61 protein-coding genes and 1 riboswitch (1 of these 62 running past the window's edge) are annotated in these 57,671 nt (G+C 39.7%); of the genes, 10 read left to right on the top strand and 51 right to left on the bottom strand.

Translation table 11 applies throughout. The features are described 5' to 3' along the window. Window positions 1-553 precede the first annotated feature (553 nt). The 14 genes from NON16_RS19355 to NON16_RS19420 all read right to left on the bottom strand — a co-directional run bounded on the left by NON16_RS19355 (window position 554) and on the right by NON16_RS19420 (window position 13,065). Window positions 554-1,126, bottom strand: a complete 573-nt coding sequence (locus NON16_RS19355) for a nitroreductase family protein (RefSeq protein WP_257351070.1) — start codon at window positions 1,124-1,126, stop codon at window positions 554-556. 15 nt (window positions 1,127-1,141) lie between these two features. Next, entirely contained in the window at window positions 1,142-1,918 is a 777-nt protein-coding gene (gene cobA, locus NON16_RS19360; protein WP_257351071.1) for a uroporphyrinogen-III C-methyltransferase, read from the bottom strand. A 169-nt stretch (window positions 1,919-2,087) separates the two neighbouring features. Then, on the bottom strand, window positions 2,088-2,279 hold the full coding sequence (locus NON16_RS19365) for a precorrin-2 dehydrogenase/sirohydrochlorin ferrochelatase family protein (RefSeq protein WP_257351072.1): 192 nt from the start codon (window positions 2,277-2,279) through the stop codon (window positions 2,088-2,090). After that, window positions 2,276-3,646, bottom strand: a complete 1,371-nt coding sequence (locus NON16_RS19370) for a cobyrinic acid a,c-diamide synthase CobB (RefSeq protein WP_257351073.1) — start codon at window positions 3,644-3,646, stop codon at window positions 2,276-2,278. Before NON16_RS19370 ends, NON16_RS19365 begins: the two co-directional genes overlap by 4 nt. Further along, a complete protein-coding gene (locus tag NON16_RS19375) occupies window positions 3,647-4,789 on the bottom strand; it encodes a cobalt-precorrin 5A hydrolase (protein ID WP_257351138.1) in 1,143 nt (380 codons plus the stop codon). It abuts the gene before it with no gap. Continuing rightward, window positions 4,789-5,562 (bottom strand): precorrin-4 C(11)-methyltransferase, encoded by a 774-nt coding sequence (gene cobM, locus NON16_RS19380; RefSeq protein WP_257351074.1) that lies wholly within the window; start codon window positions 5,560-5,562, stop codon window positions 4,789-4,791. Before cobM ends, NON16_RS19375 begins: the two co-directional genes overlap by 1 nt. Continuing rightward, the gene (gene cobI / locus NON16_RS19385) at window positions 5,559-6,260 is read right to left on the bottom strand and encodes a precorrin-2 C(20)-methyltransferase (protein WP_257351075.1); all 702 of its coding nucleotides are present in this window, start codon (window positions 6,258-6,260) and stop codon (window positions 5,559-5,561) included. The genes cobM and cobI overlap by 4 nt, the downstream gene beginning before the upstream one ends. A 1-nt stretch (window position 6,261) precedes the next feature. Then, window positions 6,262-7,470, bottom strand: a complete 1,209-nt coding sequence (gene cbiE, locus NON16_RS19390; RefSeq protein WP_257351076.1) for a precorrin-6y C5,15-methyltransferase (decarboxylating) subunit CbiE — start codon at window positions 7,468-7,470, stop codon at window positions 6,262-6,264. Beyond that, window positions 7,463-8,566: a cobalt-precorrin-5B (C(1))-methyltransferase gene (locus NON16_RS19395; protein ID WP_257351077.1), complete on the bottom strand. Its 1,104-nt coding sequence runs from the start codon at window positions 8,564-8,566 to the stop codon at window positions 7,463-7,465. Before NON16_RS19395 ends, cbiE begins: the two co-directional genes overlap by 8 nt. 3 nt (window positions 8,567-8,569) lie before the next feature. Next, a complete protein-coding gene (locus NON16_RS19400; RefSeq protein WP_257351078.1) occupies window positions 8,570-9,217 on the bottom strand; it encodes a precorrin-8X methylmutase in 648 nt (215 codons plus the stop codon). An 80-nt stretch (window positions 9,218-9,297) separates the two neighbouring features. Then, the gene (cobK, locus tag NON16_RS19405) at window positions 9,298-10,065 is read right to left on the bottom strand and encodes a precorrin-6A reductase (protein WP_257351079.1); all 768 of its coding nucleotides are present in this window, start codon (window positions 10,063-10,065) and stop codon (window positions 9,298-9,300) included. Beyond that, window positions 10,065-10,952: a sirohydrochlorin chelatase gene (locus tag NON16_RS19410; protein WP_257351080.1), complete on the bottom strand. Its 888-nt coding sequence runs from the start codon at window positions 10,950-10,952 to the stop codon at window positions 10,065-10,067. The genes cobK and NON16_RS19410 overlap by 1 nt, the downstream gene beginning before the upstream one ends. Window positions 10,953-10,967: 15 nt before the next feature. After that, window positions 10,968-12,680, bottom strand: coding sequence for a precorrin-3B C(17)-methyltransferase (gene cobJ / locus NON16_RS19415; RefSeq protein ID WP_257351081.1), 1,713 nt, complete (start codon window positions 12,678-12,680; stop codon window positions 10,968-10,970). 7 nt (window positions 12,681-12,687) lie between these two features. Next, a complete protein-coding gene (locus NON16_RS19420) occupies window positions 12,688-13,065 on the bottom strand; it encodes a (2Fe-2S) ferredoxin domain-containing protein (RefSeq protein WP_257351082.1) in 378 nt (125 codons plus the stop codon). A gap of 292 nt (window positions 13,066-13,357) precedes the next feature. Then, a riboswitch (cobalamin riboswitch) is annotated at window positions 13,358-13,550 on the bottom strand. 281 nt (window positions 13,551-13,831) lie between these two features. Between NON16_RS19420 and NON16_RS19425 the strand changes: the two genes are divergently transcribed. The 4 genes from NON16_RS19425 to NON16_RS19440 are packed head-to-tail and all read left to right on the top strand — an operon-like array spanning window position 13,832 to window position 16,520. Continuing rightward, complete coding sequence (locus NON16_RS19425; RefSeq protein ID WP_257351083.1) at window positions 13,832-14,593, top strand: energy-coupling factor ABC transporter permease; 762 nt, start codon at window positions 13,832-13,834, stop codon at window positions 14,591-14,593. Further along, the gene (locus NON16_RS19430; RefSeq protein ID WP_257351084.1) at window positions 14,590-14,886 is read left to right on the top strand and encodes an energy-coupling factor ABC transporter substrate-binding protein; all 297 of its coding nucleotides are present in this window, start codon (window positions 14,590-14,592) and stop codon (window positions 14,884-14,886) included. Before NON16_RS19425 ends, NON16_RS19430 begins: the two co-directional genes overlap by 4 nt. Further along, the gene (gene cbiQ / locus NON16_RS19435; protein ID WP_257351085.1) at window positions 14,883-15,671 is read left to right on the top strand and encodes a cobalt ECF transporter T component CbiQ; all 789 of its coding nucleotides are present in this window, start codon (window positions 14,883-14,885) and stop codon (window positions 15,669-15,671) included. The genes NON16_RS19430 and cbiQ overlap by 4 nt, the downstream gene beginning before the upstream one ends. Further along, window positions 15,672-16,520 (top strand): energy-coupling factor ABC transporter ATP-binding protein, encoded by an 849-nt coding sequence (locus NON16_RS19440; RefSeq protein WP_257351086.1) that lies wholly within the window; start codon window positions 15,672-15,674, stop codon window positions 16,518-16,520. Between the two features lie 64 nt (window positions 16,521-16,584). On the opposite strand, the gene NON16_RS19445 is transcribed toward NON16_RS19440, so the two are convergent. From NON16_RS19445 to NON16_RS19470, 6 genes are all read right to left on the bottom strand, one after another. Further along, a complete protein-coding gene (locus NON16_RS19445) occupies window positions 16,585-17,910 on the bottom strand; it encodes a GntP family permease (RefSeq protein ID WP_257351139.1) in 1,326 nt (441 codons plus the stop codon). A 137-nt stretch (window positions 17,911-18,047) separates the two neighbouring features. Continuing rightward, complete coding sequence (locus NON16_RS19450; RefSeq protein ID WP_257351087.1) at window positions 18,048-18,761, bottom strand: GntR family transcriptional regulator; 714 nt, start codon at window positions 18,759-18,761, stop codon at window positions 18,048-18,050. Between the two features lie 11 nt (window positions 18,762-18,772). Next, window positions 18,773-19,789 carry a sugar kinase gene (locus tag NON16_RS19455; protein WP_257351088.1) on the bottom strand — a complete coding sequence of 339 codons (1,017 nt, stop codon included), beginning with the start codon at window positions 19,787-19,789 and terminating at the stop codon, window positions 18,773-18,775. Next, entirely contained in the window at window positions 19,782-20,537 is a 756-nt protein-coding gene (gene dagF / locus NON16_RS19460; RefSeq protein ID WP_257351089.1) for a 2-dehydro-3-deoxy-phosphogluconate aldolase, read from the bottom strand. Before dagF ends, NON16_RS19455 begins: the two co-directional genes overlap by 8 nt. A 1-nt stretch (window position 20,538) precedes the next feature. After that, window positions 20,539-21,642 carry a DgaE family pyridoxal phosphate-dependent ammonia lyase gene (locus NON16_RS19465; protein WP_257351090.1) on the bottom strand — a complete coding sequence of 368 codons (1,104 nt, stop codon included), beginning with the start codon at window positions 21,640-21,642 and terminating at the stop codon, window positions 20,539-20,541. Next, complete coding sequence (locus NON16_RS19470) at window positions 21,620-22,720, bottom strand: amidohydrolase/deacetylase family metallohydrolase (protein ID WP_257351091.1); 1,101 nt, start codon at window positions 22,718-22,720, stop codon at window positions 21,620-21,622. The genes NON16_RS19465 and NON16_RS19470 overlap by 23 nt, the downstream gene beginning before the upstream one ends. Before the next feature lie 436 nt (window positions 22,721-23,156). Between NON16_RS19470 and NON16_RS19475 the strand changes: the two genes are divergently transcribed. From NON16_RS19475 to desA, 3 genes are all read left to right on the top strand, one after another. Beyond that, window positions 23,157-23,486, top strand: coding sequence for a PadR family transcriptional regulator (locus tag NON16_RS19475; protein ID WP_257351092.1), 330 nt, complete (start codon window positions 23,157-23,159; stop codon window positions 23,484-23,486). After that, window positions 23,483-23,878: a permease prefix domain 1-containing protein gene (locus tag NON16_RS19480; protein WP_257351093.1), complete on the top strand. Its 396-nt coding sequence runs from the start codon at window positions 23,483-23,485 to the stop codon at window positions 23,876-23,878. Before NON16_RS19475 ends, NON16_RS19480 begins: the two co-directional genes overlap by 4 nt. A 699-nt stretch (window positions 23,879-24,577) precedes the next feature. Beyond that, complete coding sequence (gene desA / locus NON16_RS19485) at window positions 24,578-25,600, top strand: Delta(5) desaturase DesA (protein WP_257351094.1); 1,023 nt, start codon at window positions 24,578-24,580, stop codon at window positions 25,598-25,600. A gap of 201 nt (window positions 25,601-25,801) precedes the next feature. On the opposite strand, the gene NON16_RS19490 is transcribed toward desA, so the two are convergent. The 3 genes from NON16_RS19490 to NON16_RS19500 form a co-directional block, all read right to left on the bottom strand. After that, on the bottom strand, window positions 25,802-26,944 hold the full coding sequence (locus NON16_RS19490) for a mannitol-1-phosphate 5-dehydrogenase (protein ID WP_257351095.1): 1,143 nt from the start codon (window positions 26,942-26,944) through the stop codon (window positions 25,802-25,804). 6 nt (window positions 26,945-26,950) lie between these two features. Further along, window positions 26,951-29,038, bottom strand: a complete 2,088-nt coding sequence (locus tag NON16_RS19495) for a BglG family transcription antiterminator (RefSeq protein ID WP_257351096.1) — start codon at window positions 29,036-29,038, stop codon at window positions 26,951-26,953. A 93-nt stretch (window positions 29,039-29,131) separates the two neighbouring features. After that, on the bottom strand, window positions 29,132-31,042 hold the full coding sequence (locus NON16_RS19500) for a PTS mannitol transporter subunit IICBA (RefSeq protein WP_257351097.1): 1,911 nt from the start codon (window positions 31,040-31,042) through the stop codon (window positions 29,132-29,134). A 234-nt stretch (window positions 31,043-31,276) separates the two neighbouring features. Here NON16_RS19500 and NON16_RS19505 point away from each other — a divergent pair, with 234 nt between their 5' ends. Then, window positions 31,277-32,236, top strand: a complete 960-nt coding sequence (locus NON16_RS19505; protein ID WP_257351098.1) for a nucleoside hydrolase — start codon at window positions 31,277-31,279, stop codon at window positions 32,234-32,236. A gap of 95 nt (window positions 32,237-32,331) precedes the next feature. Here NON16_RS19505 and NON16_RS19510 read toward each other — a convergent pair whose 3' ends face one another. The 14 genes from NON16_RS19510 to NON16_RS19575 all read right to left on the bottom strand — a co-directional run bounded on the left by NON16_RS19510 (window position 32,332) and on the right by NON16_RS19575 (window position 44,575). Further along, the gene (locus tag NON16_RS19510) at window positions 32,332-33,306 is read right to left on the bottom strand and encodes a DNA-3-methyladenine glycosylase family protein (RefSeq protein WP_257351099.1); all 975 of its coding nucleotides are present in this window, start codon (window positions 33,304-33,306) and stop codon (window positions 32,332-32,334) included. After that, complete coding sequence (locus tag NON16_RS19515; RefSeq protein WP_257351100.1) at window positions 33,266-33,826, bottom strand: methylated-DNA--[protein]-cysteine S-methyltransferase; 561 nt, start codon at window positions 33,824-33,826, stop codon at window positions 33,266-33,268. The genes NON16_RS19510 and NON16_RS19515 overlap by 41 nt, the downstream gene beginning before the upstream one ends. 18 nt (window positions 33,827-33,844) lie before the next feature. Then, window positions 33,845-34,402 carry a bifunctional transcriptional activator/DNA repair enzyme AdaA gene (locus NON16_RS19520; RefSeq protein WP_257351101.1) on the bottom strand — a complete coding sequence of 186 codons (558 nt, stop codon included), beginning with the start codon at window positions 34,400-34,402 and terminating at the stop codon, window positions 33,845-33,847. 301 nt (window positions 34,403-34,703) lie between these two features. Then, entirely contained in the window at window positions 34,704-35,642 is a 939-nt protein-coding gene (gene rbsB, locus NON16_RS19525) for a ribose ABC transporter substrate-binding protein RbsB (protein WP_257351102.1), read from the bottom strand. 36 nt (window positions 35,643-35,678) lie between these two features. Further along, a complete protein-coding gene (locus NON16_RS19530) occupies window positions 35,679-36,623 on the bottom strand; it encodes an ABC transporter permease subunit (protein ID WP_257351103.1) in 945 nt (314 codons plus the stop codon). After that, entirely contained in the window at window positions 36,620-38,122 is a 1,503-nt protein-coding gene (locus tag NON16_RS19535; protein ID WP_257351104.1) for a sugar ABC transporter ATP-binding protein, read from the bottom strand. The genes NON16_RS19530 and NON16_RS19535 overlap by 4 nt, the downstream gene beginning before the upstream one ends. Next, complete coding sequence (rbsD, locus tag NON16_RS19540) at window positions 38,122-38,511, bottom strand: D-ribose pyranase (protein ID WP_257351105.1); 390 nt, start codon at window positions 38,509-38,511, stop codon at window positions 38,122-38,124. Before rbsD ends, NON16_RS19535 begins: the two co-directional genes overlap by 1 nt. A 21-nt stretch (window positions 38,512-38,532) precedes the next feature. Next, window positions 38,533-39,414, bottom strand: coding sequence for a ribokinase (rbsK, locus tag NON16_RS19545; protein ID WP_257351106.1), 882 nt, complete (start codon window positions 39,412-39,414; stop codon window positions 38,533-38,535). 27 nt (window positions 39,415-39,441) lie between these two features. Then, on the bottom strand, window positions 39,442-40,419 hold the full coding sequence (locus tag NON16_RS19550) for a LacI family DNA-binding transcriptional regulator (RefSeq protein WP_257351107.1): 978 nt from the start codon (window positions 40,417-40,419) through the stop codon (window positions 39,442-39,444). 729 nt (window positions 40,420-41,148) lie between these two features. After that, entirely contained in the window at window positions 41,149-41,541 is a 393-nt protein-coding gene (locus NON16_RS19555; protein WP_257351108.1) for a DoxX family protein, read from the bottom strand. 298 nt (window positions 41,542-41,839) lie between these two features. After that, a complete protein-coding gene (locus tag NON16_RS19560; protein ID WP_257351109.1) occupies window positions 41,840-43,033 on the bottom strand; it encodes an MFS transporter in 1,194 nt (397 codons plus the stop codon). A gap of 14 nt (window positions 43,034-43,047) precedes the next feature. After that, window positions 43,048-43,497 carry a MarR family winged helix-turn-helix transcriptional regulator gene (locus NON16_RS19565; RefSeq protein ID WP_257351110.1) on the bottom strand — a complete coding sequence of 150 codons (450 nt, stop codon included), beginning with the start codon at window positions 43,495-43,497 and terminating at the stop codon, window positions 43,048-43,050. Between the two features lie 386 nt (window positions 43,498-43,883). Further along, window positions 43,884-44,276 (bottom strand): nucleotidyltransferase substrate binding protein, encoded by a 393-nt coding sequence (locus NON16_RS19570; protein WP_257351111.1) that lies wholly within the window; start codon window positions 44,274-44,276, stop codon window positions 43,884-43,886. After that, window positions 44,252-44,575: a nucleotidyltransferase family protein gene (locus tag NON16_RS19575; protein ID WP_257351112.1), complete on the bottom strand. Its 324-nt coding sequence runs from the start codon at window positions 44,573-44,575 to the stop codon at window positions 44,252-44,254. The genes NON16_RS19570 and NON16_RS19575 overlap by 25 nt, the downstream gene beginning before the upstream one ends. Window positions 44,576-44,717: 142 nt before the next feature. Here NON16_RS19575 and NON16_RS19580 point away from each other — a divergent pair, with 142 nt between their 5' ends. Beyond that, the gene (locus NON16_RS19580; RefSeq protein ID WP_257351113.1) at window positions 44,718-45,113 is read left to right on the top strand and encodes an RND transporter; all 396 of its coding nucleotides are present in this window, start codon (window positions 44,718-44,720) and stop codon (window positions 45,111-45,113) included. Between the two features lie 204 nt (window positions 45,114-45,317). On the opposite strand, the gene NON16_RS19585 is transcribed toward NON16_RS19580, so the two are convergent. The 3 genes from NON16_RS19585 to NON16_RS19595 all read right to left on the bottom strand — a co-directional run bounded on the left by NON16_RS19585 (window position 45,318) and on the right by NON16_RS19595 (window position 46,906). Beyond that, complete coding sequence (locus NON16_RS19585; RefSeq protein WP_257351114.1) at window positions 45,318-45,581, bottom strand: LSm family protein; 264 nt, start codon at window positions 45,579-45,581, stop codon at window positions 45,318-45,320. 78 nt (window positions 45,582-45,659) lie between these two features. Further along, window positions 45,660-46,097, bottom strand: coding sequence for an SgcJ/EcaC family oxidoreductase (locus tag NON16_RS19590; protein WP_257351115.1), 438 nt, complete (start codon window positions 46,095-46,097; stop codon window positions 45,660-45,662). A 101-nt stretch (window positions 46,098-46,198) separates the two neighbouring features. Then, window positions 46,199-46,906 carry a hypothetical protein gene (locus tag NON16_RS19595; RefSeq protein ID WP_257351116.1) on the bottom strand — a complete coding sequence of 236 codons (708 nt, stop codon included), beginning with the start codon at window positions 46,904-46,906 and terminating at the stop codon, window positions 46,199-46,201. A 370-nt stretch (window positions 46,907-47,276) separates the two neighbouring features. On the opposite strand from NON16_RS19595, the gene NON16_RS19600 reads away from it, so the two are divergent. Beyond that, on the top strand, window positions 47,277-47,867 hold the full coding sequence (locus NON16_RS19600) for a TetR/AcrR family transcriptional regulator (RefSeq protein ID WP_257351117.1): 591 nt from the start codon (window positions 47,277-47,279) through the stop codon (window positions 47,865-47,867). A 286-nt stretch (window positions 47,868-48,153) separates the two neighbouring features. On the opposite strand, the gene NON16_RS19605 is transcribed toward NON16_RS19600, so the two are convergent. The 11 genes from NON16_RS19605 to NON16_RS19655 form a co-directional block, all read right to left on the bottom strand. Continuing rightward, complete coding sequence (locus NON16_RS19605) at window positions 48,154-48,708, bottom strand: Fe-S-containing hydro-lyase (protein WP_257351118.1); 555 nt, start codon at window positions 48,706-48,708, stop codon at window positions 48,154-48,156. A 12-nt stretch (window positions 48,709-48,720) separates the two neighbouring features. Further along, window positions 48,721-49,563: a fumarate hydratase gene (locus tag NON16_RS19610; protein WP_257351119.1), complete on the bottom strand. Its 843-nt coding sequence runs from the start codon at window positions 49,561-49,563 to the stop codon at window positions 48,721-48,723. 34 nt (window positions 49,564-49,597) lie between these two features. Further along, window positions 49,598-50,128 (bottom strand): MaoC family dehydratase, encoded by a 531-nt coding sequence (locus NON16_RS19615; protein ID WP_257351120.1) that lies wholly within the window; start codon window positions 50,126-50,128, stop codon window positions 49,598-49,600. A gap of 60 nt (window positions 50,129-50,188) precedes the next feature. After that, window positions 50,189-51,367 (bottom strand): CaiB/BaiF CoA transferase family protein, encoded by a 1,179-nt coding sequence (locus NON16_RS19620; RefSeq protein WP_257351121.1) that lies wholly within the window; start codon window positions 51,365-51,367, stop codon window positions 50,189-50,191. A 217-nt stretch (window positions 51,368-51,584) separates the two neighbouring features. Further along, on the bottom strand, window positions 51,585-52,235 hold the full coding sequence (locus NON16_RS19625) for a GntR family transcriptional regulator (RefSeq protein ID WP_257351122.1): 651 nt from the start codon (window positions 52,233-52,235) through the stop codon (window positions 51,585-51,587). An 84-nt stretch (window positions 52,236-52,319) separates the two neighbouring features. Then, window positions 52,320-53,666 carry an MmgE/PrpD family protein gene (locus NON16_RS19630; protein WP_257351123.1) on the bottom strand — a complete coding sequence of 449 codons (1,347 nt, stop codon included), beginning with the start codon at window positions 53,664-53,666 and terminating at the stop codon, window positions 52,320-52,322. A 20-nt stretch (window positions 53,667-53,686) separates the two neighbouring features. After that, the gene (locus NON16_RS19635) at window positions 53,687-54,853 is read right to left on the bottom strand and encodes an acyl-CoA dehydrogenase family protein (protein ID WP_257351124.1); all 1,167 of its coding nucleotides are present in this window, start codon (window positions 54,851-54,853) and stop codon (window positions 53,687-53,689) included. A gap of 141 nt (window positions 54,854-54,994) precedes the next feature. Then, window positions 54,995-55,891, bottom strand: coding sequence for an NAD(P)-dependent oxidoreductase (locus NON16_RS19640; RefSeq protein WP_257351125.1), 897 nt, complete (start codon window positions 55,889-55,891; stop codon window positions 54,995-54,997). A 66-nt stretch (window positions 55,892-55,957) separates the two neighbouring features. Beyond that, window positions 55,958-56,332, bottom strand: coding sequence for a 4-carboxymuconolactone decarboxylase (gene pcaC / locus NON16_RS19645; RefSeq protein WP_257351126.1), 375 nt, complete (start codon window positions 56,330-56,332; stop codon window positions 55,958-55,960). A 24-nt stretch (window positions 56,333-56,356) separates the two neighbouring features. Further along, window positions 56,357-57,544 (bottom strand): mandelate racemase/muconate lactonizing enzyme family protein, encoded by a 1,188-nt coding sequence (locus tag NON16_RS19650; protein WP_308216638.1) that lies wholly within the window; start codon window positions 57,542-57,544, stop codon window positions 56,357-56,359. Window positions 57,545-57,630: 86 nt separating this feature from the next. Next, on the bottom strand, window positions 57,631-57,671 hold the end of the coding sequence (locus NON16_RS19655) for an SLC13 family permease (RefSeq protein WP_257351128.1). It continues 1,438 nt past the right edge of the window; only the last 41 of its 1,479 coding nucleotides appear in the window; the start codon falls outside the window, past its right edge; its stop codon occupies window positions 57,631-57,633.

Genomic DNA, 57,671 nt, shown 5'->3' on the forward strand with positions numbered 1-57,671 from the left:
TTTTTGATTTTGTTTATAATTCATGTATGTCCTCCTTGGTTTTAGTTAAGGGTCCGTTTTATCGCTGATTAGCTTTCCGGACACCTCGTATCATACCAAGGGGACTTTTTTTGTACAAACCTCATTTTGCTTTATTACAGGAATGCTTTCTTAACGTGTAAAAAAGGAACTAGAAAAAGCTATCACATACAGGGCGCAAGAAAGTGAGTTTCGTAATCAACTAATGTGAAAAAACACCCAGGTTTATACTGAGACTCCCAGATTAGACTTGTATATTCTGAATTGCAATCGTATTTTCTGAGTTACGATCGTATTTTTCGAATGGCGATCGTATTTTTCGAATGGCGATCGTATTTTCTGAGTTACGCTCGTATATTCTGAATTGCAATCGTATTTTCTGAGTTACGATCGTATTTTATGAATTACGATCGTATTTTTCGAAATATGTTCATATTTTTCGAGTTACATTAATAGAAAATCATTAAATACTAACAATATTGAGAGGGTTGTTTAGAAAGTCAGTGAAAATTGACTTTCTAAACAACCCCTTTTATTACAACCACACTGTTTTTTCGGTGTAACAGGTTCGGCTCGGAGATTTCATTTTCTCAAGCGCTTCAGCTTCTGGGTAACCGATAAAGATGGTACCAATGATTCTTTTATCCTGAGGTAACGTACCGACAAAGTCGTATAGCCGTTTGTCACGTACAAGCCCGACCCCTCTCGTCCTCCAGACAAATCCAAGACCGAGTTCTTTTGCTGCAAGCCACATCGAATGGATCGCACAACAGACAGCATATTCATTATCCTCAGAGGCAGCTTGATCGCCCGGAATGACATCGGCTGCTGCAACAATGATCAAAGGTGTGGATTGCACAACCTTTAAGGAACTCTCGATTAATTTAGGCTTAGCTGGAAATCGTACGTCTAAATATTCTCTAGCAAGTTGTTCATACGCTTGCTTCGCTTCACCTTTAATGACATAAAAGCTCCAAGGCTCCCTCATACGGTCATTCGGTGCCCATGTTGCTGCTTCTAATAACTGGTGGATCTTCCCTTCATCTACTTCGCGGTTTTCATAGTTTCGGATCGCTCTACGTTCTTTTAATTCTGCAATAATCGACATAACCAAAACTCTCCTTTAAACGTTAACCGTTTCTGTCTCTTGGATTGATTCAAACCATTTTATTTTATCCCTAAGTTGTACAACTTTTCCTACTAACACGATAGCGGGGTGTGTGATTTGTTCTTTTTCTGCAACAGCTTCAATCGTTTGGAGTTCTCCTGTAATCGTTCTTTGTATATTCGTCGTTCCCCACTGAATGATTGCTACAGGTGTGTCAGGAGCTTTTCCATATTCGATTAAACTCGAACATATATATGGAAGGTTTCCGATTCCCATATAAAAGGAAATTGTGTCTATCCCTTTCGCTAACGCCTCCCAATCAATCCGATCTTCCCCTTTGTCGACTCGACCATGTGCAGTGACAATCGCAAAAGATGAGGCGTGATCACGATGCGTTACAGGGATCCCTGCGAATTCAGGTGCGGCAATTCCAGCCGTAATGCCTGGAACGATTTCATATGGAATACCGGCATCTGCAAGTACCTCTGCCTCCTCTCCACCTCTTCCGAACACACAAGGATCCCCGCCTTTTAGCCGAGTGACAATCTTCCCCTCTAATGCCTTTTCTACTAAAAGCTGGTGAATTTGTTCTTGAATAAGTGCGTGTTTACCGGGGAGTTTCCCACAGTATATGAGTTCAGCATCCTGTTTAGCATGCTGCAGTAAGTCCTTGCTGATCAACCGATCGTACGCAATCACATCTGCCTTTTGAATACATTCTAATCCGTACACCGTAATAAGCTTCGGATGACCAGGTCCTGCTCCTACAAGATAGACGATTCCTCTATCCAAAATTAGTCCCCCTTTCATTGATAAGCGATTGAAAAAGTGCATCCCGTTCAGTTATTTCCCCTTCTCTCGTCAGGTCTAAAAAATGAACGGATGTCAGCTCTTTTAAAATGATAGATCGTTCCTGTTTATCAAGTATTTGTATCTTCAATTGTTTTCGACATGCATCTGTTCAACTCAACCAAGTAAATGTTTGTTCTATTGCCAATCGTTGGAGTTCATCCGTAATGGTAGGACTTATGACTGTGACACATGCCCCGGCACGGATTAGGGGCTGTACCTTCCGGGTTGCTATCTTACCTCCGCCGACGATAACGATTCGTTTCCCTTCAACCCTTAGCATAGCTGGATAAAAGGTTGTCACCTTAATTTCCACTCCTTACAAATATTAAGCCAGTTGGTCACCATTTCAGGGCAGGAGGCAAAATGGAAATGGGTATACCCTGCGATGAGGTTTCCATTCATATAACCCTCTTTCTTTGTACCTCGCATCCCTTTCGTATAATAAGCGAATGGTTGCTCGATGCTTGTTTCATAGGTTGAATAATGAAATTCGTGCCCTTTCGCTGTTATTCCTTCAGGAAGTAAATAGTTTCCAATCTCACCGATAACTTCGCGATAACCTAAGGCTGCACGCCGTTCCTGCATTTTTACCGTTCCAGGAATCACACCAGCCATGCTGTAAGAATCCCCATCCGTTGTTTGAATTTCCTCGGCTAAATACATGAAACCACCACATTCAGCTAAAGTCGGGAGCCCCTTTTCAATCGCTTCTTTGATTGATGCTTTTACCTTTCGTTGGGAAGCCAACTGTGAAGCAAATTCTTCTGGAAAACCTCCGCCTAAATATAGGCCATCTACATTTTTGGGGATTGTTTCTCCTTTTAACGGTGAAAAGAACTCAATGTTTGCCCCAAATGACTCCAAGAGCTCAAGATTTTCTCGATAATAAAAATTAAACGCAGCATCTTTTGCAACGGCGATCGTTACACCTTGTTTCAAGCGGGAGGTGAACAGATTGGTGCTAGGTGGAGTAAGCGTTGTAGCTTCAGCTATTTCGTATAACAAATCAACATCAACAGTATCTAACATGATTTCGCCAAGCTGATCAAAAAACGAATCGAGTTCCCCGCGTTCAATAGAAGGCACTAAGCCAAGATGACGCTCGGGAATGGTCAAGTCATCATTTCGCTTTATATAGCCGATGACAGGAATTCCGCACTCCTGTTCAATTGCTGTTTTCACTAATTTGAAATGCCCTTCACTTCCAACTTGATTCGCTAATACACCTATGATATTTGGCCCTTCGCTAAGCACTTGGAATCCTTTCACAATCGCAGCAGCACTTCTGGCCATTGATGCACAGTTTACGACTAATAGAACAGGACTTTCTGTGATCACACTAATTTCAGCAGTGCTACCGACATTTGTTTTCGGATCCTTCCCATCATAAAAGCCCATCACACCCTCAATGATTGAAATATCCGCATCTTGACTACCTCTCGCATAGATTTCTTTAACTAAATCGTAAGTAAGCATCCAGCTATCAAGATTTCGTGATGGTCTCCCTGTTACTGCGGTATGATACGTTGGATCAATATAATCCGGTCCGCACTTGAAACCTTGGACGCTATAACCTTTTTTCTTTAACGCAGACATTAATCCAATTGTAACGGTCGTCTTTCCAACACCACTTCCTGTACCCGCTATCACTAAGCGTCGGCTGCTCATCTATGCTCCCGCTCGATTCTCAATGAACGATTTAACTGCGACCGATATCGTTACATTTCCGGACTTTTTCTTCACTAACAATAGCTTATCGGCACCACTGTCTAACAGGGCAGCAGGTTCACTCACCGCATATGCGCCTGTATATTTGTAAACCATATTTGAAGGTTGTTCAATTGAAACCTGATTGAGCTCGTCCGGTGTGTAATAATGAAAGCCCCATTGATACTTTTGTGCGACCGTTAATAAACCTTCTTCGTCCTTTTTTAAATTGATCGTTGCAATCGCTTGGACACTTTTAATGGAAACGTTCAGCTCTTCTAAAGTCTTCTGAATAACGGCTTCAATTTCTTCTGAAGTAGTCCCTCGATTACAGCCAATTCCTAGCACTAATACCTTTGGACGATAAACAACTCCATTTTCAAGTAAAGGTGCTGCTTCTTCAGTTATGAGCCGGTGCGTAATGAGGAGCGTCGCATTCGGTTTAGCATCAATCGCACTTTGTATAGAGGGATATACGGTTAAATGAGCTGGCATAGGTCGACCATGATGCCACCAGTTTGTTTCCCCTGATTCTTGAACAATGGCAACTCTTTCCTCATTGACAACTGAAGCACTTACAGGTGTTAATTTGTCAGGTGAATCCCAAACCCAACCAAACCTTTTCCCAAAGAGATCAACTGGAATCGTTTTTTGTACATCGGAAGCGGTTGTTATGACTGGCGTAGCCTCGAGTGCCACAGCTAGTTCTTTCGTCAACTCGTTCGCTCCACCTAAATGACCCGATAGGACACTAATGACGTTCTCACCTTTATCATCAACGACAACAATCCCCGGGTCTGTTTTTTTATCTTTTAATAAGGGTGCGATCATCCGAACGACTGCACCTAGAGAAATAATCAGAATAATACCCGTATATACTTTAAAAAGAGATGGCAGAAGAAGACGGACACTTCCTTCGAAAAGTTGAATGTCCTTTTGTTCTTCATCTCCTCTAGCAAACTTGCTCATATAATAAAGATCGACTCCTGGAAACGTTGCGGCTACTTTTCGGCCAAGCTCTGCACCATGTTTCGTAATAGCGACAACTGCATATGGTTCCTGTTGTTGGATCGAAGCTTGTTTTCCTTCTTCTAAAGAAAGAATCACGACTTCACCCCTCGCCGATACCCATGGGTAAACTCTTTATCATAAAGCTTGGACCGATAATCTTTTTCGTGGATTGAAGGATCTAGTGCCCACCCTGCCAAAATCATCGCTTGCTTTCGAATCCCATTCTTTTTCATATCTTCATCAAGGTGCTCCAATGTGGAACGGACGATCTTTTGATCTGGCCATGTTGCCTTATAAACGACGGCAACAGGTGTTTCTTTACTCCATCCCGCATCCATTAATTCTTTCACGACTTTTTTCGTTAAAGTGGCACTTAAAAAGAGTGAAATTGTACAGTGATGCTTCGCCAAATCTTTTAATTGCTCGAATTCAGGTACAGGTGTACGACCTTCTGCACGAGTTAGGATGACCGTTTGTGTTAGGTCAGGAATCGTGAGCTCCGCCTGTAGCTCTGCGGCGGATGCAAAAACCGAGCTAACTCCTGGAACTATTTCAATTTCGACTCCAGCATTTTTCAGAAGACCGATTTGCTCCATGATTGCACCGTAGACAGCAGGGTCTCCTGTATGGACACGGACGACCTTTTTCCCCTCTTGTAACCGATTGACCATCATCTCGACCATCTCTTCTAAATGCATTCCAGCTGTTTTAACAACTTCAGCAGAAGGTTTTACGTCCGTCATCAACTCCTCGTTCACTAATGAATCTGCATAAAGCACCACATCCGCTTCTTGAATGAGTCGATATCCTCTTAGTGTAATTAAATCTGCTGCCCCTGGTCCTGCGCCAATAATATGTATTTTCATTTTCTCACCACCATTAATGACAAATATTCAAGTTCGACCCCATCAAGTTCATTGATGTCCCAAATGATTTCTTCCTCAGAAGTCACTTTCGTAACGACATGTGCGTTCGATAACAAATCTAACTCTCTTAATATATGAAGCATGTTATCTAATACCTTTGCCACCTTAAGGAAGACGACACAATCATGGTTGATGATCGCTTGTTCCATCGCTGCCAAGTCATCCGTTGCAGGAATAATAGCAACATGCTCATCCCCTTCCGCTAAAGGAATCCCTAACCTTGCTGCTGTACCGTTTAACGAGGAAATTCCCGGAATCACTTGAATGTCTACTTCTGGATAGCGTTCATTCATCACTTTCATCATGTGAATAAAGGTGCTATAAAGAAGGGGATCTCCTTCAGTCACAAAGGCAACATCTTTCCCTTCCGATAATTTCTCCCACACCTTTTCTACCGTCCGATTCCACTCACGGTTTAAAGTGTCAGGATCCTTTGTCATTGGAAAGACTAATCCGAGCATATCTTTTTCTAATGGATCTACATACACATCAATGATTTTATGTGCGTAACTTTTACTGCCTTTTCGCTTTTTCGGATAGGCAACCACTTCTGTTTCCTTTAAGGTTCGAAAGGCTTTGACCGTAATCAACTCTGGATCTCCTGGACCTACCCCTACCCCATACAATGTTCCGATCATGTTATTCCTCCTTCTTTCTCCAAGCAGTAATAATGTAAACTGGATTTAACGCATCAAACCTTGTCATCTTAAGGATTGGCTTACTTCTTGAAATCTGTGCCAAAAGAATTTCCGTCTCGAATCCCCTCTCCTTAAATGCTTGGACTGCTTTACTAAGTGATTCAATCGTTACAGCATTAAGTACGATTCGACCGTCCTCTCGGAGTTGATGACAACAAATATCTAAGATAGCTTCCATTCCTCCTGCTGTTCCGCCAATAAATACAGCATCAGGTCGGGGAAAAGACTCAAGTCCATCAGGGGCTTTACCATGAATGACCGTGATATCAGTACGGAACTTTTGAAGGTTTTCATAACAATTCACGAGATCTGGTTCATTTTTCTCGATCGCATAAACCTGTCCCTCACAAGCAAGCTTTGCAGATTCAATCGCAATTGCCCCTGTACACGTACCGATATCCCACACAATACTTTCTTTCTTTAAGTTCATCGAACTCAAGCTCAATGTACGTATCTCTTTCTTCGTAATCAGTCCTTTGTCAGGCTTACGTTGGGAGAACTCAGCATCCGCGATTCCTACGCCCCACCTTGGACCATCGCTTACCTTTTTCAAAATAACAACATTTAATTGTGAAAACTCGGTCTCTACCATTTCCGCAAGCTCCCACCATCCGCATCGTTCTGATGTGCTGCCTAAATTTTCAGCAACAAAAGCACGGTATTCCTTCATTCCATAAGTAAGTAAATAACGTGCAATAGCACCCGGGTGATTCTCTTGATCTGTTAAAATCGCAACCTTCTCTTTCCCGTCGATACGTTGGACAAGCCCTTTCATACTTCTACCATGGACACTTGTCATGTATGCATCGTGCCAACGCTCCCCCATCCGGGCAAATGCTAGCTGAACGGAACTCAAGTAAGGATAAATTTCTACATTAAGCTTCTTCGCTAGATAGCCTCCAAGACCATAAAAAAGTGGATCACCGGAAGCTAAAATGACGGTTTGCCTCGTTTCTTTCTTGAGCCGGGCAACTAAAGCAGTCAGTCCCTCTTTAACAACCACTTTTTCCCCGTCAAAGTCCGGAAAGAAAGCTAGTTGCCGCTCTCCCCCAACTAATACTTCACTTTCATTAATCCATTTTTCATAGATTGGAAGGAGACTTTCTTTTCCTTCATCTCCAATTCCAATAACCTTCATCGCTTCAGACATTTCGTTCCGCCTTTCCTAATTGTTCCCCTTTCATCGTATAAATCGATGTCGCGAGATCGACTCCTCCCTTTATTTCCATCAAAGCAGACCGACAGCAAAAATCACATAGCGTTTCGAAAAAAGAAGGATAGCCATTTTCAAGTAAAATCTCTCCTACCTGTGATGCGGTATTTGCTTCGCGAATCTGATCAAGAAGCGTCTCATCTGCCCCAGACTCTTTAGCAACATCCGCCAAAAAGTTAAAATCAACAGGTGCACTTTTCGAATGAACCATCATTACTCCTTGCGCAACCTTTGAGAATTTGCCCATCATACCGACCATGGATACCTTTTTTATTCCTAACCGCTTACACTGTTTTAATGTAAAACCGACGAAATCACCCATTTCAATAAAAGCTTCTTGCGGTAAGTGGGGGAGCTCTTTCATCGCAAACTTTTCACTTCTCCCACCAGTCGTAATCGCAACGTGCTCTACATTACTGGCACGAGCTACGTTAATCGCCTGTACAATACTCGCTTTATATGCAGACGACGAAAAAGGGACGACAATACCTCTTGTCCCTAAAATTGAAATCCCACCTAGAATCCCTAATCGGCCATTTAAGGTTTTCTTCGCCATCTCTTCTCCATCAGGCACAGAAATGACAACCTTTGCCCCTCTCTCAATTCCAAATTCTCGAAGGACCTCATAAACCGTTTCCGTTATCATTTTCCTAGGAACAGGATTAATCGCTGCTTCACCAACGGGAACCGGAAGGCCGGGCTTTGTCACTCGGCCAACCCCTTCACCTCCATCTAACACAAAGTCATCTGCATCATTCCAATGAACCGTTGATTTGATAATGGCTTGATGCGTAACGTCAGGATCATCTCCTGCATCCTTCCGAATTGATACCGTAACCGCTCCGCTTTCAAGGGTACATTGTTCAATTTCAAATGTTGCAAACTTTTTAATTGGAAGATATATCGTTGATTCCGTTTGTACTTCACCTGTAATTAATGCAGTTAAAGCAGCCTTTGTCGCAGCTGTCGCGCAAGCCCCTGTCGTATACCCTTGTCGTAAGGCTTTCTTATCAGCTTCTTTAGTTTCTTTCATTTTTTACACCTGATCTGCTAGTAATGAAATTGCATTCAGGGCTGCAACCGTGACGGTACTTCCACCTTTCCTACCGATATTGGTGATAAAAGGAATATCAAGCTTTGCGAGCTCCTCTTTCGATTCAGCTGCCGATACGAAACCAACAGGCATTCCGATGACGAGTCCTGGTTTTGCTTCTCCCTCTTTAACAAGACGAATGAGCTCAAGAAGTGCAGTAGGGGCATTCCCGATTGCATAAATCCCACCATCTGCTTCTTTAATCGCTTTTCTCATTGAGATGATCGACCTCGTCGTATCAAGGCGTTTCGCTTCCTCCATAACATCCGGATCAGAAATATATACCTTCACATCACAGCCATACTTTTCAAGGCGTGGCTTGCTAATCCCAGCCTGGATCATTTGCACGTCGGCAACCACTCTTTTCCCAGATTTTATCGCCTTGACTCCTGCTTGAATGGCATCAGGATGGAATTGGACACTCCTCCCTAGTTCAAAGTCAGCCGATGCATGGATTACCCGTTGGACGACTAAGTATTCTTCAGGTGTAAAAGGATGTTCGCCGATCTCCTCAGTAATCATTTCAAAGCTCTTTCCCTCGATTTGTTGTGGCTGAATCGTTAACGGTTTAAATTCTGTATTAAAGTTCACGTATTTATTCCTCCTTTTTATTAGAAAAGCGCAAGCGCCCTGAGTAGCTAGACATTACATCGATGCAAAACTTCTTCCTTTCATGTAACAACTAATGAATTCAGGTGTTCAACGACCTCGTCATACGTTGAAAAGACTGTATCGTATTGAATTCTTGGACGTCGTATCATGATCGTCTCAATTCCTAGTTCAAGCGCAGCATCCACCTTTTCATCAACCGAGCCTTGTTTACCGCTTTCCTTTGTGATCATATGGGTAACTCCAAATTGTTCATATAGTGCTTTGTTAAAAGGTTTTGTAAACGGACCCTGGATTGCGACGATGTTCTTCTGGGGAAATCCGAGTGTTTCACACTTTTCCATGTTGTCCTTTCTTGGCAGCATCCTAGCAATCAAACGAATATTATCCAAATGTAAAAGCTTACGAGTAAATGTTTGCAAGGTTTTACTTCCGGTCGTCAGCATGACAACACCTTGTTTCTCAGCAACAATGTCTGCAGCTTCCTCATAATCATCAACAAGGATCATTTTAGGGTGTTGATATTGTTGTGATTGTCGTTCATATCGAACGTAAGGGACACTCGCTCTACTGGCTGCTTTCATCGCATTGACAGAAGCTTCTTCCGCAAAAGGATGACTTGCATCAACAATTGCCTTTACTTGTTTTGTTTCGATAAGCTCGATCATTTCCTCCGCAGTCAGCCGTCCAACTCTCACATTTAACCTCACACGCTTTAGTTCCTCAGCTGCGTTTTCAGTCACGACCGTTGTTAGTATGTCCATTCCAGACTTTTGGAGTGTTAAGGCAAGCTCCCTAGCATCGCTCGTTCCCGCTAAAAAGAGTAGCATTAGGACCTACTCACCTCGACTTCATGGTCATGATGTTCATGGTCATGATCGTGGTCGTGGTCGTGATGATGGTGGTGATCGATATGCTCCATCGCATCTAGACGGTATTGGCATGTATCACAATTCATTTTCACTTCCCCTTGAAGTGCTTCTTCAGCACGGTCTAGTAAAATATCTTCCAGCTTTGGATGAAACCCAAAGTAACCTGCTAGTTTAAATTCAACATCCGGGTATTGTTGCTGAAACTGCTCTACCATCTTTTCAAGTCGTTTAATCAATATACCGGTAAACAAAAAGTATGGTAAGATGACAATTCGTTTCGCTCCAAGACGAATACTACGGTCGATGCCCTCAGCGATAAGCGGATCTGTTACACCCATGAATGCTGGTTCAACCAGTTTATATTCAACATCTTCCCACAATAATCTCGCAATCTTATACAGCTCACTATTCGCATCAGGGTCACTCCCACCCCTTCCAAGCAAAATGACAGATGTATGATCAATCGGGCTTTTAACCGATTCGCCAGCATCTTCTAATCTACTTTTACAGATTTCTATTGTCAGGTTATGAGCACCAATTGGTTTTCCATATGTAAATTCAATATGCGGATACTTTTCCTTCGCTTCATCAATGGCAGCAGGAATGTGAATTTTAGAATGTCCAGCTGGGAGCAACATTATTGGAATAACAACGATGTTCGTAGCTCCTTTGGTAACACATGTCTCCAACCCTTGTGGTACATCCGGCTTTTCAAATTCTAGAAAACACGTCTCAACAAGAAGTTGAGGGTCTAATTTTTCTTTTAATCCCTCCATAAACTGCAACACTTGTTCATTTCCTTCCGCATCACGACTACCATGTCCAACAAAAAGAATCGCGTTCATGTGATTCAGTCTCCTTTAATCGCCGCACGGAGCGGGTTCTACTTTGATTTTTGGTGCTACATCCTGGTACTGAAATCCTTTTACTCTTTTCACTCGTTTAAAATATTTAAAGAAGCGCTCGTTTGGGTGTCCGTTTTCCTTATATTCTTTGACAATCGATTCAACCAGATCAACAAGCTTATCTGGCTCTATCCCTTCCGAAACCGGCTGACCTGAATGTGCTGTTCGACCAACGGTTTTCGCTCCAAGAAACAAATCGAACTTCCCTTTACGGAATACGATTCCAATATCGTCTTGCACCGCACCGTAACAGGCCATTCCACATCCGTTAAAGCCAATCCTTAACTCTTTAGGAACGTCCAAACCACCTAAACGGTCTTGAATTTCGTCTGCATAAGGAATTGAGTCCTTTTTCTCTCCATCACAGAAATCACAAGCTTTAACTGAAATGACATCACCGATTGGAGATAATAGAAACCCTGCATCCTCCAGTTGTTCTGTCACTTGGCCAGGTTCAGAGGTGGGTATCTGTAAGAGAATTTGATGATGCGGTGTGTATTCCATCGTCCCTTTTTCCCCTATAACTTCAGCCAATATCAGCAACTGCTTTGGTGTGAATTTCTTATTCACAACTCCAGGACTAACCGCTAACTCAAAAATGGATTCAACCTTATTGGCGGTCGAAATGGTATCCACATTCTTCGAGGATATTCCGTTTCGTTCATCAATTCGTCTCAACGCATCTTCCGCTGTTTGAAGAGCAGTTAATCTGCTTTCTTCCTTATCGGTTTCAACAACAGTGGCACTTACCTCCTCCTGGACCGTTTGAACTGCTGTGGCACTTTTTTCCTTTTGTACTTTTTGTGAAGCAGTGTTAGTAACTTCTTCTTGACCACCGTGTAGCGCCCACGGTTCATTTTCACGTTTTAACCGTTCATGTGGTTTTAATCGTTGTTTTAATGTGTTTAACGTGTACTTTCGTTGATAGCCTCTTGGAGTGATCATTCTCTTTTCATAAAAGAATGTTGTGGAATTACCAATTATGACCGTCGTCAGCATTCCAATATCATGTTCCAGCATGTTTTCCAGTGTGGTTAAAACGACCTGCTCCCGTTCACGATAGGCACTTTTCACAAGACCTACAGGTGTATTAGGAGAACGATAGTTTAAAAGAATCTGCTGAGCTTCTACAATTTGCCTCGTTCTCTTTCCACTTTTCGGATTATAAAGACTGATGACAAAATCAGCTTGTCCAGCCGCATCAATCCGTTTCGCAATCAGTTCCCATGGTGTTAGATGATCACTCAAGCTAATTGTGCACGCATCATGCATGATCGGAGCCCCAAGTAATGAAGCACATGAATTGATCGCAGAAATACCTGGAATGACCTCGACTTCTACTCCATCCTGTTCTTTCCATCCACGTTCAACCAGAACTTCATAGACTAATCCCGCCATACCATAAACGCCTGCATCGCCACTCGAAATAACAGCGACCTTCTTTCCTTGTTCCGCTAAATCAACAGCTGCTTGTGCACGACTAACTTCTTCTGACATTCCAGTGCTGATAATTTTTTGATCGGTAATTAACTCTTGAATCAGTTCAACATACGTTTTGTAGCCAATAATACAATCACTTTCCACAATCGCTTCTTTACATCTTTCTGTCGTATGTTCATGATTTCCAGGACCGAATCCAAGTACGAGTAATTTCCCTTTCACGTTCATTCCTCCCTTAGCAGCTTGGTTCTTTTACTTTGTCGATTCCAACTGTTCGGTTATTCCGCGGCTCCATCCCTTTTTCGGTTGTCACATAACTAAGTGCATGCTCAACAACTTGTCCGTTCTCAAGGTGTTCTCCGACAATTTTTCTTGCTAAATCAACGTCAACTTCTTCATACCAAGCACCTTCTGGGTAAACAATAACAACACAAGCACCCTTGCATCTGCCATTACATCGTGTTCGACTCGTGTGAACAACCTCGTCCATGTTCCGTGCAGTTATTTCCTCCCGAATTGCTTGTGTAACCTCTTCTCCACCTTTTCTCATACAACTCGATCCGTTGCACATAAGAACATGATGTTGATTTCCTTCCAGGTTCCAAGTTGTCATCGATATCACTACTCCTTTTTTAAGAAAGTATTAAAACTTGCGTAGATGTAATGTCTAGCTTCAGCGCCCAGGTGGCTCGAGGTCGCTTCGATTCTTCCACAAACACATAAATACGTGTGTTATGCTCCAGAATCTCCAGCGCTTGTCGCACCTGAACAGGGCGCTTCCGCTTTTCTCATAAAAAAATCCCTAACTTCGAGTAGAAGTTAAGGATTCCAAAATTCGCATAATAAGGCATAGTAAAAGAATGCATGCCAGCTCAATTGACCTCCTATTCCTCCCACCGAAGAATAAAAATTCGGGTTTAAAAGCAGGTCTCCTGGCTTACGCATCTCTTTACTCTTGTCCCTTCCCAGTGCAGTAGCACCAGTGGTTCAATGACAATTTCATCCGCGTTTACAGTAACGGGGGCTGCATCGGACTCTCACCGATTTCCCTATTATCTCAAACTTTTAAATTTGAGCACTCTTAAACACTAACTATAAAATTATGTTTGCAAAAAAATAATTCGAATGATTAACTGTTATTAACTTAGCAAAGAATTCTACACCTTGACAAGGATTATTTTAGAATTTAAAAATAATAGAAGCCAATTGTTCAAAAAATTCACTAGATGCCATTCGCCTTTTTTACTTGAATTTTGTTGCCACAAAAGGCTTCAAACCAACTATTTCGGAAGATCCCTTGGTTATTACATACTTCACTACCATGGACATTTTACTGGCTATTTGTTTAAAGTTCTAAATATTCTTAATGGAGGTTGATCATGAAACAAAAGAAAAGTTTGCTTTTATTAATTGTACCACTCCTCACTTTGTTATTCTGGTATAGCAATTCCACCCCGGTTTATGCAATGCACATTATGGAGGGTTTCTTACCGTTCGGTTGGGCTATTTTCTGGTGGGCACTTGTCATCCCATTTCTAGCTATTGGACTTGTTTCGATTCGAAACAAGCTAGCTGAAAATCCAGAGGTGAAAATTTTACTCGGGTTAAGTACAGCGTTTGCATTTGTATTGTCTGCATTAAAACTGCCTTCTGTTACTGGAAGTAGTTCGCATGCGACTGGAGTTGGTTTAGGGGCTATGCTTTTTGGACCATTCGCGATGAGTATCGTCGGATTCATCGTCTTATTATTCCAAGCCCTCCTTTTGGCACACGGCGGAATCACCACTCTTGGAGCCAATGCATTTTCGATGGCTGTTTTCGGGCCATTTGTCGCCTACGGGATCTATTTATTAGCTCGACGGATGGAAATCTCCTTTACCATTTCCGCTTTTCTCGCAGCAGCATTTGGGAACTTGGCCACCTATGTCATGACCTCTTTTCAGCTGGCCCTCGCTTTTCCAGATGAAGCGTCAGGGATACTCGGATCTTTTACTAAATTTATAAGTATATTCGGCGTAACACAAATTCCCCTTGCCGTAATTGAAGGGGTATTTACCGTAATCGTATTAAACTATTTAACGAAATATAATGCTGAAGAACTACAATTACTTAAGATGCCAATAAGGGGGCTTTCAAAATGAAGAGAAACGCCTGGTTACTTGTCATTGTCCTACTCTTAGTTATCATTCCATTAGGATTGAAATCAACGTCTGAATTTGCTGGGACAGATGGACAGGCACTAGAAATAATTGAAAAGGTTTCTCCTACTTACGAACCATGGTTTTCGAATATTTGGGAACCGAATAGTGGTGAAATCGAAAGCTTGTTATTTGCACTGCAAGCCGCTTTGGGTGCCGGATTTATCGGCTATGTATTTGGATTTGCAAAAGCACGTCTAAAATTTTCTTCTAAGGAAAGTGAAAGGCGTCCATGATTTTAATAGATTCATTGGCTTATCAGAATAGGCTGCGAGGCATTCACCCAATTGAAAAGTTTCTTTTTTCAATTGGAACTTTATTAATACTTGTCGCTACACGGAACCCGATTTCAGCAATAACCGTCCTAGCCGCTATGAGTCTTTTGATTGTTTTAGTTGTAAAGATCCCGTTCCTTTATTATCTTAAAATATTGATGTATCCATTTACCTTTCTTCTACTTGGAGCGTTGCCGATCATCATAACCATTAGTCCTCAATTACATTTAGTTGGGAACGTTTTATGGTTCGCTGATGTCGGTCATTTACGATTTATGATTCTTACCGAAAGCTTAGAAAGAGCCCTCCATCTAGTAATTGTATCGATCAGCAGTGTTAGTTGTTTGTACTTTCTCTTGTTCACAACACCAATGAATGAAATTCTCTATTTATTATCAAAGTGGAAGGTGCCTAGCTTGTTGCTGGAGCTCATTGCCTTTTCCTACAGATATCTCTTTTTATTATTAGAGTCTGCTTATGAGATTCATCGTTCTCAGCAATCCCGGCTAGGCTATCAACGACTCTCAAACTCTTTGAAATCATTGGGTACATTAGCGACAATGCTGTTCATTCAATCCTTCAATCGGGCGAAAGCATTGTCAATGGCAATGGATTCTCGTGGAGGAGAACTCAGCAGCTTCCAATTAACGACTAATTACAAGCTAAATCTACTACATATCATAATGATTGCGATTTATGGGATGAGCTTATTCTTTATGTCTTTGGCCATAGGAGGAAGTTACTAAATGTTAATTGAACTTAAAAATGTATTTCATCAATATGCGGATGGGAATCTGGCACTTAAAGACATCTCAGTCACAATAAGGGAAGGAAAGAAAATTGCCATTTTAGGAAATAACGGAGCTGGAAAGTCGACATTGCTTTTTCATTTAAACGGGTTGCTAAAGCCTACCACTGGTCAATTGTTCATTGATAACAAACCATTAAATTATCGAAAAAAAACATTAATGGATTTACGAAAAAGGGTGGGACTTGTATTTCAAGACCCAGAATCTCAAGTGTTTTCCCCTACCGTTTTTGAAGATGTCGCCTATGGACCACGCAATTTAGGCCTTTCCCCCAACGATGTACAACGTGTTGTAGATGAAACCCTTACATGGCTTGGGATTGATAACATAAAGGATAAGCCTACCCATTTCTTAAGCGTGGGACAGAAAAAACGAGTAGCAATTGCGGGTGCCCTTGTAATGGAGCCTCAACTACTCGTTATGGATGAACCAACTGCAGGTCTCGATCCCTTTTACGTAAAAACGATTCGACAAATCCTGGGTGATATACACCAGAAAGGAACGACAATCCTCCTTTCTACCCACGACATAAACTTTGCTTACGAATGGGCAGATGAAATCATCATTATGAATGGCGGTGAGCTGCTGTGTCATACGACTCCCTATGAAGCGTTCCAAGATAAGAATCTCCTAAATAAATGTAACCTTGAACAACCGTGGATGATCGAGCTATATCATTCCATTTGTAAGCCTCGAGGAATCGAGATACCACCAAAAACAACTGATGAGCTTCAGAAGATGATTGAAGGATTGACCATGAATTCCTATCTGAATATAGATTCGTAGATACTTTTTTTATACCTACTAAAAGCAAAACTCCCTCCACAGATATGTAGAAGGAGCTTCGTACTTAAACAAACATATTTAATATTAAAACGGCCCCAAAAGCGATGAATGAAAGTAATGTTTCCAAGACCGTCCATGTTTTAAATGTTTCTTTTACCGTCAACCCTAGGTACTCTTTTACTAACCAGAATCCCGCATCGTTTACGTGGGAAAGCATAAGTGAACCTGCGCCTGTTGCGATGACAAGTAATTCTAAGTTTACACCTGGAATATGTGCAACAATTGGTGAAACGATACCAGCCGCTGTTGTTAATGCGACTGTTGCTGAACCTGTCGCAACCCGAATTAATCCGGCAACCAAAAATGCTAAAACAATTGGTGATAGGGATAAATGCTCGGACATTTGAGCAATCGAGGTACCCACACCGCTATCGATAAGGATTTGTTTAAATCCACCACCAGCACCGATGATTAAAATTATGGAACCGACCGGCAGTAAACATTCGTCTGTTAACTTCTTAATGATTTCTTTATCCAAACCTTGACGAATTCCAAGAAAATAGTAGGCTGCAAAACAAGAGATTAATAGTGCAATTACAGGACTACCAATGAGTAAGAAGAATTTCATCAAGCCACTAGGGAGTGACATATACGGTGCAACAACTGATAATAAGATTAATATGACAGGTAATAAGATGATAAAAAATGATACTCCTGTACTCGGTAATTTTTGTGATACCGTACTTACACGGATCAATTGTGGCTCCCCTTCAGGAATGACGCGTTTATGCACCACCTTTGCAAACAATGGCCCTGCGATAATGGCTGCAGGTAACGCTATGAGAAGTGAGTAGAGAAGTACCCTTCCTAGATTCGCATCATAGATACCTATTGCGGTCATCGCTCCTGGGTGTGGTGGCACAAGCCCATGCACAATCGATAATCCAGCAATAACAGGTAACGCGATTAACAAAATGTTTTGTTTCGTTGTTTTATGAATTGAAATGACGAGTGGTAATAAGATTACGATTCCTACTTCAAAGAATACTGGAATTCCAATGATAAAACCTGAAAACAACATGGCCCATGGTAATCTTTTTACACCGAAAAAGCGAACGAAGAAATCTGCCACTTGCATTCCAGCACCTGAATCTGACATCATCTTTCCTAAGATCGTACCTAGCGCCAAAATACCAACTAAATGGCCCAAAACGCTTCCTACCCCAGTTTCATAGGCTCCAGCGATCTTATCCATCGACAACCCGGACATAATCGCTAAGAACAAACTTGCGACGGTTAAACTAATGAACGCATGCCACTTCCACAACGATACTCCTAATATAACAATCACAACGGCTAATAAAGTAATGATTAATAGATACATATCCATATTCATATTCATATTCATATCCACCTTCCCCTTATATGGTAAACGCTTACAAAACCTTAGCGGAAAAAGAAGGTTTCGCTCTTCGCTGTTATTTATAGAGGTTGTTTAAAAGGTCTTCCTCCTTTTTAAACACGTACTTATACATCATAATTTACAACATATTGTTGCATATCTGTGTTGTAGTATCCTTCGCTGTATTCGATGACGCTACCCATTTCATCATAGGAATAACGCGATCGTTTTAATAAAGGTGTCCTCTCTTCAACACGTAATACATCCTCCACATAGGAAGGTGCAATAGCAACAGCAAACTCATCTCGAAACTTTTCTAAGGAAATCCCTTGCCCTTGAATCAAATCATAAAGAGATTGAACATTTAAATCCGAAGCTTCAGTATTTTCCATCTTTGCATTTAAATAATGCGTAAAATGGATATAGGGTATATCATCAAGGTAATAGGCCCGCTGGATACGGAGACATTGCTCTCCAAATAACCGATACGGTTGTGTACCTTTTTGATTGCATACAACTTCCGCTTGTAACCATTGTTTTTGGATTGTATGACCTGCTTCCACCAAAACTTCTGTAAAACGTTTCCCTTTGGATAGTTTTGAAGCAGAAGTATTTCGAATGACCTTCGTCCCTTTACCGCTCTTCGTTTCAAGATATCCTTCTTGAACCAGTTCCTTGATTGCATTACGGACTGTAATTTTGCTGACACCGAATTCATTTTCCAATTGCGGTTCAGAAGGTATATTCATCCCAATACGATATACACCATGCAATATTCGGTCTTTTAAGATATTCTTTACTTGCAAATATAAGGGTCCCTTTTTACGAGATATGTTCACTGTTACATCCTCTACCTTTCTACATCGCCCACTGTTTTTCTCATCGCTTGGAGTATATCACCCTCTGATGACATTGGGGTATCGCCTACAACCGTATGAGCAAGCATTCCTGCAGCAGCGGCAAATGCGACGGTCTTTTCTTGTGAAAAGCCTTCCATCTCACCATGTACGATACCACTTGTATAGGCATCACCCGCACCTATTCTATCATAGACGGAAAACGTGAGAGTTTCGGAAAATGTGAATGTTTGATTCTTAAACATAAATCCGCGTAATGAGTGGGTATTGTCACCATTGATCGCTCGATGTGTACCCGCTATGACAGTGATCGCGTATTTGCTCGCAACAGCTGGAATAAGATCCATAAGCTGTTCTGTACGTTCTTCCTTCCCTGTTTTCATACCAAGGATAAACTTTGCGTCTTTTTCATTCATCATAACGATATCAGCCAAGTGCAGCATTTCTTCATAATGTGGTTTCGCCTTTTCATAGCCGTCTTCTCCCCAGAGTGATGGACGGTAGTTGCAGTCGAAGACGACTGTGCCGCCATTTTCCTTGACAGCTTTCGCGAAGGAGTTCATTTCGTGACGGATCGAATCATTCACCGCGAGCGTTATTCCACAAAAATGAACGACATCAATTTTCTTTGCAATCTCTTCAAAATCATACGTTCCTTCAGGAGCTACATTGAAGCTGGTTTCTAGTCGACTGGAATTGGTAACACGACTAGGCCGTGCACCGAATCCGTTTTCTAAAAAGTACATCCTGATGTATTCTCCGCCTTTTTGGATGAAGGATTGTGTAATCCCTAATTTTTGAAGATGTGCTACGGCTGCACACCCGAGTGCGTTATCTGGTATTGTAGTCACGAGATGACCTGTATGACCGAAACGCGCTAAAGCTGATGTGACATTCACTCCTGTACCAGAAAAAGAATAGTTTAATGTGTTTGCTTGTGATAGAAGTTCATGTCCTGGTACTTGGAGGCGCATAACCACCTCTCCAAAAGCTGCTATTCGTTTAGTCATGGTGATCAGCTAATTTCTGCATTGTTGCTAGTAAGTTTTGCACATCCTCGACATTTGTTTTCCCAGTCACCTTGTCGATGATCGATGAATACACGTGAGGAATGACTTGTGGCACATTAGCTTCTAAAGAAATACGTAAGATTGCTTCGAAATTCTCTTTATCGATACCACCCGTTGGTTCTAATGCAAATCCTTCTTCCCCACATGCTTGTGCAACCGCACGGAACTCGTCTTCACGGCTTAGCCCTTTCATCGGGAAATATTTCAGTGCATTACCACCCATGTCACGTACAAGCGCAATCGCTGTTTTAATTGGTACAATTGCCTGTTCCTCCTGTCCAGCGCTTATTGGGCCTGTGGAAATATTCACATAGCCGACCCGGCCTGTCGGAGACACTAAACTATTAATCCAGCTTTCTTTTTCACCAAGGTTGGCTCGTGTTGCCCCAACAGACGGAAATACTTGGTTAATGTGACTACCTGGGTAGTGTTTTGCAATTTCTGCTACTACTGCAGCTTGGCGGTTGTCACCAGCACCTAGTCCAATCGATACCGCTTCATCAATTTCTTTTCCGTATTCTTTCATTGCTGCTACTGCTTCTTCCACCGTTGGATAATCTTTCGAAAGAACACCGACCAAAACATACCCTTCTGCCGCTTCAAATATCTCTTTGGCATTCTCTACATCATTTGCTAATACATTTAATGCGACACGGTTTTTGTAAAAGCGTTTAGTAATGTTTGACATATTATTTCCCTCCTACTACTTCACGTATTGTTGATTCTAAGACGTGAATATCATCCCCTTGAAGCGGCCTTGGATCGATATCGAAATAACCCTGTCTCACACCGTAATCCCGTGTGTAGATGGCTATTTCACCATCGCGTAATCTAGTCACGGCATCTTTTGCTGTAGTGTTTGCTTGTCGTGGGTCAATTTTAATACGTGCACGGAAAATCTCTCGACCTGCTTCATCCTGTACAATCGTTACGTTGACACCTTCGATTTCATTCAATGGCAGTAACACTTTTAATGCTTCTTTTTCTTGTTCACTTTTATTTTCTTTGACACCGTATTCATCGAGTGCTTGAAGTAACCCAAAAGTTGTTTCTTTACCGACCTTCATACTTCGTCCGATACAATGTAATTGTACTTTTACCCACTCGATATAGTTTCGTTTCCCACCTATGATCCCAGAAGTAGGCCCTTCAATCGCTTTTGAACCACTATAGATGGCGAGGTCTGCGTACTTGACATACTTTTGAAGGTCTTCCTCTGCCGCAGCATCTACGATGAGCGGAACATCATTACGTTGTGCAATCTCCCATGCTTCCACCACAGAAATCATATTTTTTTGGACAGCATGGTGTGATTTTACGTAAAGAATAGCTGTCGTGTTTTCAGAAATCGCGTCTTCAATATGTTCTGCCCTGCCTTCATTGGCGTAGCCAACTTCAACAAGCTTTCCACCACCCAAATAGATCATCGTTTCAACAGGTGCTCCGTATTGCACATTGTGACCTTTCAACATGATCACTTCATTCTTCAGAATGTCTTCTTGGTGTAGCCGTTCACTTTTACGGCGATCCCCTTTTGTTACAAGTGCTGCAACAGAAAGCACAATCCCACTAGATGCCGAGTTAACGACAACAGCTGCCTCTGAACCAAGGATACGTGCAACGTAATCCCCTGCTTTATCGACTAAATCTGCAATCTCTACATAATTTTGTCCGCCTTGTTTCATCGCATCCATCACCGTATCCGTCGGAGCTGATACACCTAGGATGCTCATTCGTCCACTTGCATTAATGACACGTTTAAGTCCATATTTAGCATTCAATGAGCTCGCCATTTACAATCACTCCTTTTGCTTCGATCCTTCTTTCTGCAACTCGCTTGTCCCCTTCAGAATCAATGAGGGTATTTGGATCATCTTGAACTGTAAACAGGGTTAAATTTGCCATGTCACCAACCTTTATACGGCCAAGCTCTGGTTTATCAAGCCAGTTCGCTGCATGTGTGGTAACTGCGGCAATTACCTCTTCCAGCGAATATCCTAAGTGAAGGAATTTCGAGAGTACATTTGCCATACTGTATACCGGACCGTTTAATCGATTTTTGCGGTATATGTCTGTGCTGATTGTATTTAACCCGATATGATTTCGTTTGGCTGCTTCAGCAACTTTGAATGAAAAACTTGCATTTCCATGACCAACATCCAAATGCACACCACGTTCAATTGCATCTATCAACACTTGAAGTGGTTTCCCTTCATCATCAAAAAGATTATTTTCTTTCCCGTTAAGATAATGAGTAATAACATCCCCTTTTTCTAAGAGCGGAACGACTTCCTCAATACTCGGTGGTGCAGAACCAATGTGCACCATTAACGGTAGGGATGTTTCACTAGAAAATTCCCGAGCAATACGTAAAGGTTCGAGACCGTTGTCACAAACGACACTTTTGCTGATCCGTGCTTTTAATCCAACAATTGTTTCTTTATATTCATTGACTGCCTGGATGACTTTCTCTTTATTGATCCAATCTAGATTGGATAATTCATCGACTCTTTGTAAACCGATTCGTGAAATGTTCAAAAAAGCGAACAGGTTTGTTTTCGCTCGTTCTTTACTTGTGACCAAATCTGCCATCCGATCGGCTCCGCAACTTCCAGCATCAACAATTGTTGTTACGCCAAGTTTAACTCCTATTTCATCTATTTCATCACCGTAGGGATCAAATTCAGGAAAAGCATGGACATGTAAATCAATCCAACCACTCGATACATAAACACCCGAGTAATCTATAACATGCTCGCCTTGTCCACTGCCAGCATTTGTAACTCCAGCAATACTACCTTCCTCGATCACGATATCGATAGCTTCTCCAGATACACGCTTTACATTACGTAATACGAATCGCTTTTTCATTCATTACACCTTCTTCCACAGCTCTTCATAATTCTCCGAATTACAATTAATTATGTCCTAATTGTTTTTTTATACATGTAAGATAGCGTAAAAACCTAACAAGACATTACAACGTTATAATGTTACGGTATCATAAAAAAACAATAAAGTAAATATAACGTTATAATGTTTGGTGATGAAATTCTTTTGAAAGTAACAAATTCAGATGCATTTTCTATAAGCCGTTCCGGATCAAATGCTGATTCTCCAATCTGTATCTTTATTGCTTCAGTTTCAACTCAAGAACATAAGCCCTGTAATCACTTTTCATCGTTTTGACCCGATTTCTCCATTAGAAAAAGTGACCGTGAAAAAAAATAATATTACTTTGACAGATAGAGTAATTTAGGTTAGTATTACTCTATCAGATAGAATAATCATTTATGGAAGGTGACCTATGATTCGAAGTGATATTATCCGTGGACATTTAGATTCGATTATTCTACGTTTGATCTTGGAAAAAGACCAGTATGGATACGAAATATCGAAACAAATCAGCTTAAAGACTAAAGATCGATTTCAAATTAAAGAAGCTACTCTCTATGCAGTGTTTCAAAGACTGGAGAAAAAAGAATTAATTGAATCCTATTTTGGGAACATCTCACACGGTGGGAAAAGAAAATATTACACAATTACAACTTTTGGTAAAGCCTATTTAAAAGAAACCGTTAAAGAGTGGCAGGAAACAAAGGAGATTATTGACCTATTTATGGAGGGATTAGATTGAGGGAAATAAAAAATCATGTAGATGAGTTATTTAAGAAAATCCCAGACAGCGAACAAAAAGAACTTATAAAACAAGAGATATTAGAAAACTTGGAAGAAAAAGTGGCCGATTTGATGGCACAGGGTAAAAAAGAGGAAGATGCGATTAATCGGACAATTGTTGAATTTGGCGATATCGAGGAAATAGAAAAAGAGTTAGGTGTATCACAACCAACAAAGAAAAATATGACTAAATTCGATTTAGGGTTTTCCATATTGGGGAGTGCACTCATCATTTCTTTATTTGTTTTTATAAACTTTTATTATACCCCAAAAACAATTTGGTTCGTTTACCCTACATTTGCTGTATTGTGGTGGCCTTTATCGATGTATTACAGGTGGTTACGCCAATAAGAAAACGTGAAATAAAGGAGGAATAGAGTATGCTTAGACATGATGTTCGTTTTGCTTGGGCCGGAAGTATTATGAGCATAATATTCTTTATCATTGTGAATTACTTGACGAGTCGCGATACTCTTTGGTTTATATATCCCTCTTTTATACTACTTTTATGGCCAGTTAGTTTACAGTCTATTAGGAAAGGTGAATATAAAATCCATTCTATTTTCTGTAGTATATGGATCATTTCTTTTCTATTACTTATAAATTATCTCTATAGCCCAAACCATCCATGGTTTTTATATGCATTTTACCCAGTGATTTGGTGGCCAATTCTTATGCTTTTAGAACAAAAGAGAAAAACAGTGACCATTGCAGTACTTGGAAGCATAATTACAATAATCTATTATTCCGTTTTGAACGCAACGCTTTCACCTGAGTATCCCTGGGCGATTTACCCTTCGTTCGCTGTCTTATGGTGGCCTATAGTGTTGTACTTTGCAAGAACAAGGCAGTTTTTTCAACTATCACTTTATGCTAGTTTACTAACGATTATCTTTTTTATAATCGTGAATGTTGTATCATCCCCAAACACTATTTGGGCAGTGTATCCAATTTTTTTAATCCTTTGGTGGCCATTAAGTATGTATTATTTCAAGTTTAAAAGGAAGAAAACAATCTATAAAATCAAAATAAGATGAGGTGTTTTACCCAGTGAGCGAATCAAAATATGATCTTCGAGAATGGAAGAAAAAGTTAGCATCATTTGAACGACCACGTATGTCAGCAAGTGTAGGACAGTTGATTAATTCCGTAGGGCCATTTCTATTATTATGGATCTTAGCCTATTTAAGTTTAGAAGTTTCCTATTGGTTAACTATATTATGTGCGATTCCAGCTGCAGGGTTCTTAGTCCGGACATTTATCATTTTTCATGATTGCACACACTATTCATTTTTTAAAAATCGGAAGGCGAATGAAATTGTCGGGATGTTTACAGGTTTATTTACATTTTGTTCATATGAACAGTGGAAGAACAGCCATGCAACGCATCACGCATCGAATGGAAACTTGGAAAAACGCGGAGTCGGTGACGTCTGGACGATGACGTTACAAGAATATGGAGATGCTTCTAAGTGGAAACGTTTCCGTTACCGTGTCTACCGAAACCCGATCGTGTTGTTTTTAATCGGCCCATTGTATATCTTTTTACTCGATTACCGCTTCAATACAAAAAATGCATCAAAGAAAGAAAAAAGACATGTATGGATGACGAACGTTATTCTGGGGTCTATTGTATTGTTGTTGGGTACTACACTGGGTTGGAAAGCATTTATCTTAGTTGAGTTGCCGATCTTCTATATCGCAACATTTTCAGGTGTGTGGTTATTCTATGTACAACATCAGTTTGAAGATGGTTACTTTGAAAATAACGACAATTGGAACTACGTTGAAGCAGCGTTAAAAGGAAGTTCTTTCTATAAACTTCCAAAAGTATTGCAATGGTTCTCTGGAAACATTGGCTTCCACCATGTACACCATCTTAATTCTCGTGTACCTAATTATCATCTTGAGAAAGCACACAAGAGCGATCCCCGACTCCAGGATGTACCGACGCTAACACTCTGGACAAGTTTGAAATCACTCTCCTTCAAGCTATGGGATGAGCAATCCAAGAAGTTTATTGTAAACCGCGACATTCACATTTACCTTCGAAAAAAGCAGCTGGAGTTGTAATAATGAAATGCGGAAGCGACCTCGAACACCTGGGCGCTACAGCTAGACATTGATGGAAAAGCGGAAGCGCCCTCTTCAGGTGCGATAGATTCTGCAACATAACACACTTTAATACTAGAAACATACAGAACACCGTTCGCAAAAGGAACGGTGTTCTAAAAATAGTTGTTTATTTTTCTTTAACCTTTTCATCTTTCTCAATTACTTTTTTAATAATTCATACTGACGAATAACTTCTTGCGTAATCTCACTGTTTTCATCGAGGTTGCTTACTTCCTTCAAAACATTAGCTATTCCATTTTCTTTAATCATAGCTTGGAGTTTAACAGCTTCTTCGTCCTCTTGATAATCAAATAATAACGCAGCCGCAATTGCCTTGGCTAAGTTGGTATAAGATAGTCCTACTTTTTGTGCTTCTATTGCAGGTCGAACCAATCTGTCCTCGGGTCCAAGTTTACGTATAGGTGCTCGTGCTACTCTTGTTACTCCATCATTTAAATATGGATTTTTGAATCGTTCGATAATTTTTTGAATATACTTCAAATGCTCTTTTTTATCTAAATGATACTGCTTAATTAAGTAATCTCCAGTCTCGTTCAATGTCTTTTGGACTTGATCGGCTATACTCTCATCCTCTAACGTCTTATCTATTGTCGATTTACCACCTAGGTATCCTAGATAAGCAATGATTGCATGGCCTGTATTTACTGTAAATAATTTCCTTTCAATAAATGGAGCTAAATCATCAACTATTTTCATTCCTTCAATTGAAGGAATACTTTCCTTTGTTTCAACAACCCATTCATAATAAGGTTCAACCAACACATCTAGTGATCCTTGATTATCCTGAATAGGAACAATACGATCAACAGCGGAATTAAAGAAATAGACTCTACCTTCTAATCTTTCCTTCGTATCTTCATCTAGGTTATCTAGAATATGTTTCTTTAAAATATCTGTTGCACCTATTTGATTCTCACAAGCAATCACATATAACTTCTCATCTGTTGCATAAACGCGCTCTGACAAGCCACGAGCAATTAGTGGTGCAATCCTCGGTAAGATGGTAGGACCAATAGCTGTTGTAAGATAGGTTGCATTTGTAATTTTATTAATCACTTCATTTGGTTGGGTCATATTATTTAAACCAGAAACATTATTGACAGTTGTTGTTTCTTCATTAACCGCAGCTAGTTTCACTTTATAGCTTTTTTCTTCATTTAATTGATTAATGATTTCCTCAGCAATATCAACAAAAGTTACATGATAAGCTGACTCGGAAAATAACGCTCCAATAAATCCTCTACCAATATTCCCTGCTCCAAAATGAACGGCTTGTTTCAAAAAGCATCATTCCTTTATCAAATTATTTTGAAGGTAATTTAAAAATAAATCTTCTAATTTCTTTCGAATCATTGCTTCATTAGAAGATGAAAAAATCATCATTGCAACATCATTCTCAATCAAGCTTGTACTAATGAGACTCAAAATTTCTTGTTCTCTCAAACTCAAGTTTTCTGGAGCAAGCATTAACAGAAGATTTTTCATGGGTACTTCATAACCATCCATCCCCTTAATAATACAAGGTTCATCTAAATGCGAAACTTGAAATATTAATCCCTTGATACTTTCGTCACGGCAATGATATAAACCCATGTTTGTTTTCGGGATACCAAGACCACCCTTTTTCTCCCGTTCTTGTAGTTGTCGCAATACTTTGGTTGCATCTGTTACTAATTGTTCTTGTTCTGCTTCCACAACCATTTCCCTCAAAACCTTGACATGATTCCCCATATTAGATTTTCGATAAACACGTAGATTATGTAAAATTGCCTCCATACTAATTTGTACATCTTTTATTTCATGTAAAACATCCTGTAGGTGTGATTGCTCTTTTCGAGAGACGACATCCTTCCTATTTATAAGACCAAAATACTGTTTCCTACTAGTCAATTGCTTTAGATTACTTTGTAAAAAGCTGCAGATCCTTGCTATATCTTCATCACTTAGTAGTGGTGTTACCAAGATATAATCAAAATCAGTAAAAGGTAGCCTTACGGTAGAAATAATAACATCATATTCATTAAGATTAGCCGTTTCAAAGTCTTTAATTGATTTAATTTCAACAGAATTGATTTCAATAATTTCCTTTTGAATACGGCTTGCTAACATTTTTGATGTTCCAATCCCTGTCGGACAAACGACAACTGCATGAATATTTGCTTTCTCTTCATTCATTAATAATGCAGAACCAAAATGGAGGACAATAAAGGCAACCTCGTCGTCAGGGAATGAGATGTCTTTAAACTCTTTATTCAGGCTATTATTAACTGCCATAAAAAGAATGGGGTATTTCGTTTTAATTTCCCCTGTTAATGGATTAAATAATCCCATCTGTTGCTTCAACCGAAATATAGAAGGCTCCATATGGGCAAGCAATCCTTGAAATAATGCAAAGTCTTTAGACAAGTCCATATGTAGTTGCGATGAAACATGTTGAATGACATTCTTAATAATCTGTCCTAGCATAATACTGTCATAACTGATCGCATCAGTATCCTGCAGCTTAGATCCTTTCAAAATAACCATCAAAAAGTGAATATCACTTGTATTTATTCGTATCAAGAGGGTCTTCTCTAAATCCTCACATAGCTGTTTCATCAACTGATATTCCTTTGTAGATTCATTTGCTATTTCGTCTGCATGTTGTAAGACAAAGTTATTTTCAGACCTCTGAATCGTAATACAAATGTGAACAATTAGTCCTATATAATCACTGTCAGCTAATCGTGTTTGCCCTATGTTTATCGTTTTATTAACTAAATTATCAATTTCTAAAAGGTAATGAGGGTTAAAATACCCGAGAACTGGTCCTTTTAATTGATTGTCCTTTTGTAATAAGTACAAGCTTTCCATTAATTCCTCATGAAAATGAACTAAGAAATAGTGAGCTAAAGCTTTTCGCTTATTAGCTTCCTCAGCAATGAGCTCTACACCGACTCCTCTTTTCCTCGTCAGTGTAATATTAATTTTTTCCAACCAGTTAGCTAAGTCATCCAAATAACCAGTTAGTGTTGTAATGCTAACTCCTAACTGCTTAGCTAGCACTTGAGTTTTAAAGAATGTTCCTTCATGTAACAATTTAATTAACAGTTGTAACTTTCTTTCTTCTGGAGTTTCATCGGTAGGGTCAACATCAGATAAATGCTGAATAAGTTTATAAATATGTTCATTTTTCCCATCAATAATAAGGCCATCATTCGAAGTGCGTTTAAATTGTAAATCAAACTGATTCAATATCTTTTCCACAGCCTTTAAATCTCGCTGTATGGTTCTTACACTTACATTGAGAAAAGCAGCAAGCGAATGTGCCGAGTGCTTTCCAGATATCTTAACAATTAAGTCAATGATGGATTTTTCCCTTGATGTAATGAACATACTATCCACTCATTCCATTATAAGATGTAGCTTTCTACCTTAAAGAGAAGGTAGAAGAATAGAAAGACAGTGAAACTGTCTTTCTATTCTTGCTTATTTACTATTAATAATATCCATCAATTCTTTTGCCGTTTTGGCTTGCACCATTTGTTCGATATTATCCATTTCTGAACAAATAACTGCTATTCCAGAAAGAATTTCTAAATGGGTACTATCTTTACCAGCAATACCAAAGATTAATTTGGTTTTTTCACCATCAAAATCAACACCATTTGGTACTTGAACAACCGTAAAGCCGGAGCGAACAACATCTTTTTTAGCCTGTTCAGTACCATGTGGAATAGCAACATGATTCCCCATATAAGTAGATGTCATATTATCACGTTCAACCATAGCATCTATATAACTTTCTTCTACATATCCGGCTTTAAATAGTGCTTCCCCAGCAAAACGGATCGCTTCTTCTTTAGTCGAGAAATCCTGATTAAGGAAGATATTTTCTTCCACCAATAAATCATCGGCATCATGACTATGATCTACTCCTGTTACATCCGCCTGAGTGTCTTCAACCATTTCAGTCAATTCTTCCGTTACACCATTTTGCAAACTATCGATCAACTTATCGTATTCCGGGCTTGATAAGAAGTTATCTACTGAGATGTGATATGCATTAGGTAATTTACCTTTAGCACGTGGTGTTAATTCTTCTTGCGTAATAATAATCTCTGCATCACTTGGTATATTACTAATTGCTGTATTTGTTACGGAAACATCTAACCCTGCTTCTTTCACCTTCTTACGAAGAAGAGAAGCTCCCATCGCACTGGAACCCATTCCAGCATCACAAGCAAAAACAATTTTTTTTACGTTTTCTGGTAAAGCACCTGGATTAGAATTGAATGATCCAACTACTGAACTTTTCTTCCCTTTCATTTCTTGCATTTTTTGAGTAGCTTCTTCAATATTTTCGTCTTTTTGTTTACCTGTTTTTAGTACTAGTGCTGAAATAACAAAGGACACAACTGTAGCTACTAGCACTGCAGCAAAGTTAGCTATATAAACACTCGCTTGAGGAGGAGTAACCGCCGTAATGGCTAAAATACTGCCTGGAGATGCTGGTGCAGACAAACCTCCACCTAAAAGTACTAAAGTAAATACTCCACTCATTCCCCCAAGTATAACTGCAAAAAATAGCATTGGACGCATCAATACATATGGGAAGTAAATCTCATGAATACCACCAAAGAAGTGAATGATTCCAGCTCCTGGAGCTGATTGCTTGGCTACACCTTTTCCAAATAGCGTAAATGCTAATAACACACCAAGACCCGGCCCTGGATTTGCTTCTAATAGGAATAGGATTGATTTACCGGCACTTTGAACCTGTTCCAAACCAATTGGTGATAGCACACCATGGTTGATTGCATTGTTTAAAAATAAAATCTTTGCAGGTTCGATCAGGATACTAGTTAATGGCAATAAACCCGCTTCAATTAACCAATCAACACCTGTCACTAACCAGTTCGTAAATTCATCAACAGCTGGGCCAATAGCTAAGAATGATAATATTGCAAGTATTCCACCAAGAATACCAGCCGAGAAATTATTAACGAGCATTTCAAATCCAGCTCTAATTTTCCCTTCAATTACTTGGTCAAACTTCTTGATTACATAACCACCAAGTGGTCCCATAATCATCGCACCTAAGAACATTGGTGTATCTGGGGCACCAATGATGACACCCATTGTCGCAATCGCACCTACTACCCCACCACGTTGATCATGAACAATTTTACCCCCAGTATAACCAATTAATAAAGGCAGTAAGTACGTCACCATTGGACCAACTAATTTGGCAAGGTTTTCATTTGGGAAAAACCCTGTTGGAATAAATAATGCAGTTATTAGTCCCCATGCAATGAAAGCACCAATGTTTGGTAGAACCATGGAACTAAGGAAGTTACCAAACTTCTGTATCGCAACTTTTATATTTGATTGAGCCATTTCTAACTTCCTTTCAATGAAATAAATGAACACCGATAAGACTTAGTCAATCATAAGATACGAACAGTACATACTTCAAGTTTCTTGAAAACCAACTTTGTCGCACGTATAAAGACAAACCTATTTTTTCTCATTAGCTGACTATTATTCTAATATATAATCGATTCCCTCCCCACAGGGCATGCGTACAAGCCATCTTGTCCCTTTCTTCATACGGTAGTACGAGGTGAAAATATGAAGAAAGTCATTCTTTTTGCAGACACAGGGATTGATGATGCGATTGCTATTATGTATGCGTTAAAGAATCCAGAAATCGATCTTCTAGCTGTTGTTAGTGGCTATGGGAATGTAGATCGGGAAAAAACATTACGAAATGTAGAGTATTTATTTGAGCTTGCCGGCAGAACGGATATACCAGTGATTGCGGGGGCTACACGTCCTCTCGATGGGGACGATCCTGTTTTTTTTCCAAATATTCATGGTGCTGAAGGATTGGGTCCAATCAGTCCACCAATTCCGGAAGAGCGATACGCCAACCGGACAAACTTTAGCAAACTGTTTCGATTAATCAAGAAAAATCGTCAGGAGGTTACCATCGTCAATGTCGGACGCTGCACTTCGCTTGCCATTGCCCATTATTTAAGTCCTGAAGTTATGCGGGAGGTAAGAGAAACGTTTGTAATGGGAGGAGCATTCCTTGTTCCCGGAAATGCAACGGAGGTAGCAGAAGCAAACTTTTTCGGAGATTCAATTGCTGCCAATTATATTGCCCAAAATGCACGTCATCTAACGATTGTTCCGTTAAATGCGACGCGGGATGCATTGTTGACTCCAGCAGATGTTAACTTTATCGATTCCCGAGCTGATACTCCATTGGAAGAAATCATAAAACCCATCTTAGACTTTTATTACGAAGTATACCAGGAGCTCGAACCCGGTATTGAAGGTACACCGCAGCATGACTTGGCTGGGTTGATGGCTACTCTTAATATTCCAGGATTGTTCAAATTTGTAAGGCGTGAAGTTCGTGTCCAGCATGAAGACAGCTATGCGGATGGACTGAGTATTGCTGATTTTCGTCCTGGAACAACAAACTGTTTCGGAATGGGTTGCGTGCGTATTGCCATCGATCTTGATCGAGATGTATTTGTGGCGAATGTTGTGGATATTTTAACCAATAACGTTGATGGTTAGAGATTATTCTTACCTTCACGCCAACTATTTTCCGAGTTTTCCACAAACACATTGAGGCTCCGTCATATCCGAACAGAGCCTCTTCAAAATTGTAACTATTTTTTGGTAGAGGACGACTTTGTTGATGGAGACCCAAGACTTCTCCACAGATAAAAAACAGCATAGGCTTCCCAGCCCTTCCAAGGATCAAAGAGCTGACGAATTTCTTCGAGAGCTGGTTTCTGTGCTCTATCCAGTAGTTGTTTCAACGCATTTTGGAGTCCAGCATCACCGATTGGAAATGCGGTAGCATCACGCAAACATCGCATGAGTACATAATGGGCTGTCCAAGGACCGATACCGCGGATAGACAGTAATTTTTGCTCAGCAGCCTTGAAATCATTTAATAACATTAGTGATTCCTTCGATAACTCTCCACTTCCCATAAGTTTTGCGATCCCTAGAATATACTCAGCCTTTTTGCTTGTGAACTGGAGTTTCCTCAATTCATCAACAGATATAGCTGAGATGTCACTCGGTTTTGGGAACGACCAGTATTGACGCCCGTTCCATTGAACCTGTTGTCCAAAGGATTCAACGAAACGTTTTTTTAACGTATAAGCAAACCTCAAGTTTACTTGCTGTCCCATTACCGCCCAACAGAGTGCCTCAAATAAATCAGGAATGCCGACAATTCGAAGACCATAGAAGTCCTTGGCTAGCTTGGATAATAAGAAATCATTTTTGGCCATTCGATAAAATGGAACTAAATCTGTTTGTAGATCGAACCACTCCGTTACGTAACCAGTAATTTTTTCACACACAGCATCGTTTCGAGATTTACCATCAACAAACCGAACTTGGATAGTGGCGCTTTCTTTTTCACTTATTTCAATGAGTATTTGATCCCCATCAATCTCGATCAGTTTAAAAACCTTTCCATTCTCAATATAATGCATACATTCCAGGGATGACCTTGAAAGATGCGTAAGTGCTTCTGTAAAGCTGAATTCTTTAGGTGTCGTAATGTCCAAACACCCTAAACATTCATCAAAACTGAAAGCGGGCGTGTCCTTCTTTGGTGTAATCATTAAATCCCTCCAATAGAAGTAGTGATTCCTTCACATTTAGTCCGCCTCTAAATCCTGTAAGTGCGGAACTTTTACCTATGACACGGTGACACGGCACGACAATCGGAATCGGGTTTGCTCCATTTGCAGTACCCACTGCCCGTACAGCCTTTGGGTTGTCCAGTGCCTCGGCGATGTCCGAATAACTTCGGGTTTGGCCAAAAGGAATTTGGGTTAATGCCTGCCATACCGAAGCCTGGAATAGCGTACCCCGCATATCCAAAGGAATTGTGAATGTATCCCTTTTCCCATCAAAATACTCTTGTAGTTGAAGAACATATTCTGCAAGAACATTATTATCCTGAATTAGTTGTGCGTTCGGTATTTGCTTATTCACCCATGTTTCTAATGTGTCCAATGATTCAGTCGGCCAAGTTATTCGGCATAACCCATGTTTCGTAGCTGCCAAATAAAGCGGCCGGTTCTGGAAAATGGAATGAGTGAAGGTTGTGAAGTATACCTTTGTGACAGCTCTGTCCATAAGACTTAATCCTCCTTGTTATTGGATTTTTCTGCGGTAATCGTTCGGGGTGCACCCTACCGTTTTTTTGAATACATCCGAAAAATGTGAAACGCTGCGGAAACCAACAACTTCAGCGATTTCTGCAATCGACTGTTCTTTTTGAGCAAGTAACTGTTCTGCCATTTCCAAACGGGTATGAAGTAATTGTTTCGAAGGAGTCTTACCTGTCGTTCTTTTAAATACACGTTGTAGGTGGTATGGACTTATATTTAACTCTGATGCCATTTTATCGAGAGTCAATGGTTCAGGGTACCGCTCTTGAATTAAGTCAATCACCGCTTGGGCCATTTTTGCATCAGGACCATGCTGATCTGGATTGTCCGGTTTGCATCTTTTACACGGACGAAATCCTGCTTCACGTGCCTCTTCAATACTTTTATAAACTTGGACATTCTCTGGTTTCGGTATGCGAGATCTACACGAAGGTCTGCAAAAAATACCTGTCGATCGAATGCCTACATAATACACACCATCATATCGGGTATCTCTTTGCAAAATCGTCTCATATACAGATTGAAAGATAGCATCATCCATCTCCAACCCCTCCTCTTGAACACATTATAAACCATCCTTATCCCCTTGATAACAAAGAAGAAATAGGATAGCAAGAATTCGAAACTGTAAGAAAAGCGTAAACGCCCTGTTCAGGTATGACAAGCGCTGGAGATTCTGCAGCACAACACGCTTTTTGTGTTTGTGGAAGAATCGAAGCGACGATCTGAGTACCTGGGCGTTGGAGCTGGACATTACATCTATGCAGCAAAATTTTATACTTTCTTAACGTGTAAAAAAGCCCCTCAGTGTTTAGAAACGCTGAGGGACTAGCTGCTATATCTTATTTTTTGATTAGTTCAAGTTCTACTGGAATGAATTCCTCCAGTTCTTCCCCGTCCAAATAATTGGATGCTGCATCAACTGCTTGTTGACCCATTAATTCAGGTTTTTGGGCAACCGTTGCAGCCATTTTTCCTTCTTCTACAGCCTTTACTGCATCATCGGTTGCGTCAAACCCAACCACGATAACATCTTCCATTCCAGCTGCTTTCAATGCTTGGACAGCACCTAGAGCCATTTCATCATTATGAGCAAAAACCGCCTCAAACTCATTTGTACTTTGGATGATATTCTCCATAACTGTCAAACCTTTAGCACGATCAAAGTTTGCTGCTTGTTTTGCAACAACTTCAAATCCTTCTGCTGCATCCATCGCTTCATTAAACCCTTTCCCTCTTTCACGAGCTGCAGAGGAACCAGGGATCCCTTCAAGTTCTACTACCTTGCCTGAATCACCAAGTTTGGAAACAATAAATTCTCCTGCCATTTTTCCGCCAGTTACATTATCTGATGCAATGTGGGAAATAACCTCTCCACCCTCTGCACTGCGGTCTACTGTAATAACAGGGATCTCCGCTTTATTTGCAGATTTAATGGCTGATGCAATCGCTGCAGAGTCAGTCGGATTGATCAATAGAATATCGACACCTTGTTGAATCAGGTCTTCAATATCACTTACTTGTTTGGCTGGATCATTCTGTGCATCTACAGTCGTGATCTCTACACCTAACTCCTTCGCTTTTGCCTCTGCCCCATCCCGTAGAGTGACAAAGAAAGGATTGTTTAATGTAGAAATAGATAGGCCGATCTTCTGTGTTCCATCTTTTTCTTTGCTTTGATCTTCCGACGAATCTTCATTGCCCCCACCTTGCTGAAGTGAACATGCACTTACAAGAACAGCCATAAGTGTAATGATGAAAAATTTCCACAGACTTTTCATTTAGAAACCTCCTAATTTTTTTAAAACTATTTATTGTTAAGCAGCTTTCTTTCGATCCAGCAATACAGCTAGTAAAATAACGCCGCCTTTAACCACTTGCTGATAAAATGAAGATACATTTAATAAATTCAAACCATTATTTAAGACCCCAATAATAAGTGCCCCAATTAGTGTTCCGAAAATCCATCCTCTTCCGCCGGATAAACTCGTTCCACCTAATACAACTGCTGCAATTGCATCCAATTCATAGCTTACACCCGCTGTCGGTTGAGCTGAATTCAATCGTGAGGTTAACGTTATTCCAGCTAATGCGGAAAGCAAGCCTGTAATTGAATAAACACCCATTTTCAATCGGTCAACCTTTAAACCTGAAAGTAAAGATGCTTCTTCATTTCCACCAATCGCATAAACACCACGTCCAAATGTTGTTTTTCTTAAGATGAAAAATAAAATGAAGTACGCTATTAACATTGTTACTACTGGGAATGGAATGCCGAAAAAGTAACCTTTCCCTATCATTTGGAAGCTAATAGAATCAGATAATCCTGTTATTGGACGACCATCTGTATAAACCAGCGTCAACCCTCTGAAAATTGTCATCGTTGCTAGTGTAGCGATAAATGGTGCTACTTTACCTTTTGTGATAATAACTCCATTAATTAATCCCATTATCGCCCCTGCCAAAAGCCCGATAAGTACGGCCAGAATAGGATCCATACCACTAGCTAACATCCCGGCAGTCAGAGCTGACCCTAGTGCCAGAATCGATCCAACTGATAGATCGATACCACCCGTTAAAATAACAAATGTCATCCCGAATGCGATAATAGCGTTAATCGATACCTGGCGTAACACATTAAGTATGTTATCAACTGTTAAGAAATTGGGACTCATGATCGCTAAAATAATCGTTATTAATACTAGTCCCAGCACCGGTCCTAACTTTTGGACGGACCCCAAACCTTTGCTTATTTTGTTCATGTTCTCACCCCTCCTGTTGCAGCTTCCATGATTTTCTCTTGATTGGCGTCCTCTCGATCGATAATCGCAGTAACCTTACCCTCATGGATGACCATGACTCTATCTGACATCCCTAGAATTTCAGGAAGTTCAGACGAGACCATAATGATTGAAAATCCCCGTTCAGTCAGTTCATTCATAATCGAGTAGATTTCCTTTTTTGCTCCTACATCTACTCCTCTAGTCGGTTCATCTAAAATTAATAGTTTCGGTTCGATTCCAAGCCATTTACCGAATACTACTTTTTGTTGGTTCCCTCCACTAAGTGATTTAACCTCTTGCTCTGGTCCAGACGTCTTGATTCTTAACTTCAAAATCATCTCCTCTGTCCACTGTTTTTCTTTCTTTTCCTTAACAATTCCTGTTTTTGAGAACGTTTTCAAATTAGGGATGACTAGGTTTTCACGTACAGATAACCCGAGAATTAGTCCCTCGTCCTTACGATCCTCTGTAATGAATCCAATTCCAGCTTTAATGGCATGATGGGGCTTTCGGATAGTAAGCTCTTTTCCATCAAGAGAGATCCGTCCTCCAGATTTTTTTCTCGCGCCAAAAATCGTTTCCATAATTTCCGTTCTTCCTGCACCCATCAATCCTGCTACTCCTAAAATTTCACCTTTTCTTACATTGAAGGTGATGTTTTCAAAAATGCCCTCATGACTAAGATTATCAACGACAAAGCGATTTTCACCGATCGTTGAAGTCCGTTTAGGAAACCTCTCCCCCAATTCGCGTCCGACCATCATTTTCACGATTTCTTCAAAATCAGTGGTTAACGTTTCCTTCGTTCCGATCGATTGACCATCCCTCAGAACGGTAATTCGATCACATATTTTGAATATCTCTTCCATACGATGAGAGATGTAAATGATCGCAACTCCATCTTTTCTCAACTGATTCATCACTTTGAAAAGCGTATCAATTTCTCGATCTGTTAAGGCAGCAGTAGGCTCGTCCATAATCAAGACCTCCGTGTCTGCTGCAATTGCTCTCGCAATCTCGATCATTTGCTGTTGTCCAACAGATAATTCACCTGCTGGCTTTATCGAATCAATCGTAATACCTAACCGATTCAAGTATTCTTGTGACTTCTTGTTCATTTCTTTATTTTTCAACAATCCGAATGGTCCGTGTTTCAGTTCTTTTCCGAGAAACATATTTTCTGCAACAGATAAATAGGGAATGATATTGAGTTCCTGATGAATGACCGCAATCCCATCTTTTTCTGCATCTTTTGGAGAAGTATACGTTACTTTCTCACCCTTATAATCGATCTCCCCCTCGTCACTCTTATGAATGCCCGTTAGAATTTTCATAAGGGTTGATTTCCCTGCACCATTCTCTCCCATTAGGGCATGGATCTCTCCAGGGTATAGGGAAAAGTCAACTCCTTTTAATACTTCTACATGGAAAAAGGATTTATGGATGTTTTTCATTTCAACAATTGGCGTATTTTTCATCAGAAGATCACCCCTGAGTGGAGGATAATATTCGCATAAGGGGTCGCTTCACCTGTACGAATAATTGCTTTTGCTTTACTCGTTACTATCTTGAAGTCATCATGGGGCAAATAGTCGATCGTTTCAAATCTATCTTTGAGCTCTAACCCTAGACTTTGGTTGTGTTCGGTAACTTCAGAAGCAAGAGTGACTTTTTCAATTTCCATATCCTTTTCAAGCTCTTCCAATACCTGTAATAAGGTGGGCATACCTTGTTTAACAGAAAGGTCTATTTTTATTACATCTCCAGGAATAGGAAGTCCACAATCGGCGATTACAATATAATCTGTATGCCCCATATCACTTAGAACTTTGGAAATTTCACTATTTATTATCCCATTTTTTTTCACTTGATTTCACCTCTTTTTCATTCAAGCATCTAGTTGATCATCCAGCTCCGTTCGATTTGGCATACCCAATTGGGCTCCGAGCTTTGTTACAGAGATCGCTGCAGCTCTAGCCGCAAATTGACAAGCTTCTCTTAATGATTTCCCCTCTGAGAGTCCAACCGCAAGTGCTCCGTTAAAAGTGTCACCTGCCCCCGTTGTATCAACTGCCTCTACTTTCAATGCAGGAATGGATTGTTCTTTATTCCCCTCAAAAATAACAACGCCTGCAGAACCTTTCGTTATCACAAGCTTTTCTTTTAAATTGTTCAGTAGTTTCTCATCTTTTTTGTAAAGATCGAGTAGCTGTGCTGCTTCGTATTGGTTTGGTGTTAAATAGGTAGCCATCTTTATCCAATCCTTAGGTATCTTATGAAAAGGTGCAGGATTTAAGATCACCTTCACCCCATTTTTATAAGCAATTTCTAAAGATTTTTCTACACTTTCTAGTGGGATTTCCAACTGAAGGAGCAACCAATCGCTCTTTATAATATCTTCTTTGTGATCATCAACAACTTCTGGAGTTAAAAAGTTATTAGCTCCAGGAACTACAATAATTTTATTATCGCCTTCATAAACAGTAATGCTGGCAATACCGGTTTTCTCATCTGTAACCGGTTCCACATTTTCCGTGCTAATACCCAATTTCATAAAATGATTCAAATATTCCTGACCGAACAAATCATCGCCGATCCGACCAATCATTTGGACATCTGCACCAAGCTTAGCGGCTGCCACCGCCTGATTGGCGCCCTTCCCTCCAGGAATAGTAGAGAACTGATCTCCTAACACGGTTTCACCTATTGAGGGATCTTTACGAGTAACCGTGACTAAATCCATATTTATGCTTCCCAGAACAGTAATCATATCGTGCTCCTCCCTATAAGGCATAATCTATTGTTTTTTCGTCGTCTCTCTTTCGATTAATTTCGTATCATAAACAACATGGTCGTCATTAATACCCTTTCCATCGATGAGTTCTAAAAGCATGGTTGCAGCCCTTTTACCCATTTCATAGATTGGTTGTTCCATAGTTGTTATTTCAGGAGATACCGTTTCAGTCCACTCAATTCCATCAAAGCCTACAATTGATAAGTCATCTGGAACTTTTAGTTCTAAACGGCTTGCTGCTTTCAATGCACCTACCGCCATCACATCGTTTCCGGCAAAAACACCATCAATTGTAGGGTACAGCATTAGGAGATCAATGAGAGCTTTCTCTGACTTTTTCAAATGATACTCTCCGTTACAAATGATTGAAGGGAGCATATTTTCCCTCATCTCATCCTCATATGCCATTTGTCTAAGCTTTGAGTTCTCAATATACTCAGGACCTTTAATGTGGGCAATTCGTTTACAACCGCGATCAAGCATGTAACGGACTGCTTTGCGTGCTTCATTATAGTTATCTATCGTTACAGAAGGAATGCGATCATGGAAAAAACGGTCCAATGCAACAATCGGTATATTTACGTTGTCCACATGCTGTAGTTGTAGTGTATTTGAAACAATAATCGCTCCGTCAATATGATTTTCCTGCATACTTTCTAAGTACATCAGTTCTTTCTTGAGATTTTCATCACTATTACACAAAAATGTTGTATACTGGGCTTTATTCGTTACATCTTCCACTGCTCTGACAAGCTGTGGAAAGTATGGGTTTGTAATATCAGGTACGATAAATCCGATCATTTTCGATCTTTTTTTGAATAGACTTCGTGCAACATTATTGGGTCGATATTGTAAATGTTTAATTGCACCCTCTACTTTCACCCTCGTATCTTCGTGTACATAGCCTTGATTATTCAAAACCCTTGAAACTGTTGCTACAGAAACTTGGGCTTCTCTTGCGACATCTTTAATTGTTACCATTATTTTTCTCTCCAGTCTTTCAATCAAGTAACCATAGGGCGTAACCGGTTACATATGTAGTGAAGAAAATTTTATGACCCATTAATTAATCCTTATCACTAAAGGGGTTTCAACTGAAAATCTTACTGCTACTTACCCTTAACCGGGACCGATCATGTGTAACCGGTTACACAAATTTTAATATGATGCTATGATTCTGTCAACCTTTTTTAAAAAGAAAAGCGGAAGCGCTCTTAATCTATCCAACAAAGTTTCATACTATCTCATCTATAACCAACTAAGAAAGAACGGATCGGCCATCGTATGGAGATCCGTTCGTTTTCTTGTACATTAGGAGTTTAGTGTTTAAGGGAGATAGTGAAATCGGGACCATTTTACTATTCGTGACCGATATAATTCAATCTGTGACCGAAATAACAGATTGCGTGACCGATATAATTCAATCCGCGACCGATATATTGGACTTCGTGGCCGAATTAATATTTGGGGCGGAGGTAAATTTATATTAATCCCCCAAAAAGGCATCTCAAATCAATAGTTATTTGACTTTCCCACCTAAATTGATTGCAACGGATGAACTTTACATCGTTGACGTTCCTTCGATTTATTCCTCGTAATAGTCCAATACGTCATCAAAATGCCCCCTACAAATCTCAAAAAGACAACACCTAAATTCAGTTATATGTATGGCGGTCTTTTGTATTTTGTGTGTTTTACCTTTGTTTAAATTTAATCTTGGTTAGACTTAAAAATAATATTATCTAATGCAAACAGGGATCTGTTAGCAATCGCAAGGTATATGGAGATTGCTAATAAAGCTACATCCAGTTCATAACCTCCCAAGAATCCCTTAGCAAGTTTCACCTTTATAATTGCTCCTACCATGAGAAGGGCTATTAATATTGAAACAACTCGTGTGCCAATACCCAATATCAAAGCAATACCACCAATCAACTCTATGACTACTACCACATAGGCTAAAAACCCTGGAAGTCCTAAACTATCAAAAAATCCAACAGTATTACTTATACCTCCTTGAAACTTATCCAAACCATGAATAAAAAAAGTAAATCCTAAAAATAATCTTAGAATTAGAGCTCCTATTTCATACCTTTTGATCATTGTTATCACCTCATAAGTTGAATTTTATGTAACTGATTATATTTTCAAAAGTTGTATATGTCAAATAAATTAGTTACTAAATAATATATAGTGATTAAATCACACTATAATACCTATAAAAATGGGGTTACGTGGAATCGATAAAACACTGCAAAACATAATTAAAGAGATGACTCCAACATCAGAGGCATCCCATGTCTTGCACGTTAAGAAAGTATAGAAATACTTTCTATAGTATAAGTTCAACTAAGGCGATCGCAAGCGCTAAGGCTTGGCGCTAGTCAAGTTTTCTTTATTATTATATTTGTGAAGCTTCTCCTGCAATGCTTGTTTGCTTTTTTCCTTTAAAGAACACAAAAGTGTACGTGAGAAGCAATACTACTAAGCACAAAATGGAAAAACCATAAATGAAATGGTATCCGGTATATGAAGCAAGTACGCCGAGACCGGTGGAACCGATTGCTACTCCAAGGTCCATAGAAGAGAAAAACATCGCATTCGCCGTCCCTTGTTTCTCCTTTTTAACAAAGCTGACAGCAAGAGCTTGGAGCGTAGGTGTAATAATACCATATGAAATTCCATAAAACACTGCAGCTATGAAGAATGTCAATGTATTTTGGGTGATCGCTATAAGAAACAACCCAATGACTCCACTTAAGGTAGCAGGAATTATGATTACTTTATGACCAACAGCGTCGAACAGGCGGCCCGATATAGGTCGAACAACGGTCATAACGATGGCTATGATTAGGAAGAATAATGGAACAGATCCCGCAATGCCCGCTTCCTTTCCTAACTCACTAAGAAAGCTGATCACTCCTCCTAAGGTAATAGTGAAAAAGGTTATTAATAGGCAAGGAAAAAATGCTTTTTTATCAAATGCATACTCCTTAAAAGTAGTCTTTTTCGTGTCTGAATCACTTGAAACTGCCATTTGAGGTGCTTTTACAAAAAAGCTGAGCACCAGTGTCGCTATCGTAAGAAGTATAGACAATATGATTAAAAGATTATAGGAAAAGTAATGAAGGAAAGATATGGCCAACATCGGAGCCAAACTTGTACCAACACTGGTAGCCAACCCATAATAACCGATGCCTTCCCCAAGTCGCTTTGTCGGAATAATAGTTGTCGCCATCGTTGATAAAATGGTGGAGATAATCCCAAATCCTATTCCATGTAAAACTCTTAAGAACAGCAGTAATGGTACAGACTCTTGACCGTACCCTAATCCTACTGTAAAACAAACAAAAACGAGAGAGAATATGCTCATTCTCTTGAGATTGACTTTATGCATAAAAGCTCCAATGAAGGGGCGTGTTACAATTGCTGCAACCATAAAGACAGTTGTCATCAACCCACCTTGTGCTGGGTTATTTTTCAGTTCCGTAATATATGCTGGAAAACCTGCCGTCAGTAGCTGTAAACAAAGAAAAAATAAAAAAGCCATCAGAACAATGGCCGTAAACTGTCGTGTCCATAACTTAGATGTCATAGTATTCCTTCTTTCTATTTTTGTGAATCCTCTATAAGTAAGTCAATGTTACTTTCCAATGAAAGCAACACTTCCTGATAAATTTTTAACCTGTCACTATCAATTTGATCGATAATTTTTGTGTAAATTTCCTCAAGGTATGGGAGCACTTTTTCTGTTAAATCTGTTCCCTTTTCGGTAATTTCAATAAGAAAAGAGCGTCGATCGGATGGGTTTGGTACCCTTTTTACAAAGTCATGTTTTGCAAGGAGGTCTAAGATTTTCGTTAGGGTCGCTTGATCTTTATCCGTTCTCTCAGACAATTGTTTTTGGGATATATGGTCTGCCTCGTTTAAAGTCCGGAGTACACTCCATTGTTCTGTTGTTATGTTATAAGGCTTTAAATAAAAGTTCACAATACGAGTGAGTTTTTTACTGAGACGGACCGTAGCAGATCCAATTGTTTTATCCTTTGACATAGCCATTAAGATGTTCCCCTTTCAAACAATACTTTTATATTATATACCAGAACACTATTTGTGTAAATATAATTTGTATACAAACTATATTCAGTAAAGATTCTAAATCGACAAGATTCAGTCTGGTTTCGAAATCATTTTCTGTAAAAGAAAAAAAGAACTTGCATAATAGCTAGTTCTTTAATGATTATATTTGATATATTACCTGCATCTTATTGAGCTTTTTGATATTTTTTTATTTAGCAAATTACAATACAAGTAATCCTGATGTTGCTTTTGAAAACTGTATAAACATATAGGCAAAGGTACGAGACGGCTATCAAAGAACTGGAAGTCGAACAATATAAACCACCATTATTTTGTTTGGTGGCTTCAGTCTATGTAAGCGATGACTATGCGCTTTTTCTCATTCTTTCTATCCAACTGGACATTAAAGAACAATAAAGTTTTAAATTCGAATGAATCTTAATGGAGATCTCTTCGTTGTAAGTGTGGACAGTTAGGTTTCGATCATTTACCATATTTAATGCTTGTATCGCTTCTTCATCAGTAAAAAGGTTAGTCTCCCTACTACTTCGAATAACACCCTTTGGAGAACTGACATCAATGCCTTCAATATCATAAAGAAATTGTTTTGCAGCTTTCCAACAAGCCTCAAAGGTAAATTCAAATCTCTGTATGGAAGCATCCCTTTCTACTGAATTAGGTTTTTCTATCTGAACTAGTTCTTGAAAAGCAGTTAAAGCTTTTTCTGCAGAAACTAACCGTTCTTGAAGTCTTTCCATAAAATTCCCTCCTCTTTAACACTTTTGATGAGCGTAGTACTAGCATTTTTTAAATTAACTATGTCTACATGATAGGGGATTGTTGATTCTTCAACGTTTTCAATGATTTCTGACCATTTGGATGAGGATAAATAATTGACTGGCTCAACGGCTATGTCTATATCTGAGCTTTGTTTTTCTTCTTTTCGTGCCCATGATCCAAACAAATATACCCTAACATCTTCTTCACTCAAAGTACCATTAATCAAGTCTTTTAGCTGGTTAAGTATATGTTCTCGTAATTCCATATGAGTAGCCATTCCTCTCCTCTTATTCCATCAATTATATCATAGGAGGTATATTTTTATTGTATTTCTCATTTGCTAACTATTTCGAAACAACTGGAAAAAATTATAAAATGAGTTAAAATTAAAATATAGATTATGCTTCGAGGAGGCATACATGGAAAATACCAATACTCTCAAATCACTAAATTGGACCGTTTTTGTAATTTTACTTGCTATAAGCATCATTACAGGATTATCTGCAATGAATGGGTTAGAACAAGCTGAACAATCAAGAGTTGCATTTCATTGGGGATCATTTCAGACATTAATCCTATGTTTAATTGTAGTCTTAACAAGTTTATTAACTTACTTTTGGAATCGGATTTTCCCATTCAATGTTCCTATCGCCTTAATACTGCTCGGTGGTTTATACCTCTTGTTTTTCTTGACGTTCACTATAGGATGGGTTGGACTTCTAGGGTTTATGGGTTTACTTGTTTCGCTGGTTGTAGGCGTGGGTTTGATTCTATTTCATTCTATTTACTTATATATTAAGAATCGAAATCCCTGATCGCAGCCCTTATCAAAGATAATCTAAATAGCTTTAAGTTCAAAATAATCCCCTTGTAAAGCATAAATAAAGGGTTTGACCCAATTAACAAAGTGGTCAAACCCATATGCATTACTAAAAATAGGTAAGGTATCCAACTCTAAACAACCGTACCATTCATCATTTCTAAGGCACACTCATATCGTACAAACCGTTCGAAATTGCTTACCATCCATATCCGTATCCATACGGGTAATATGGGTATGGTCGAAAAAGCGTTAAACCAGCTATCGTCCCAAGACCTAATCCAAACAGACCTGCACCCAACACCGGAAAGAATCGATCTTCTCTTTCTTGCATCGGTAGTAAATAGACATTCTCAGAGTCCACTTGTTTTATAATACCTTTGTAAACTCTATTGTCATACGTAGTGATTACAACCGGCTTTTCGATATATCTTATGCACAAATTATAGTAATACCCTTTCAAAAAAGGTGACCTCCCCCCATGCGTGCTCTTTAATCCTTCTATACTATGGTTTTCATTATTTATTTGACAACGTAAAAACTATTTACTGAACTTCGTGAATATTTTTTGCATCAATCCTGGCTTAGTAATCCTACTGTTATGAAAAGCAGCAATCTTCCACTGCCCATTTTGTTTAATAACTATATTGGTATTAATTGAATCCCTTTTATTTGGTGCCTGTCTTTGCCATCTTAATTTGACCACCCCATGACCATGAAAAATAGCAACATCTGGTTCGATGAAATTCAGCTTTTTGATTTCTCCTAAGAGAGTTGACCCTTTCAAAATGCCATTCCAAAGCTCTTGATGGGTTTCTGATATAGCTTTCTTCCCCTGCAAATGTTCGCCTTGAAAAGTTACATAGTCCGCATCATCCGTAAAACATGAACCATATGCTGTACCGTCCCCTTTATCCCATGCGATTGTGAGCTTCTCAAACAAATTCTCAATCTCTTTGACATCATTTGTATTGTCCATCAAATCACCCCTTCTACTTAATTTCATTGGTCACGACGCAAATTTAACGTGGTTTTTCCTGAAAACTTTGGTGCCACTGCCCTCAACTAAACGATGCAATCTTATACTTGTATTTTTCGGGCCTGCTGCCACATAAGAATACCTATGATGACCAGCCATAAATTAAGCAATAAGCCAAATCCTCCAAACACCATGTCTTCTGGTACAACCGGGTGATCTATGAACATAGTAACCCCCGCGATAAAATTGCCTAAACCACAGAGTGTCGCGATCCATCCAATCCAAGCAGGATATCTCTTGCTGAATACAACAGCCATTCCAGCCAGAAGGAACGGAAGACCGAGCATAAAGCTAATATAAAGGGGGAAGGTCGCCCCTAATTCGGAAAACAAGGCATAAAAAGCTCCATATATCATCTCTTTTTCAGTAGGAGAAGCTGCCTCATAAGCTTTTGCTAATGCCGGGAAGCTATACCCGTCGATCGAGTAATCAACTGCAAACAAAGTAACCCCGATCATGATACTAACGACGGACAAACGGCTCAGAAACCAAGCAGATGCTCTCTTATTGATCGAAAAAGCAAGACTTATAAAGGCCACCACCCAAAGGAATACCGAGAAAATTGTACTGATATGAATCAATTGCCAATTTGTATGATGCGCGACATGCTGCAACGCTTGATCTGGCTCACTTGGCATATCTCCATGAGCAAAGCCAAGTAATAAATAACCTAATCCTCCAAGAATGGCACAAAATGAACCAAATATCAGACTTACTTTTTCCCGCGAGGCTCTTTCTTGATTATCCATAAACCCATCATCCCTTCTAAACCATTTTATTTTTCAACTGGAACACAAACAATTTAATTAGACCAGTCTATATAATTAAAACAGAGTTATATTTTGTTTTGATTAATTACCCTATACATCCCTAGAGTCGGAAGAGCCTCTATTGGGTACATAAAATTGTGGATACTTTAATATCTTATATTAAAAATTATAACAATTGGTCTATATAAACAATAAAATATTTATATTGCTTTGTCAACCAAATCCCTAATAATTTTCCATGTTTTTCAATGATGAGAGCTTTCAACTTACTGAAGTCATTTGACATACAACCAAACGAAGATTATTTTATATATAGACCATTCATTATATTAAAACGGAGGAATCGCTGATGGAAAAGACCACTTCTGCTCGTACTCGTTTGATAGAAGCTACTTTCAATTTAATCGAACAACAAGGTTATCACGGTACAGGTTTGAACCAAATCATAAAAGAGAGCGGTGCTCCTAAAGGTTCACTCTACTATTATTTCCCTGATGGAAAAGAGCAACTGGTTTCTGAAGCCATAGAACTTTATGGACAGGCTTTAGCGGAACGTATACGAGGCGTCCTTAAAAACGCTGACAACCCAGCAGAAATCATTAAGTTGATCTTTACCAATTTCGCTAAAAAACTTGATGCATCTGGTTGCACAAAATCTGGATCTTTTGCGACAATTGTATTGGAAACCTCAAATACAAGTGAACGATTACGAAAGGCATGTAATCGAATGTACGATTCTTGTTCCGCTTCATATACAGAAATGTTCATGACTCATGGATTCTCTGAAAAACGCGCAACACAAATCGCTACTCTCATTACCACTTCGATGGAAGGGGCAATCATCTTGTGCCGGGCTAAGCAAAGTTCGGAACCATTGATCCAGATCGCAGAGGAACTGAAAAGCTATATCAATCATGCAAAGTCGGAAATGAGTAATTAGGAGATGTTAGGGAAAAATTATCAAAAGAATAGCCGGTTACCTGTGTGGAACCGGCAAAATAGATAGCTAATTTAAAGAAAACTTGGTTAGCACCAAGCCTTAGCGCTGGTGATCGCCATAGTTGCACTTATACTATAGAAAGTATTTTTATACTTTCTTAACGTGCAAGGCATGGTTGTTCGTAATGAGGATCGTTTCTCCTCTTTATCTTTTGTTTTCGCTGATACGTCACTTAATTATTATTATAAAACGAATGACATTTTCGTTTGCTCTTCACTTCTTGAAATTATTTACAGTACTCTTCTACAGCCATTTTATACCAGTCATTTCCTTCGATATCGTTAATGACTACGGCTGGAAAATCTTCTATTTCTATTTTCCGTATTGCTTCTGTTCCTAAATCCTCAAAAGCAACCATTTCAACCTTTTTAATTGCTCTTGAAATTAAAGCCGCGGAACCACCAACGGCACCAAAATAAACCGCTTTATTGACTTTAATAGAATCAACCACATCTTGGTTTCGATATCCTTTGCCTATCATTCCTTTTAAACCTAAATCCAATAAAGTTGGTGTATATTTATCCATGCGGGTACTAGTTGTTGGTCCTGCTGAACCAACAACCGCACCCGGTTTGGCTGGAGTTGGCCCCACATAATAAATCACTTGATTTTTGATATCGAATGGCAATTCTTTCCCTGCCTCCAAATGCTCTACCATACGTTTATGCGCCGCGTCCCTTGCTGTATAAATTGTACCCCAAATAGATACTTGATCACCCGCGTTTAAAGAAGTGATCTCGCTTTCATTTTTAAAAGGAACATCAATTTTTATTCTAGACATGGAATACCTCCATTACAGTATAGCTTTTTTATGTCGACTTGCATGGCAATTTAAATTCACCGCAACTGGGAGGGCCGCAATATGTGTAGGCGCTAATTCAACTTTGACATCAAGAGCCGTCGTACTTCCTCCCATACCTTGAGGTCCTATCCCAAGTTTATTAACATCATTCATAATTTCCTCTTCAAGTTTTGCCACGTGCTGCTGATCACTTCTTTCTCCTACCGGCCTGAATAATGACTTTTTGGCAAGATAGGCACAAATTTCAAAATTACCTCCGATTCCAACACCTACGACAAGGGGTGGGCAAGCATTCGGACCTGCAATTTGAACGGTTTCAAGAATGAAGTTTTTGATACCCTCAAGGCCATCACTTGGTTTCAGCATCTGTAGCCTACTCATATTTTCAGCACCTCCGCCTTTCGCGGACATATGAATTACGAGGTCATCCCCCGGTACAAGCTCAATATGAACAACTGAAGGGGTGTTATCACCTGTATTTTTCCGGTGGATCGGATCATCTACGATTGAATAGCGTAAATAGCCTTCTTCATATCCGTTCCGAACCCCTTCGTTAATCGCATCATATAAACTGCCTCCGACAATATGGCAATCCTGTCCCAATTCAACTATGAAGACTGAGACACCGGTATCCTGACACATCGGAACACGATCAGAAGAGGCAATATTGGCGTTTTCAATCAATTGATTCAATACTTCCTTTCCCATAAAAGAAACCTCTTGCTTGGCTGCATTTTTGAAGGCATTCATTACGTCCTCACCCAGTTCATAATTCGCGTCCTGGCACATGCTCGCAACACTATTCACAATATCTTGGTAGTGTACTTCTTTCACGTGAGCACCTCCTTATTACTAACAAAATTTTAAATTACTTTTTGATCGTGTCTTTATTTTTCAAAACTTTCGTCAATAATTCATTAGCTTGATCAGGAGCGTGATTACGCTTATACACCATAAACGTGCGTTTATATTTAATAACCACCTTTGCATGTTGGTTGTACCCTATTGTTTCCGCCCGAACAATACCAACGTTTGGACGAGATTTTGAATCTCTTTTTTCCAAAATTTCCGAATAAGAATAAATGGTATCTCCTTCAAAAACAGCATTCGGAAGACGAACTTCATCCCATCCTAGGTTTGCCATTACATTCTGGGATATATCTGTGACTGATTGCCCTGTAACTAAAGCAAGTGTAAAAGTTGAATCTACGAGCGGTTGACCGAATTCAGTTTGTTCCGAATAAACATCATCAAAGTGAATTGGATTTGTATTTTGAGTTAACAAAGTAAACCAAATATTATCTGTTTTTGTTACCGTTCTACCAAGAGGGTGGGGGTATATGTCCCCTATTTCCATATCCTCGTAAAATCGACCATTCCAACCTTTTTTCACAGTCATTTGTTTTCTTCCTCCCTAAAAAGTTCCATAATATAAAAGTAAGAGATTGAAAGTTATTTATTAAATTACACCCGTTTCTATCCATTTGTTTATTGTATCTCCCTGAAAGCCACACTCTTTTAAAATTTTCTCAGTATGCTCCCCAAGTTCCGGTATTGCGTTCATTACAGGTGTAAACCCTTCCATTATTACAGGAGGTTTTAATGATCTGATGTTGCCAACAGGTGAAGGTACTTCCTTCCAGCGATCTCTTGCTTCCAACTGAGGATGCTTAAAAAAATCCTGCATTGTATTTAATCTAGCATTTGCGATATCTGCTTTTTCAAGCCTTTCAATGGCTTCTGATGAATTTAAATCTTCAAAAACGCTTTCAATAAGCGATTTAAGCAATTTACGATTCGAATCTCTCATAGAATTATTTTTAAACCGTGAATCAGTAATGAGTTCCGGCCTTTCTAAAACGCTTTCACAAAAGCGTTTCCATTCACGCTCATTTTGCAAGCCGAGAAAAACGGTTTTTCCATCTCCACAATCGAAAGATCCATATGGATATATTGTAGCGTGACTTGCACCAGTTCTTTTCGGATCCTTCCCACTATAACCAGCATAATAAGCAGGATAACCCATCCATTCACCTAGTGCTTCAAGCATGGATATCTCAATTACTGTACTATTACCAGTTCTTTCACGAGTTAGTAGGGCTGTCAAAATGCCTGAATATACATACATACCGGCCGCGATATCTGCCGCTGAAATCCCTGTTTTAGACGGCGTTTCTTCTGTCCCCGTTACAGACACAAGTCCTGCTTCACATTGAACAAGAAGATCGTAAGCTTTTTTATCCTTATAAGGACCCGTCTCTCCATATCCCGATAAATTACAGATGATAAGCTCCGGAAATTTTTCTTTTAAAACTGCCGATCCATAACCCATTCTTTCCGCGGCACCTGGAGCTAGGTTTTGGACAAATACATCTGCCTTTTCTAACAATCTATCAACCACCTGCCTTGAATCAGGGTTCTTTAAATTGAGGGTGATTGATTCTTTTGAACGGTTACACCAAACAAAATGGCTTGACATCCCCTTTACTGTCGTATCATAATGCCTTGCAAAGTCACCCGACTCGGTTCGTTCTATTTTAATTACGCGTGCTCCCAAATCAGCTAGTTGTCGTGTTGCAAATGGCACAGCAACAGCCTGTTCGATTGAAACCACTGTAACTCCTTCTAATGGTAACATCAGGACCCTCCTACTTAAGATTTATCAATTAACAGCTTACGTGGCTTTCAATAGCTTCTAAGAACGGATATATCGTTTCAAGTTGATCAAGATCCATGACCTTCTCAATTAATGAATTTATTTGTTATTATACTAGGAATGAATCTCCGTCTTCGGGATATTGTATCCAATCAACTGTTGTAAAAATGAGCTTAAATGTATTAGTGGCAGATTTTTACTAACCCCTACTTTCAACAAGTGCCTTCCCAGTACGTTTAATATGATCAGAAATCAGTTCTGCAGCTTTGTCAGCATCACCATCTATTACAGCTTCCAATATTTGTCGGTGCTCCCTATTAGACTCATCTATCTGTCCTGGTAGTAATGTGGGAGTATGCTGAGGAAAACCATTCCACAAAGTTTCTATGAAAGATAGTAACCTACTCCAAGTACATCGTTTTATCAGCACATGATGAAAAGTTATGTTTGCATCAATAAATATGTCAGGATCATCAGCATTTTCCATCTTTTCAACTAGATTTTCAAGCTGCCTGATGTCTTCTTTATTTATTTTGGGCACACTGAGTTGTACTGCGAGTTTTTCTAAATTGGTTCTCAACTCATAAATTTCCTTTATATCCTCAACATTCATCGGTTTTACAATAGCCCCTCGGTGTGGTTCGAGTTTGACTAGACCTTCTGTCTCTAAGATCCGTAGCGATTCTCGAATCGGCATCCTGCTGACATTAAGGGACTCTGCAAGTTCCGATTGAATCAATCGTTCGCCTGGTTCGAACTCTCCCTGCAAAATCGCCTTTCTGAGGGCATTACAAACTTTTAATTGTAGAGTATTGCGATCTTCTATTTTTAAATTCAATTTTTTGCTCATAAATATCGCCTTCCATTGCTGTTTAGAATTTTTGATATATGCTTATAGAGTAGCAAATATTGGAATGGCAGTCTATACGGATTTCTAAACAGTTTCTAGGTGCTTGAATACTTCCAGTTGTTGAACTTCGTCTAATCTCAATAAATAATCAATCACTCTTTGCGTCTGATCTTTAAGTGAAGGATAAGCTAAATCTTTAAATTTAATGATTAAGTCCTCTTCGGTAACAGGATTCTCAGGGTCTCCTTTTGGATATTCGGTCCTTTTTTTTATACTCTTCCCATCAATTAAAGAAAACTCAACCTCTGCACCCCATTTTTCAGGATATTGTGATTCTATTACAGGTTCTATCGAGACGTTAATATGTTTCATCACCTCACGAATCTCTTGGTCGTGTAAGCTCCGTTCATCAAAATCGGATAAAGCTACTTTTCCACGTAAAAGTGCCAATGCTACGCAAAACTGAATACTAAATTTAGAAGTGTAGACCGTATCTGGGTTCAGATTATCAGTGATATCAAGCGCTGTCTTATATGTTCTTATTTGAATATTCGACACAATATCCTCATGAAGACCATGTTCATTTAACATCTCCAGTACCATATCCACTGCTGCATGAGTATGTCGACAAGAAGCATGGACCTTGAAGGAGTTCTCAGTTATTTTAAAAACCTCACCTAAACGATGGGTGATTTTCTTAGAGTCATAACAATCGGACATCGCTTTGAAAAATCCCCTATCCCCTTCAAGTATTTTTTTGGCGGAGGTAAAATCTTTCTGAGCCAAAAGAGCGGATATCGTACCGTTATAAGCTGCCTTTCCAGGATGCAGTTGTTTGGACATGGCTCCATCCTCAATGAATTCCCAAAGTCCTGCAGCCTGAGTACCTGCACTTCCTAGGGCATGAACGATTTGTCCTACTTCTAAATCAAGCAGTTTGGCTACAGCTGCAGCCGCACCGAACGTTCCACATGTAGCCGTGTTATGCCAATAGTAATAATGGGAAGGAGACACAGCTTCCCCAATTCTGTAACACACTTCATAACCAACCACTACAGCTGTGATAAGGTCCTTACCGTTTTTTTCTTTCCATTCCGATACTGCCAAAGCTGCAGGTATGACAACTGTAGCTGCGTGGATAATCGATGCTTTATGAATATCATCAAGTTCAACAACATGACTAGATGCACCGTTGACAAATGCAGCTTGAGCCACAGAGGTTATTTTCCCATTTACGGTTGTTGCTTGAGGGTTTCCACCCATTTCTTCAACTAGATCAGAGATCTTTTTTATCGGGACTTTTTCCTTTCCCGCCAGAGCTGAACCAAGCCAATCCAGAATGCATAGTTTTGTAAATTCCACGACGTCTTGAGGTAAATCATGATAATCGGTCCCCTTAATAAATCCCGCTAATGATTTACTTAATTCCATTAGATTTCCTCCTTAAAAGTTTAGAATGAGCGCGGAAGTCCTAGAACGTGTTGACCAACATAGCTTAAAACGAGATTGTTCGTTATTGGTGCTACAATATATAGACGAGCTTCCTTGAATTTCCGCTCAATGTTATATTCAGTTGCAAAGCCATAACCGCCGTAAGTAGTCATTGTCGCATTAGCTGCTTTCCATGTGGCTTCTGATGTCAGGTATTTTGCCATGTTTGCTTCTTCACCACAGTTCTCACCTGCATCAAATAACTCAGCAGCACGGTCTCTCATCAATTTGGCCGCCTGTATTTGCATATAGGATTCTGCTATAGGAAATTGCACACCTTGATTTTTACCAATTGGGCGATCAAACACAATTCGCTCATTCGCATAGTTAACAGCTTTATCAACAAAATACATGCCGTCACCCACACTTTCAGAAGCGATTAAAATCCGTTCAGCATTCATACCACCGAGTACATATCGGAACCCTTTTCCTTCCTCGCCAATCAGGTTCTCAACTGGTACCTTGGCTCCTTCAAAAAAGACTTCGGTTGTAGCATGATTGATCATCGTATCAATCGGACGAATCTCAATTTCATCTGCCTGATCTTCCATATCTAGGATAAACAGACTTAATCCATCTGTTTTTTTATCTACCTGCTCTTTTGGTGTTGTCCTTGCAAGCAACATCATTAAATCAGAATGTTCTGCTCTTGAAGTCCAGATTTTTTGACCATAGATTTCGTAATGATCTCCTACTCGTTTAGCTGTAGTAGTAATACTAGTTGTATCACTTCCAGCAGTAGGTTCAGTGATTCCGAAAGCTTGAAGGCGTTTAGCACCTGAAGCGATATCAGGTAACAGACGTTTTTTCTGTTCTTCGTTTCCGTGTCTGAGCAATGCACCCATTGTATACATTTGTGCGTGTCCCGCACCTGCATTTCCCCCAGATCGATTAATTTCCTCAAGTATGATACTTGCTTCCGTGATACCTAGACCCGCGCCTCCATATTCTGCAGGTATCAATACAGATAGCCATCCATCCTTTGTAAGGGCCTGAATGAATTTTTCTGGATAAGCCTTTTTCTTATCAAGCTCACTCCAATAAGATTCAGGAAATTTACTACATAGTGACTGAATACTATTACGAATAAGTTCATGTTCTTCCTTTTTCTCGGTTAACACTTCCATTAACGTCCCCTCCAAATACAAAATATTCAAATGTGTTTTCAATTCTAGGATACTGTATCCAATTTACTTTTGTCTATACCTTCAAAATATTCAGCAAAATACTTGCCAAATATTCCATGCTTTTTTCATAGAGTATGAAGGCTATAGAGATGTTCCAAACTTCACATCAGAAATTTGTTCTATAACCTTTGCAATGGCAGTGTGATCGATTATTTCTCCGTTTCCTTGTAATGAGGCATACTTCCATAATTGAAAAACTGAACTGGAAACAGAAGCAGGTACTTGTACTCTTTTAGATAGTTCAATAGCTGTGGTCAAGTCTTTATACATGAGATCCAAACTGAATCCAACTTCATACTTTCCTGACAAGATTTGTTGTGCTACTTTATTTTCACTCGAGTTATTCTTGCCTGTACTGTTATTGATTACATTAAGCATTTTGTACGGATCAAGGCCATATTTAATACCGACTGCCAAGGCTTCTAGCGTAATAGATAAGGTCGTAGCGGAGATTAAATTATTCAAGGCTTTGATAGCGTGGCCTGCCCCGCTCTCACCTACGTGGGTGATTTTCGATCCAATGTCCTCAAGAAACGGAAGAACCTCTGATAGAACAGATTCTTCACCGCCCACCATAACAGCAAGATCCCCTTCCTCTGCCCTTTTCACGCCTCCACTTATCGGTGCATCGAGCATTTTAATACCATGTTTCTCTAACACAGTACTGATTTCTTTGGTCACCTCTGGGGTTGAACTTGTCATATCAATTAATACACTATTAGGCTTAAGCCCAAAAATTAACCCTTCCTCACCTAAAACAACTTTTTTGACAATGTCAGCATTGGGTAGGACGGTTATCACGTATTCATTTTCGAAGGAAACCTCTTTAATTGAATCTGCTGTTTTTGCACCCATCATTTCAAAATCGTTAAGCACGTCAGCATTCACATCATACACATGGAGCTGATTTCCCCGTTCTAATAATCGTTTTGCAATGCGCCCTCCCATATTACCCAGGCCAATCAGGCCAAGTTTCATTTCCGTCACCCTTCCGATGATTTATGATTCATAAAGTTGTATGAGATTGCTCTTAAAATATGAATCTTATTCGTTTTCTTCAAACACCTCTTTAGCAATTTTAAAACTGTCAATGGCGGCAGGTACACCGCAATAAATGGCACTCTGTAATAAAACTTCTTGAATCTCTGCTTTGGTAACGCCGTTGTTCAAAGCTCCACGAAGATGAAGTTTAATCTCATGAGGACGATTAAGTGCCGTCAACATAGCAAGGTTGATCATACTACGTGTTTTCTTCGGTAGGCCTTCTCTAGTCCAAATTTCTCCCCAACAATATTCTGTCACCAGCTCTTGCATAGGACGGTTAAATTCATCAGCATTTTCTATTGATCTGTCAACATACTCCGAACCTAGTACGTTCCTGCGAACCTTAAGGCCTTCCTCAAATTTGCTTTTGTTCATCGTTATCTCCTCCACATTTTTTATTTAGAACAACGTTTTATGTTTTTCATCGGCTACTGAATACAGTAGCTTACGTAAACCTGATTTTGTTTCAAATCCAATTCCGGGTACATCCGGTAAACGAACATATCCGTCTTCAACCGGAATATCGTCTGCAAAACCACCAAATGGTTCAAAAACACCAGGATAAGACTCATTGCCTCCTAGTCCTAATCCTGCGGCAATATTTAATGACATTTGATGACCTCCATGCGGGATACACCGCCGAGAAGACCACCCATAATCGTTCAACATATCCAGAATACGCATATATTCAACGAGTCCATAACTTAATGCACAGTCGAATTGTAGATAATCTCGATCGGGTCTCATTCCGCCGTATCGAATAAGATTACGCGCATCTTGCATAGAGAAAAGATTTTCTCCTGTAGCCATCGGGTTTTTATAGTGTTTTGAAAGTTCTTCTTGAAGTGCATAGTCAAGAGGGTCTCCTGCCTCCTCATACCAGAATAAGTTATAAGGTTCTAGTTGTTCAGCGTATTGGACGGCCGTCTCTAAATCGAAGCGTCCATTAGCATCCACTGCAAGAGATTGACCATTTGGGACTACCTCCAATACGGCCTCGATCCTACGTAGATCGTCTTCCAAAGAAGTCCCTCCGATTTTCATCTTTACAATTGAATACCCGAGATCGAGATAGCCTCGCATTTCACTTTGAAGCTCAGCGAACCCTTTTTGTGGTTGATAATACCCGCCTGCTGCATATACAAATACTTTCTCATCCGGTTTTCCGTCCCGATAACGATCGGCAAGCAGTTGGTATAATGGTTTTTCTTCAATTTTCGCAACAACATCCCATACGGCCATATCGAGCGTACCCACAGCTACGGAACGTTCACCATGTCCTCCTGGTTTTTCTCCGGTCATTAACATATTCCAGATCTGATGTGGATCGAAATTGGTCCCCTGGTCATTTAAAATTTCATCCGGATCTGACTCTAGCAACCTCGGTATAAACCGCTCACGCAATAAACTTGTGGGAGCATAACGACCGTTCGAATTAAACCCATAGCCTATCACCTGTTTACCATCTCGAATGACATCCGTAATGATGGCAATCACTGAGGCTGTCATTTTATTAAAGTCGATGTATGCATTACTTATGCTTGATTTAATAGGTACTGTAACCACTTTAATTTCTAGTATTTTCAAATTAAAACACCTCATTTAGTTGCAAATTTTTTAAATGGAACCTATAAGTACGTGTTCAAAAAGTAGTCGAATCAGAAACAAGAAGTTTAAGGGACTAGTCCCAACCCTTTCCACCAAGTTAAGGCAA

Source organism: Pseudalkalibacillus decolorationis (assembly GCF_024609785.1).
GTDB lineage: Bacteria > Bacillota > Bacilli > Bacillales > Fictibacillaceae > Pseudalkalibacillus > Pseudalkalibacillus decolorationis.

Bases quoted from the DNA above. Each gene is read 5' to 3' on its own strand.
- NON16_RS19355 (WP_257351070.1), bottom strand. From the start codon at position 1,126: ATGTCGATTATTGCAGAATTAAAAGAACGTAGAGCGATCCGAAACTAT.
- NON16_RS19370 (WP_257351073.1), bottom strand. From the start codon at position 3,646: ATGAGCAGCCGACGCTTAGTGATAGCGGGTACAGGAAGTGGTGTTGGA.
- cobM (WP_257351074.1), bottom strand. From the start codon at position 5,562: ATGAAAATACATATTATTGGCGCAGGACCAGGGGCAGCAGATTTAATT.
- cobI (WP_257351075.1), bottom strand. From the start codon at position 6,260: ATGATCGGAACATTGTATGGGGTAGGGGTAGGTCCAGGAGATCCAGAG.
- cbiE (WP_257351076.1), bottom strand. From the start codon at position 7,470: ATGTCTGAAGCGATGAAGGTTATTGGAATTGGAGATGAAGGAAAAGAA.
- NON16_RS19395 (WP_257351077.1), bottom strand. From the start codon at position 8,566: ATGAAAGAAACTAAAGAAGCTGATAAGAAAGCCTTACGACAAGGGTAT.
- cobK (WP_257351079.1), bottom strand. From the start codon at position 10,065: ATGCTACTCTTTTTAGCGGGAACGAGCGATGCTAGGGAGCTTGCCTTA.
- NON16_RS19410 (WP_257351080.1), bottom strand. From the start codon at position 10,952: ATGAACGCGATTCTTTTTGTTGGACATGGTAGTCGTGATGCGGAAGGA.
- cobJ (WP_257351081.1), bottom strand. From the start codon at position 12,680: ATGAACGTGAAAGGGAAATTACTCGTACTTGGATTCGGTCCTGGAAAT.
- NON16_RS19420 (WP_257351082.1), bottom strand. From the start codon at position 13,065: ATGACAACTTGGAACCTGGAAGGAAATCAACATCATGTTCTTATGTGC.
- NON16_RS19425 (WP_257351083.1), top strand. From the start codon at position 13,832: ATGAAACAAAAGAAAAGTTTGCTTTTATTAATTGTACCACTCCTCACT.
- NON16_RS19430 (WP_257351084.1), top strand. From the start codon at position 14,590: ATGAAGAGAAACGCCTGGTTACTTGTCATTGTCCTACTCTTAGTTATC.
- cbiQ (WP_257351085.1), top strand. From the start codon at position 14,883: ATGATTTTAATAGATTCATTGGCTTATCAGAATAGGCTGCGAGGCATT.
- NON16_RS19440 (WP_257351086.1), top strand. From the start codon at position 15,672: ATGTTAATTGAACTTAAAAATGTATTTCATCAATATGCGGATGGGAAT.
- NON16_RS19445 (WP_257351139.1), bottom strand. From the start codon at position 17,910: ATGGATATGTATCTATTAATCATTACTTTATTAGCCGTTGTGATTGTT.
- NON16_RS19455 (WP_257351088.1), bottom strand. From the start codon at position 19,789: ATGACTAAACGAATAGCAGCTTTTGGAGAGGTGGTTATGCGCCTCCAA.
- dagF (WP_257351089.1), bottom strand. From the start codon at position 20,537: ATGTCAAACATTACTAAACGCTTTTACAAAAACCGTGTCGCATTAAAT.
- NON16_RS19465 (WP_257351090.1), bottom strand. From the start codon at position 21,642: ATGGCGAGCTCATTGAATGCTAAATATGGACTTAAACGTGTCATTAAT.
- NON16_RS19470 (WP_257351091.1), bottom strand. From the start codon at position 22,720: ATGAAAAAGCGATTCGTATTACGTAATGTAAAGCGTGTATCTGGAGAA.
- NON16_RS19475 (WP_257351092.1), top strand. From the start codon at position 23,157: ATGATTCGAAGTGATATTATCCGTGGACATTTAGATTCGATTATTCTA.
- NON16_RS19495 (WP_257351096.1), bottom strand. From the start codon at position 29,038: ATGTTCATTACATCAAGGGAAAAATCCATCATTGACTTAATTGTTAAG.
- NON16_RS19500 (WP_257351097.1), bottom strand. From the start codon at position 31,042: ATGGCTCAATCAAATATAAAAGTTGCGATACAGAAGTTTGGTAACTTC.
- NON16_RS19505 (WP_257351098.1), top strand. From the start codon at position 31,277: ATGAAGAAAGTCATTCTTTTTGCAGACACAGGGATTGATGATGCGATT.
- NON16_RS19510 (WP_257351099.1), bottom strand. From the start codon at position 33,306: ATGATTACACCAAAGAAGGACACGCCCGCTTTCAGTTTTGATGAATGT.
- NON16_RS19515 (WP_257351100.1), bottom strand. From the start codon at position 33,826: ATGGACAGAGCTGTCACAAAGGTATACTTCACAACCTTCACTCATTCC.
- NON16_RS19520 (WP_257351101.1), bottom strand. From the start codon at position 34,402: ATGGATGATGCTATCTTTCAATCTGTATATGAGACGATTTTGCAAAGA.
- rbsB (WP_257351102.1), bottom strand. From the start codon at position 35,642: ATGAAAAGTCTGTGGAAATTTTTCATCATTACACTTATGGCTGTTCTT.
- NON16_RS19530 (WP_257351103.1), bottom strand. From the start codon at position 36,623: ATGAACAAAATAAGCAAAGGTTTGGGGTCCGTCCAAAAGTTAGGACCG.
- NON16_RS19535 (WP_257351104.1), bottom strand. From the start codon at position 38,122: ATGAAAAATACGCCAATTGTTGAAATGAAAAACATCCATAAATCCTTT.
- rbsK (WP_257351106.1), bottom strand. From the start codon at position 39,414: ATGATTACTGTTCTGGGAAGCATAAATATGGATTTAGTCACGGTTACT.
- NON16_RS19550 (WP_257351107.1), bottom strand. From the start codon at position 40,419: ATGGTAACAATTAAAGATGTCGCAAGAGAAGCCCAAGTTTCTGTAGCA.
- NON16_RS19555 (WP_257351108.1), bottom strand. From the start codon at position 41,541: ATGATCAAAAGGTATGAAATAGGAGCTCTAATTCTAAGATTATTTTTA.
- NON16_RS19560 (WP_257351109.1), bottom strand. From the start codon at position 43,033: ATGACATCTAAGTTATGGACACGACAGTTTACGGCCATTGTTCTGATG.
- NON16_RS19565 (WP_257351110.1), bottom strand. From the start codon at position 43,497: ATGGCTATGTCAAAGGATAAAACAATTGGATCTGCTACGGTCCGTCTC.
- NON16_RS19570 (WP_257351111.1), bottom strand. From the start codon at position 44,276: ATGGAAAGACTTCAAGAACGGTTAGTTTCTGCAGAAAAAGCTTTAACT.
- NON16_RS19575 (WP_257351112.1), bottom strand. From the start codon at position 44,575: ATGGCTACTCATATGGAATTACGAGAACATATACTTAACCAGCTAAAA.
- NON16_RS19580 (WP_257351113.1), top strand. From the start codon at position 44,718: ATGGAAAATACCAATACTCTCAAATCACTAAATTGGACCGTTTTTGTA.
- NON16_RS19590 (WP_257351115.1), bottom strand. From the start codon at position 46,097: ATGGACAATACAAATGATGTCAAAGAGATTGAGAATTTGTTTGAGAAG.
- NON16_RS19595 (WP_257351116.1), bottom strand. From the start codon at position 46,906: ATGGATAATCAAGAAAGAGCCTCGCGGGAAAAAGTAAGTCTGATATTT.
- NON16_RS19600 (WP_257351117.1), top strand. From the start codon at position 47,277: ATGGAAAAGACCACTTCTGCTCGTACTCGTTTGATAGAAGCTACTTTC.
- NON16_RS19605 (WP_257351118.1), bottom strand. From the start codon at position 48,708: ATGTCTAGAATAAAAATTGATGTTCCTTTTAAAAATGAAAGCGAGATC.
- NON16_RS19615 (WP_257351120.1), bottom strand. From the start codon at position 50,128: ATGACTGTGAAAAAAGGTTGGAATGGTCGATTTTACGAGGATATGGAA.
- NON16_RS19620 (WP_257351121.1), bottom strand. From the start codon at position 51,367: ATGTTACCATTAGAAGGAGTTACAGTGGTTTCAATCGAACAGGCTGTT.
- NON16_RS19625 (WP_257351122.1), bottom strand. From the start codon at position 52,235: ATGAGCAAAAAATTGAATTTAAAAATAGAAGATCGCAATACTCTACAA.
- NON16_RS19630 (WP_257351123.1), bottom strand. From the start codon at position 53,666: ATGGAATTAAGTAAATCATTAGCGGGATTTATTAAGGGGACCGATTAT.
- NON16_RS19635 (WP_257351124.1), bottom strand. From the start codon at position 54,853: ATGGAAGTGTTAACCGAGAAAAAGGAAGAACATGAACTTATTCGTAAT.
- NON16_RS19640 (WP_257351125.1), bottom strand. From the start codon at position 55,891: ATGAAACTTGGCCTGATTGGCCTGGGTAATATGGGAGGGCGCATTGCA.
- pcaC (WP_257351126.1), bottom strand. From the start codon at position 56,332: ATGAACAAAAGCAAATTTGAGGAAGGCCTTAAGGTTCGCAGGAACGTA.